Source organism: Shewanella sp. 125m-1 (assembly GCF_052977065.1).
This window is the reverse complement of record NZ_JBRILT010000029.1, coordinates 1-57671: the sequence shown is the minus strand read 5'-3', so window position 1 is coordinate 57671 and position 57671 is coordinate 1. Positions and strand designations below refer to the sequence as shown.

The following is a 57671-nucleotide window of genomic DNA, read 5'->3' as shown; positions in this document are numbered from 1 at the left end:
AAGAGGCCGCAAGGTTGGCAAGCTTAACCCCTGCACAGCTACAACAGATTGCCAGCTCGGTATTTAACAATACGCCCTATATCGTGATTAGAGGCGATGGCGACAAAATACGCGAAGATATTAAGCAAAAATTGCCCGAGTGGAACATTGTTAACGCCAGTGTCGATTAGCCAACATGACTCGCCGTGGCGACAATAACGCTCTGCTCATCTGCCAGCATTCAGGCTATGCCATCCCTATGGCCATCCCTATGACAACCCCTATCACATAACAGTGGTGACATAGGGGTTGCATAGCGGTGATGGCGTACCACTGACCCGCCAATTTACACCACCGACTATTGATGCTTTTTCAAGCGCCAAACTATCAAGTTTGCGACTGAGATATCAGCCTTAAAAAATAAATCACATTTAGATTTCAGTTCTTCAACGTTGCGGTCGCATTAACTTGCAAAATTGGGTTTATTTTAAGGAACTGTAATGCATTCGAGCATGACCAAATTTGCTATCGATGATGGCTCTACCAATGTAAAAATCAGCTGGATTGACAACGGTCAAGTGCGTAGTGTTACCTCACCTAACTCTTTTCGTAAGGACTGGAAAAGTGCTGCTTTACTCAGTGATCGCAAAGTATTTAACTACCAAATCGCATCGACTAAATACACCTACGATGCCACATCTGACAAAGCACTTTCTACCACTCATGTTGCCTTTCAATATGATGACTTAAACCTACTTTCTGTTCACCATGCCCTACTGCAAACGGGTGTTAAGCCAGGTCCTGTCAGTATTTTGGTTACCTTGCCCATCACCGAGTACTACAAAGCTGACGATTGTCAGAAAAACGAAGAAAATATCGCACGTAAAAAAGCTAACTTGATGCGCGAAATTACGCTTAACAAGGGCGAGCTATTTACCATTGTTGACGTTGAAGTGCTGCCAGAAAGCCTACCGGCCGTGTTGACCACACTGATGGACTCAGGCGTTAACGAGTTCGCTAAATCATTAGTGATTGATTGCGGTGGCACAACCTTAGATATGGGCGTGATTGTCGGTGAATTTGACGATGTATCGGCTGTTTATGGCAATGCCGAGATTGGCGTGTCTATGGTCACCAACGCAGCGAGAAAAGCCTTATCTGCGGCAGACAGCGACGCGAGTTACTTAGTGGCTAACGAGCTCATTAAGCGCCGCCATAACCGCGAGTTTGTTGAAGAAGTCATTAACGATATCAGCAAGGTAGACTGGGTACTTGAGCGTATCGAAGACAAGATTGCCGAGCTCGGTGCGGCTGTTGCCTATGAAGCTAAAACCTTTACCCGTAATCCAAACCGCATCTACTTAGTGGGTGGCGGCGCGATGCTGATTGAAAGCGCGATCCGCGATGCGTATCCGTCGCTGGGCGAAAAGATTGTGATGGTGAAAGATCCGCAAGAAGCGCTATCACGCGAGATCTGCTGCTACCACGCGGCAGAGCCAAGCGACGCGGCTTAAAGGGACCCTTATGCGCATTCGATTCAATGTAGGTCTAGAGCCTGAAATCTATGACAGCCACAGCTACGCCATAAAAACCCTAAGGGGTTGGCAACAGCAGGAAAAAGCGCGTAATGATGAGACGGATATCGTGCTACAGCGCCGTATTCAGTTTCATCGCGATCTCTATCTATCGGGATTATTCCTGCATGAATTGGCGCCGCAGTTGCCGTCTATGCTCACTCAGACTCTGCTACAAGATAAGGTGAACTGCCAAACCTTAGTGTGCCAGATCCGCTCAGCGGGCCTGTCTTTAGAATCGAGTGAAGATAACGGTTTATCTGAGCAGCAGTGGCTAAAGTTAACCTCTATGCTTGAGGGCGCTAGCTTACCTAATCAGCAAAGCGAGCCATTGAACCTAAGCTCAATTGAGCAGCAACTTGAGCAGTTACAACAAGGGCAGGAGCAGTTAAGTAAACTGTTCAATAACTTGCCCGCCGTAGCAGACACGGTGCAGCCTCATGCAGAAATTGATTTAGCCGCGCAATTTAGTCAGCTTAAACAGGGGCAGGACAAGTTAATGGCACAGATAAAAAGTCTATCTAGCCAATTAGCCCAAACACCTGCCAGCGCGCCAGCGAACGATGAGGCACCAAACTTAGCGACTCAACTTGAGCGAGCAAGCCGAGTAAAATCCAAAGGCCTGTGGTAATTTTTTACAGTACTTTATTTTCAGTGCTATTAATTTTCAGTGCTTAATTTTCAGTGCTATAAAACAGTTACAATAAAAAAATCCACCTTGTTAAGGGTGGATTTTTTTTGGCTTTAGTTCTAGCTGTGCATTTTTGAGCAAGATTGAACGCTAGAAACAAAAAAGCAGAGCCAAGACTCAATGTCTCAGCTCTGCCCTTCTTCCAACTCGATACATTAATAAGAACGAGCCAGCCCTTACATTAGTATTAGCGGATACATTAGTACTAACTACTATACAAGGTATTAGCTTTTATATAAGTATTAGCTTTTATATAAGTATTAGCTAGCTTGCGCTAGGTACTTTGCCATCTCAACCGCAGGCACCATTCCGCCGCCCGTCGCCCACACCACGTGTGTCGCGTTGCTCATCATCTCAGGTGTTAGCCCCATACGCGCTTGATACTGTGTATCGCCGCTCACTCTAAGTGCGCCCGGCATCCCCGCTAGGGCCGATGGCTCAAGCTCAATGCCCTCACTCTTAGCCAGTAAACCAAGTAGGTCATACATGTGCTGATCGCTTAAGGTGTAATAACCATCAAGCATACGCTCCATGGCGCGGCCGACAAAACCTGATGCACGGCCTACGGCTAAACCATCGGCTGCCGTGACGTTATCGATACCTAAGTCCTGTACCGCAATTTCATCATGCAGACCCGTGTGTACGCCAAGTAGCATACAAGGAGAATGTGTCGGCTCAGCAAAGAAGCAATGTACGTTATCACCAAACGCTAACTTAAGACCAAACGCCACACCACCAGGGCCACCGCCTACACCACAAGGTAGGTAAACAAACAGCGGATGCTCGCTATCAACCTTGATATCAGCGCCGTCAAACTGCGCTTTTAAGCGCTCACCAGCCACTGAATAACCAAGGAACAACGTGCGCGAGTTTTCATCGTCGATGAAGAAGCAGTTAGCATCAGACTCAGATGCCTTACGACCTTGCTCTACCGCAACGCCATAGTCTTGTTCATATTCAAATACATTCACGCCGTGGCTACGTAGCTTATCTTTCTTCCACTGACGGGCGTCAGCAGACATATGCACGCTAACGTTAAAGCCAAGCTTGGCGCTCATAATGCCGATAGACATACCTAGGTTACCGGTCGACCCCACCGCAATGCTATAACCGCTAAAGAAGCTCTTCATCTCTTCGGTGAACAGCATCTGATAGTCGTCAGACTCGTTAAGTTTACCTGCTGCAATCGCCAATTTTTCGGCGTGGGTTAGCACTTCATAAATCCCGCCACGCGCCTTGATAGAGCCTGAAATCGGTAAGTGGCTGTCTTTTTTCAGCATCAGTTTACCGGCAATCTTTTGGCCGTATTTGGCTTCTAGCGCCTGCTTCATCTGTGGGATCTCAACCACTTCTGACTCAATAATACCGTTAGATGCAGCAGTCTCAGGGAAGGCTAACGCTAGGTAAGGAGCAAAACGCTGCAAACGCGCGCTGGCATCGGCCACATCAGTGCTGTCTAAGCCTACATAGGGTAGTGATTCCGCTAAGTGGGTCGCCTTGGTTTCAAACCAGCTGACTTCTTCTAGATTGATAAGCTTAGTCAGCAAAGGGAAGTCATTTATCAGTTGTTGAGTATTCATGGTTTCAGGTTCCCTTTAGGATTAAATAACATAAGAAAGAGCAAAGGTCGCAGCCAGTGCCACAAGTGAGGCGATAAAGGTTGCGGTGGTGTAATACATAAATGTTTGTTTCATCGTGGCGCCGGTGTACTGCTTAACGAGCCAGAACAGTGAGTCGGTAACGATAGTGCAGCCGATTGCGCCAGAACCGATAGCTAAGGTCACGATAACGGGGTTCAAGTCTGGGTAAAGCACTAATAACGGCGACACAATCGCAGTTGCGCCCATCATGGCCACAGTTGCTGAGCCAACGGCTGCGTGCAGGATAATGGCCACTAACCAAGCAAGTAGCACAGGGTGCATATCAAGGTTTGCTAGAATTTGCGCCAGGCTATCGCCCATGCCGCTGCCACTTAATACACCGTTAAACGCGCCGCCCGCACCGATAATCAGCAAGATATTAGCAATTGAGGCGAAGCTGTCTTCGGTTTTAGTCAGCAAGGTGCCCATAGTCATCTTGTTGCGTAGACCTAGCAGGTAATAAGCCACGAACGCTGCGATAAACATCGCGGTGATTGGGTTACCGATAAATTCAAGCGTGGTGTAAAGCGCAGTACCCGGCTCCATGTACAGCTCGGCCACGGTTTTAACCAACATCAAGATAATTGGCAAAAGGATAGTGAACAAGGTGGTGCCAAGTGATGGTAACTCGCTCTCTTTACGAGCAGTGACTTCACTAAACTCAGCGGGCACTGGTAGGTGCGGCAATTTATCGCCAAACAGCTTAAGGAACAGTGGACCACCAATTAACGAAGCCAGTAGACCGATGAGTAGCCCCCAGATGATCACAGAGCCAACATCAGCGCCTAGTGCGTTAGTCACAAACAATGCTGCAGGGTGTGGCGGCACGATGCAGTGCACGGCCATCAATGCAGTACATAACGGAATGGCGAGCTTTAACAGTGAAGTATTGGTTTTGCGCGCTATAGAGAATGCCAGTGGGATCAGCAATACCACGCCAACTTCAACGAACAAGGTGATACCACAAATAAGGCCGACTAATACCATAATGACATCGGGGCTTAAGTAGCGAGACTTTAGCAAGGTGATGCCAATACGCTCGGCTGCGCCTGAGATCTCCATCATCTTGCCTAGGATGGTACCTAGACCGATAACAATCGCCAAGAAGCCTAAGGTGCCACCAATGCCAGACTCCATCGCCTTGATCATTTCAAGTGGTGCCATGCCCATCATGCCACCCACAAAGAAACTGGCAAGTAGCAGAGCAAGGAAAGGATGCAACTTGAACTTAACGATGCTAATGACAATCAACAAGATACTACAAAGCAGAGTACCAATAATCCACAGCTGTGATTCCATTGTATTTCTCTATTGGTTAAAAGGAGTTCAAAAGGTATTGAAACGTGGCGCTATTAAATCCAAACAATGGAATGCTGACAAAAGATATAAATCAGCGTTCGCTTGAGCCAGATTGTGGCAACCAGTACTTAGTCGTCACAAAAGTGCTTTTAACATGACCCAAGCATCAAGTGTGTTGATAAAATCGGTGCTAAAAGGCGGCTTAGAGTAAAATGTGCCCATCAAAATTTGAGATGTTAGTCATGTACTCCCAACAAGATGTATTCAGCAGAAACCGTTTACTCAGCAGTTATCAGCTTGCAAAGCTGCATACCTTCGAAGTAGTGGCTCGTCACCAATCTTTTTCGCTCGCCGCAGAAGAGTTATGCGTTAGCCCCTCAGCCGTGAGTCATAGAATTACCGCGCTGGAGACTGAATTAGGCTTCAAGCTGTTTTCTCGCTTTCACCGCAGAATTGAGTTAACAGAAGATGGCAAGCGACTGTTTTCAAAGTTGAAGGACAGCTTAAAAAGCCTGAATCAGGAAGTGTTTGAGATTAAAAACCAAGAGGTGTCGGGTAAGTTGACCATCTATTCTCGCCCCTCTATCGCCCAGTGTTGGCTGGTGCCTAAAATTGCTAATTTTAGCCGTCAGTACCCGGCGATTTCGATCAACATTTTGACCGGCAATGAAAACGTTAACTTCAACAGTTTTCATATCGATCTGGCCATCTATTACGATAATCGCCCGCGCAGTAAACTGTTTTGTCAGCACTTGATGGATGAGACCATTATGCCGGTCTGCAGCCCAGAATACGCCGCCGAGCACGACCTGATTGGCAAGCCAGAGCACCTGAGTCGCTGCACCCTGCTGCACGACAACCAAGCCTGGGAATATGACTCAGATTGCGATGAATGGAAGTACTGGGGAGAAAAGCTTGGGGTCAATATTGATGACAGTCGCTCAATCGGTTTTGACCGTTCTGACTTGGCTGTTATTGCTGCCATGAACCATGCAGGCATCGCCATGGGACGCGGACAACTGGTGAGTAAGCGCATTGTGCGAGGGGAGCTCATCGCGCCTTTTGCAGGCCAGCAAGTAACATGCGAACAAACTTATTATGTGGCTTCTCATGATAAAGATCTCAACCCCAAAGCTAAGCTGTTTGTTGACTGGCTAAAAAAGCAAGCAAACCATACTTTATGATGCAGCCCGATTAAATTTACTCATATAGCGTGATGCCCAATAAGTAAGCTCAAGCTGATATACTCTCGCCATCTAACGTAATGAGCCCTATGTGAAACCATGACTAATCAAGCCTGCAACTTAATCAGCCAACAGGTCGAACACGGCGGCAGTGATGAGCCGCTGTCACAGAGTGGTCCACAGGCTCGCTACCTGCAGCAGGTAGAGCGGCTGCTGATTATTGATGACAGCGCGCAGCACCAAGCCGTTAATGCGCTCGAGCAATTGCATCAGCGGCTAACTCAAATGCCTCAAATGAATGGCCATGCAAATCCAGTCTGTCAGGGGCTGTATTTATGGGGTGATGTTGGCCGCGGTAAAACCTATTTGATGGATCTGTTTTACAATAGCCTTGAGGGTGGTGCTAAAACTAACGTCCCTAAGCTTAGATTGCACTTTCATCGCTTTATGGCACGGATCCATAAAGACTTGATTAGCGAAGCGGGTAATCGTGATCCACTCAAGCGCATTGCCAAACGGGTCGCCAAAGAGTGCCGCGTGTTATGTTTTGATGAGTTTTTTGTCAGTGATATTGGCGATGCCATGATTTTAGCCAAGCTGTTTGAAGCGCTATTCGAGCAAGGTATTACCTTAGTCGCCACCTCCAATACCCCGATTCATGAGCTATATAAAAATGGCTTACAGCGACAACGTTTTTTACCCACTATCGACCTGCTAAACCGCTTTACCCAAGAAATCCATTTAAGCGGCGAGCAAGACCACCGCTTACATCCATCTGCGGCGACAAGCCTGAGCCCACGCTACTTTGTTAACGCGCCCGTCCAAGAACAGGCTGCCGAAAATAACGACATGAAAGAGCAGTTTGAGCGTATTTTTAGCGCTTGCTCTAATGCTGATACCGATACTAATGCAGGTGCAAGTGCATTAATTTCAGCGCCGCTGTTAATTCATGGCCGCATAATAGACACCGTAAAATACACGTCAAAAGTGGCCTGGTTTGAGTTCGACGCCCTGTGTGACGGCCCACGTTCGCAGCTCGATTACATCGACATCGCCAGCCGCTTCAGCACAGTACTGCTGACTCAAGTGCCTGTATTAGGCGGCGAGCCCCGCAGTTGGATTAGAGCCCGCGGCACCGAAGATGGCGCCCAGCACTTTACAACCACTGCAATTGAAAGCGCCAATACAACTGCCGCTATTGAAACGGCTGCATTTAACACTGCTGCTTTTGAAACGGGCAATAGACAACTGTCTTACGCGGTGAGTGATGACCCCGCGCGGTGTTTTATCAGCTTAGTAGATGAGTTATACGATCAAGGGGTTGAGCTATATATCCAAGCTCAGGTGCCAATGGAGCAGCTCTACACCGGCGGTGCACTCAGCTTTGAGTTCAGGCGAACATTGAGCCGTTTAACCCAGATGCAGAGTTTGCAATATTGATTGCCCTAAGAATACTCTCACCATCAGTGGTTGCAATGACCTGCGGCCTTAGCATGTGCCGATGCTCACAGCGAGTATATCCTTGTGAGCTCAACGAAAACATCTGATGTGAATGGATTCACACATGCCGCGGTGACATGAACGTCATAGCGCGGCCTTACCACCAAAGCCTCAGCCTTATCGACACTGAGTTAGAACAGCGGACTATCCAAGCTTATGCGGCTAACGTCAGAATGCTCAACAAATTCGATATCACATCTATTGCTCATCTCATGGTTACGGCATAATAGCGCCAATTACATTACAGAGTCGTAAATATGGACAACCAGCAAGAAAGTTACATGACTGAAGAAACCCTTATTGAAACAGTCGAAAATCAGATCGCCGACGGCGAACCGAAAAAGGTCAAAGAGACCTTGATGCGTTTGGTGATGACAGGAACGCCGCGTGAAGAAGCGATTCAATGGATGGCATGTGCGCTAGCGATTGAAGTCAGTGATGTGATGCTAAATGGTGCCTCATTTAACGAAAAACGTTACAACCAGCATTTAGATGCCATGCCAAATTTAGATTGGATGGAAGACTGATATTCACCTATGTCATATCGAGCTCTTTAATACCAAGCTCCTTGGCATCAACTTATTTCGCATGTTAAGTGGTGTTCTCGTTGCTATGCTGTTTGGGCTTTCTATACAAGAAAGCCCCGCACATCAAGCCGAGTTAACACCAAGCCCTACACCTCAAGCAAATGCACCTCAAACAAATGATCCTAAAACAAAGAGAGAATTCACCGTGAGCCAGCCACATACTCTGACATTAGATGACGTATCGTTTAATAAAAAAACAGGCCGAATTGATGTGTATCATGGTGATTATCAACACATCATTATCCCCGATAATTTTGATGGTATCCCCGTTACTAAGATCTGGGACTATGCTTTTTCAGAGGCTGAGGAGTTAAGCGAAGAATTCGAAGAGTTCCCAAAGAACCCAATCGCCAGCATCGTTATTCCTAATACAGTAACAGAAATCGGCGAAAGTGCGTTTCGACGCAATGCCCTAACCCAGATTGATATTCCGACTTCGGTCACTCGAATCGGCTATTATGCCTTTGCAGAAAACGCATTAACTCATGTCGATATTCCAGACTCTGTGACAGAAATCGTAGAGGGTGCATTCGCCAAGAATGCCTTAACCCACCTGACTCTGCCAAATTCACTGACTGAAATTAATGAGCGAGTGTTTCAATTTAATGCGTTAACCAGCATCACTATTCCTGATTCCGTGACTGAAATCGGTTTAGGCGCATTTAGGGGGAATGAACTTCAAAGCATCACCATTCCTGACTCGGTAACTGACATTGGTTCAGAAGCGTTTGCAGATAATGCCATAACCTATGTTTTGATCCCGACTTCGGTCACTTACATGGGTGATGACGCTTTTACCGATAACCCATTAAGGGGCAGGATTATCAAAGGCTTTGGCAATAAAAAGCCGCGCAGAGAACTCTCTGACGAAGAGTGGCTCGAAGCCTTTGGTGACTTATAAGGTTAAGTCCCCCAAACCTGAGGTTGAGTATCAAGCAGCGCCTGACCAAGGTAGTGAGCTTCCAGCTCACACACGGGCAAAAGGGGGACAACAGCTACCCCCTCTTGACCATTTCTTTCATAAAGAGTCCGAGCCCCGACGAAGTTGTTGATCCTCATACTCCAATAAAAATTGACTAACGGCTCAGATGGGACATCTGATGTGAATGGACTCACAAATGCCGCGATGGCATATATGCCAAAGAGCGGCCATGTCCCCCCGAGCCTGAACCATCATCCATGATGATTCCACGACACTATTTTGGGTAAAGAGTCATCTTTATTTCGGCAACTCCGATGGGGAACAGTGTTTTCTGTAAGCTATTCCAACCAATTAGCGATTGATTTATGGTTCAAGATAGAAGAACAGAGTATTAAGATTCGAATAGTTTACTCTGACCCCACATTTCGGCATCAGCCACTTTCGAAAATATCAATAACCTTTTTTGAAACGCTTGGCTGCACTTTGAGCGCTATTAATGAGTTTGCCTAAGGCTCTGTCTTTACTGCGTTTCTCTGCCAGCGTTGCACCATTGAGTGCTTGCTCTTTGAGTAACTTCTGAAAACTATGTAAACGCCTTTCTGTTAAATCACCATTTTTGATGGCTCTTTGCACTGCACAACCCGGTTCAGAATCATGGGAGCAATCAGAGAAGCGACATTGCTGCGCAAGCTCTGTAATTTCAGCAAATGTTTCACTCACACCATGCTCACTGCCAGCAAGCTGTAATTCACGCATTCCTGGGGTATCCATTAGAACGCCACCGCTTGCTAATACCTTGAGTGCCCGGTGTGTTGTGGTGTGGCGCCCCTTACTGTCATCCTCGCGAATGCCGCCTATTTGCTGAGATTCAAAGCCCAGTAAGCTATTAACTAGGGTTGATTTACCCACGCCAGATGAGCCCATAAAGGCAATGGTTCTACCATTACGACAGTACGCTTCAAGCAGTTTAATATCTTGGCTATCAAGCGCATTGAGAGTATGCACCTGCAACATAGAATCTAACTGCTGTACTTGCTCTCGCTTAGCATCGGCATCTTCACACAGATCAGATTTAGTTAACAGGATCACCGGCTCAACCATCGCTTCGCGGGCGAGGGTGAGGTAGCGCTCAATTCGGCTCAAACTAAAGTCATGATTCAGAGAAGAGACAATCATGACAATATCGATATTGGCTGCAATCAGCTGAGTCGCCACCTTAGACCCGGGCGCTTTACGCTCGAATAGTGACTGACGTTCAAGACTTCGATGCAATCTTAGTTGGTCATCAAATAACACCCAGTCACCAACACAAATTTTCTCATCAATCACAGTAAAAGTGAGACTTTGCAGCCCTTGCTCCGACATCACCACGATACGGTCACGATGCTGTTCCATTACTCGACCGATAGCAAAATCAGTTAGGTCTTCTAAGCTCAGCTGTTGCTGAAAAAATGGTTTCCATCCAAGTTGTTGAAGTGTTGGAGTTTGGCTATTCACGTACTGTTTTCTCACATCTAATGGTTGTATTCATCTTAGAGGCATTTAGCCAGAGACAATTGAATATTTCCGACAGTTTATAAATTCGATAAGCTTAAAGAGAATTAGATCTGACACCGCCATAAGCATCAATGGTCAGCCCACGCTCTTTTTCATAGGTTTGGGGTAAAGCCTAGCAGCTTCTTTAGGTAGCGGATCAAATGAGGTTGCTCGCTAGAGCCGAACTTAAAGGCGACATCCACCCAATCAAGTTCTGCTGAATCTCGTTGATACACATATTCTAGCATCTTTTCCAAGCGGTTCATTGATTGGCATTGTTTAAGGGGTAGCCCAGTAACCCGCTGAAAACTTCTGTCGAGTGTGCGCTGTGAACAATAAAGCTTGTCACAATAGACACTTCCAATATCCCTATAGGTCAGATGCCAAGGAGCGGCCTGCCCCAAGAAAACTATGCCCACATTCCTGTGGGCATCATGACACATTTTTAGATAAGCAGTCTTCAACCTACTTCGGCAATTTCGATAGGGAATAGATGTTTTCTGGGATCTAAATAATCTTATTTAGTTTTGAATTATGGCTAAAACAAACAGATTCAGTTTGCACCACATTAACTCTTAAATTAACTCTTACTCTGACCCAACGTTCCTTGACCCAACCATCCTAAAAAGGGATCAGAGTTTACACATTGCGAACGATAAAGCTGTCAGCGGCTGAGGTCATTTGCCGATACATCAGATAACAGACGGGTATTAATATCAAAGAGAACACCGCCAAAATCACAATTATAAACAGATGCATTGTTGGCTTAATAACTGCTGTATCGGGGTTGCTGGGGTTGTAGTGCACTTGGATCTTTTTGCCACGAGGAAACTCTGCCACCAAGGCTTCGGCCTCCTCCAAAGAATAACCAGGGATGGCACCTGTGATGTCGGTCTTATTACTCTTGTGGTAGATTTTGCCGTCAACAGCATAGAAGTACTCAATAGCAACCTCGTAATGAGATTCTGCGCTGCTTCTTTCATGGTAGCGCTCAATAAGCCAGCAATTTACCACCATCCCCTTAGCCGTAGGCCAATTAAAAGCAGCATGAGACTGATGTACGACATAGGTTGCCACCCCAACAGCACAAGAGAACATGATAAACATAAACCACATTAAATTTGAAACCTGCGACAGCTTAAACCGCTTCACTATTATTCACCTCAATATCCGCGTTACTTTTCTTGTTGCTATCCACACTACATTCCTCACTAGAACCCTCACTAGAGTCCGCACTACTATCCACACAGCAATTCTCACTACTTTTTCCGTTACAGGCCTCATTAATAGCCATCAAAACTCGATAGCCTTTCACTAGTCTAATCAATGGCCATAGCGTGCCAATAATCAGCAATACCGCCCCCAGAAAACCAAAGCCAAGCAGGTAGCCAAGCTCTTCAGCACCGGTCGTTGAAAACAGCCCTCCATAATTAAATCTACTGGCCACCACAAACGAGGCTAAGGCCGCTAAATGCAGTCCAAGGTAAATCCCTATCGACTGTAATAGATTCAAATAGCCTTGCTTTAAAATGGGGGAGGTAACGCGGTGCCAGCAAAATCCAGCCCAGCTAAGCAAGACGACCCACAGAGTCGCGGCAGGCAACCAAATCCAGCTAAGCAGGTAAATTACCGCCGCACCTAGGTAACTGTAACGCACCTGTGCAAGTGAAGAGCACTTTGATAAGTCCATTAGAAATCCTTATTTACAGCGACTTTAGCCAACAACGGTTTAAGACTAAAACGACTCTAGACAGTCGTACTGTAATACATCTTGTTTTTTTCTCTGGTATTAGGCCTTGCTCTCTAAGGTATCCCTAAGGCAATACAATCAAACTTCGCTTGATAAAGGTCGTGAGCTTCCAGCTCACACTCGGGCATGCTAAAACATAAGCCACCCATGCTAAATCAACAAGGGAGGGTAAAAAACATGCCATCAACGTTAGGTGTCACGACAGGACGACATTATTGCTAAATGTCAGAGGCTTTTGATTCGTAGGTTAAGGGGGGAAACTCACTGTGTTGTAATAGATAGACGACTTCCCACGGAGTTTTATCGGTTTGCCTGAATGTTTCGGCATAGTACATATGACTTTCAGCCAGCGCCTTGGGGGCCGGTGGTGTGTCTATCCATTTTGACCCGGTGATGTTATTGAATTGATAATTGAAAGGCAAGTGCAACGGACTACGCAATGAAAATTTGGCGCTGTAGCCGGCATCGCGGTGTTTTTCTGTTATCCAGACGCTCACGTAAAAGCCCGGCGCGGTATCCCAGGTTCCCTGAACAGGGTATTCCCAATCCCGGTCTTGTGTTATCTCCACTGACGCGATTTGTGGATGGTCCTGCAATACATCATTAAGACTGGTGTGTGGGTCAATACCGAATGCAGACAGTTCCTCTATAATCATTTGATAGTGTGCCTGCCCACCGCCCTCTTCTATTTGTTGGCTTGAGAGCTGATGACTGTTGTAGATCATGTCCGCCATACTCATGTTCATTACGACTCTGGCCGGTGAGTTAATGTAATAGAGGGCAGCATAGGCCAGTGCAGCCAAAAGCGTGATTGAGCAGAACCGTTTCCAGTTTATCCTGCCCAGAGCGCGTTTGAGTTTGCTTTTAAACAGGTTGTGGGTTTTGCGCTTAGAGTAGGGTGTGGGTTTTCGCAACATTCAGGGTACCGACATTAGGCGTTTTGGCTTATTCAGCCGAATGTCACGCAGCGTAAAGGGATATTGGAGCTGGAGCAAGTCAAATGTTTGATCAGGATACACTTTTGCTTATACTGACTCACCCAAGGCGTGGTTAAAACATAAGCTAAAACATAAGCCACCCATGCTAAATCAACAATAATTGGCGGGCCAAAAACATGCCATTAACAATGGGTGTCATTACTGGATTTTTTAGCGATTTATCCATAAGTACGAGGGAGACAACTTCGTCTGGACTGATCGGGAGATGCTAGAGGGGTAGCTGTTGCCCCCTGGAAGCTCGCGACTTTAGTCAGGCGCAGCCTGATGCCTTACACCTTAAATTTGGCACGAAGAGCCACAAACTTATTCGACTATTAGGCCGCTAAAATTACTAAAAAATTAATTGTGAGTGCATTAAAAAGGACTTTTTAGGGGCCTACTAATTCGCCCTACTTTCTTGCTAGTCTTACCAAGCCCTAGAAGTAAAAGATTAAGGAAAGTTGATATGAAGTTAAGCTTGGCCACACCAAACAGTGATATTGATAACACCTTCACACTAACAGTCATGAGTGAATGCAGTGACTATAAGTTATTAATGGCTAAAGGCCGTGAATATGTACAGGAAAGAGAAACTGATCGCGACGATCTTGTTTGGGATGGCAACCCTCTAATTGGAGATGAGCCTATCCATTCAATTAAAAGATGGACCATGGATCTAGCCGATGGGTCTATGCTAATTATTGAGTGATACTCAAACCACCAAAAATTAAAAAAGCCGAAACACTTTCATGTTTCGGCTTTTGCATGCAAAAGACCTATCTAACCTCGGTCTATCAAGGTCTGGAATAAAAATAAGTAGGGGAAGAGTAAACTTTCTACAAAAATCACAGAAAACACCAGTTCCCCATCGAAGTTGCCGAAATACGTTGGAATAAATCGCGTGATGCCGACAGGGATGTCGGCGTAGCTTTCGCGGGGCAGGATGCCCCATCGGAAGCGTTAGCGATTTATCCATAAGTACGAGGGAGACAACTTCGTCGGGGCGGCTAGGACTCTTTATGAAAGAAATGGCCAAGAGGGGGTAGCTGTTGACCCCTTCTTGCCCGGGTGTGGGATGGAATCCCACGACGTTTATCAAGCGCAGCTTGATTGTCTATCGCTGTAAAGCGTTAGTCAGGCGCAGCCTGATAGAAAACAATTTTTAGACGAAGTCTAAATAAACATCGCAATCATGCCGCCCACAGTGGCAGCCGCCTTAACATATTGACCTGCAGAATATGAAGGGTCACCGTTCTCATCGATCTCCTCGGGGTGATCGAGCCCTAGCGCACCAAATACAAACGACTCTAAATCGCCACCTTCCTCTTCGGCTTTGACGCCGTCAGCTGTAGAGCCTGTAGCCGTTGAACTGCTTGCTTTAGCACTGCCTTGCTCTGTGATGAGCTTATCTTGTGCAGCCGTTGATAATACCACTGTGGTGCTGGCGCCTGTATTTGGGAGCGGCTTAGCTAAGGCGCTAGCAGAAGCTGCATTGGCAGCGATATCTGGCACGTGACTGGCTGTGGCTTGCTGAGTAGCCGAATCAGCTGCAACGTTGGAGGTGATTTTAGCCCCTACATTGATACTTGTACTATTGACTACACCACTGATAGAACTCATCAAACCATCCTCTAATTAGTCCCTTATACTACATAGGGACATACTTGAGCTGATAGTAAGCAGTATTTCTATATCCGCAAAGCAGTATCTGCTCAAAATATGATACAAAACGTATCGAGACTAACTGCTTCATTAAACACTACATTAGGGCATAGGTTTTATTGAGAAACCCCGATGTCAATTCCGACTGTTAAGCACTAAAAGTCAAACTCGGCTCGTTGTACCCAAAGGGGCTCATAATGCTGGCCTTGCATATAAATTACGTCCACATTCAGCTGAGTCAGATTTTCAAACAAACCAATAAACTCACCGCCACCATGGCTAACCGTCAAGTTAGTGGTGTACAAAGATAGCTGACTATCGTTAGCAAACTGCTTGGCAAAAGTGGCTAATGTTTGTTGATGTTCGAGTAAATAGTGTTGATCAATCCAGCGACCTCCCAAATAAATTGCTGAGCTTGAGGCTTTAGCAATAATAGTGACATTCGAATAAAGAGGCTCTGCACTTAGCGCCTGATTAATCTGCTCAAATGGCTCGTTATCATCTTCCAATATCAGCAGGTGTAAATCACCTCTAAACCCCGACAGTAACGACTCTACTTGCTCTACTGAGCGGTCTAAGATGACTAAGTTGGCGCTTTCTACTGAATTGGCTAACTCGCTGCTGATTATAGTAACTTTGGTTGACTGTGCCTCGGCCACGGCATCATTCACAAATAGTAGTAAACAGAGTAATAGCAGCCAACAGAGCGGCAACTCACGTATAAAAGCCATTGCCGATTTAGCCAGTGTCATTTTAAGCGAGATATCCTTAAAAACATCCATGTCAGTAAGGCTGTCATTAAAGGTGGTGTAGCGGCTTATCTGCTTAAGTGGATTCATAGCGATCACCGTGCTGCAAGACTGAATACACCGATGTTGCATAGAACAAACCAAGTTAAAGCATACAAGAAATAAAGTTAACTTATGACTTCAATTCAGTGGCTTGCAAATACCTAAAAACAGAGATCACTTTGTAACTCGATACAAGTCTTAATCTGCAATGTAATTTGCCATGAATTTTGTGTGGCTTTAGTATTGTTTTGTGGATGCTTTGGAGTTGTTTTGTGGGTGATTTGGGGTTGTTTTGGGGCTGTAACAGTCTTGATGTCAACATAAATAATCCTCCACGCGGATGCGGTAGAGGACTTTGTTTTACTCTAGCGATTGGACGAATGCTGAGCCTAAGCTTTAACCTAGATCGTTAACTTTGCTGTTTAACTTAAGTTATTCGCCTAAGATCTGTCGATAGATCTCAACCACCCGATCTGTTTGGGATTTTATCGCTTCAATAGGTAACACACTTTTTTTCTGCTGCAGCGTCAATCTATGGCTTTCATCACGCAGATGGCAGTAGGCTTGAGTTAATGCCTGCGCACTCTCGAATGGTATCAACTCCAGCTCAGCAAGCTCGGCAAAAATTCGCACATTATCAGACCAAAATGACAACGCCTTATGCTTATGACTGTGTGCCAGTACTAAGTATTGAGCAATAAACTCAATGTCGGCAATTCCTCCACTACTTTGCTTAAGATCGAACATGCCCGCTTCAACGTTTAAAAGATGATCGCGCATCTTAAGCCGCATTTCTCTCACATCTTTGGCTAAGATTGATATATCACGCTGATTTTCTAGTACTTCTTCTCTGAGTTCATTAAAGCGCATAGAAAGTGCATTATCGCCAAATATAAAACGGGCTCTCACTAAGGCTTGATGCTCCCATGTCCAAGCCTCCTTGCGCTGGTAATCACCAAAGTGTTCTATCTCACTCACCAATAGCCCTGATGCGCCTGATGGCCTTAAGCGCATATCCACTTCATATAGCTCACCTGAGTTAGTGCGCGTTGAGAAAAAGTGCAACACACGCTGGGCAAGCTTTAGATAAAAGTGACCGATATCTATGGCTCTATCGCCATTGGTCTGACCGGCTTGGCTGCCATTATGTAAAAACACTAAGTCAAGATCTGAGCCGTAACCTAGCTCAAAGCCGCCCGCTTTTCCGTAACCCACAACCGCAAAGCCCATCTCATTATCTTTTAGGTTTTCAGGTACACCATGGCGGGCACTCACCTGTGTCCATGCATGATGCACTACCTGCTCGATAATCGCTTCGGCCAAGAAAGTTAAGTGATCGCTCACCTCCATCACTGGCAGCACACCTGTCACGTCGGCGGCGGCAATCTTTAACTGCTGTGACAATTTAAATTGTCGCAGTGCTTCCATCTGCTGCTCTAAATCATCTTCTGGCACTCGCAGTAGATACTGACGCAGTTCGCTGCCGTAGTCGTCTAACGATGTGGTGTCATACAACTGGGCTGGATCGATCAGCTCATCGAGCAGCATGGGGAATTTTGCCAGTTGCTGAGCAATCCATGGGCTGGCAAGACAGAGGCTAACGAGCTGTTGTCTTGCCCCTGGGTTTTCACACAAGAGCTCAAGATAGGTGGTTCGGGTTAAAATTTGATCCAGTACCTTTGACACTGGATCAAATGCCTTAGATGGATGGGGAAGATTGGTAAACTCGCACAACAATTTGGGCATTAGCTTATCTAAAGTCTCCCGCCCTCGCGGTCCGATAGTACGGCGCACCACTGTTTCGTGCCAACTGTTAAGCATCGGCCACAGTTTTTCATCATCGATCCCCTGCTCTTCTAGAATAGACAGCGCATGCTCATCTTCATAGGCGTTCCATAGCTGCTGGGTCCAGGTCTCGTTTTGATCTTCATGCAGATTACCGCCAACAGTTTCCAGAAAATGGCTGTGGATCTGTCTCATTGCCGTTTCAATCTGCTCTCGCAGATCCATTTCAGTATCGGCATTGAGGGCATAACATAAACGCTGCCAATCTAGCACTTCGCTTGGTAATGTCTGAGTTTGCTCGTCGTTTATCGCCTGTAATAAGTTTTCAACCCGGCGCAGTAACACATAGCTATTTTTAAGCTCATCGACAGCCAGGTATTCCAACTGTCCTAACTGGTATAAGGTTTCTATGGCCGCAAACAGGCTCTGCTGCCTCAATGCGGGCTCTCGCCCACCACGAATAAGCTGAAAACTTTGCACCACGAATTCGACTTCTCGAATCCCGCCAGCACCGAGCTTAATATTGTCGGTGAGCTTACGGCGGCGTACTTCTTGAGTGATTAACCCTTTCATTTTGCGCAGTGATTCTATCGCTGAAAAATCTAAATAACGGCGATAAACAAACGGCCTAAGCAGATCATGTAGCTCATCAGAATCGGCTGTCCACGGCCCGAGTACGCGCGCCTTTACCATGGCATAGCGCTCCCAGTCACGCCCCTGCTCTTGATAGTAATCTTCTAGCCCGCTAAAGCTAACCACTAAGGGGCCGCTTTCGCCATAGGGGCGCAGACGCATATCGACCCGATACACAAAGCCGTCAACCGTCACTTGATGAAGCAGATTAACCAGTCGCTGACCCATGCGAATAAAGAACTGTTGGTTTTCAAGCGCACGCCTACCACCTAAGGTTTCACCATGCTCAGGGAAAGTGAAAATAAGGTCGATATCTGAAGAGAAGTTAAGCTCACGACCGCCGAGCTTACCCATGCCTAAGATGAGTAGTTTTTGCGGCTTACCTTGGCTATCACTTGGGGTGCCCAGTTGCGCGCACATCTCGCGATATAACCAGTCGCGCCCGGTAATCACTAACGCCTCGGCTAGCGCTGACAGATCGAGCAAGGACTCTTCTAATTCACTGTAGCCAAGAAAATCACGCCAGGCGATACACACCATCTGTCGGTTACGATATTGACGTAAAATACGTTTTGCCTGCTCTTCATCGGTCACAGGTTCAAGCAAGCTTGTCAGTTCGCTATCGAAGGTTTGACGCTCAATATTATGCAGTTCGCGCTCAAATAATGCGGGGATCCAGTGCGAGTGACGACACAGCTGGCTTGCAATAAAATCACTTAACCCAAAAACCAGTTTGAGTTCCTGTTGCTGCTCATCTGTCAACGCCGCTAGCACATCTGCTGCGCTATCGGTGAGTCTTTGCCAATATCGCTCTGCGGTCTCAGCCATTTGAGTGCTGACAAGCTTATTACCCTGTGTAGCCGTGCGCATAATAATCCCTAACAATTTTGTACATCGACATATTATGTCATTAATGATATAGATAGAGCGTGAACAAATGTGAGCAGCTTTGGTCGAGAATGTTGGTCAGTTGAGTAAATTTAATTACTCAAGGCCATGAAAACAGGATCATTGCTATTTTTATGCTCTAATAGGCAATACTATACTCAAGCAGTGATAATTACAGTAAGAGCAAATTATTTCTCTTGCGAATTCAATGTTTCAGCAACTGAAAAATCTTGTATGCTGAATAAATATAAATCGCTATAAAGTATCATTAAGCATTATGGCAATATGTCTTTGTTACATTCGGCATTTGGCCACTAAAAAGTAACATAATCGAATTTGGAGAAACTATGGCAGGAATGCTAAAGCGCGTTCTCACCGTCATACTGGTTTTCACCCTCGCAGGATGTGGTGATGATAGGCCAGAGCAAATTGCAAAGTATCAGCAGCTGACTCAGCAACGCCTCGATACCCTAAGCACTATGTTGAGCGACGGTCAGGTACGTAATGCTAATTTGCTAAAACAATACACTCAAGTATTGGAAAGGCAAAAACCAGACCTAAGCCCACTGCTCACAGAGCTTGCCACCGATGCCACTAACCGCGGCCCGATGTTTACCTCACTGACGCGGCGTTTGACTGAAGCGCAAAACCCGGCCAATTTTGTCGATCTCGATCAGCAACTGGCTGAAGTCGAAAACCTGTATCAAGCCGCAGATCCTAGCCTCTATAACGATATGCTGTCAGATCCACTTAACGTGGTTGCTGATATGTCGGGCGGCGCGCTCGCTCGAGTGAACTCCATCAGCCGTGAAGCCGCAGCACTTGCTAATGGCGCCGAAGACTTTGGTGCCGGTAGCCAGCTAGTGGGTAACCCCTCTTACGGTAACTGGCAAACAGGCTCTAATGGCATGTCATTTTGGGCTTGGTACGGCATGTACTCGATGTTCTCCAACTTAACTCGCGGCCCAATTGGTTACGATCGTTGGTCAAGTCGACGTAACTATAGCTATTACAATGATGTGGGACGCTACCGTTATACCTCACCGAAACAGGCTAGAGCCCAAACTCAAACCTATGAGCGAACAAAAAAGCAATTTAACTCTCAAGGTAAAAAGTTTGATAGCCCGTATGCTAAGTCACGCACAGGCTCAAGTAGTCTTTCGAGACAAAGTAGCAGCACCCCCAAAGCCAGTTCAACAGGACGCACTGCGAGCAGCAAGAGCAAGTTCCGCTCTAACTACTCTAAGGACAGCAGCTTCCGTAATTCCAGCAGTCGTACTACTCGCGGTGTTCGCCGAGGCAAATAATTAAGGAACTTTTATGACATTTTTAGAAAACTATGGCCTCACACTCGATCTACTGATTATTTTGGCCATCGATATCGCCATTGCAGTCTTGCTATTAACATTGATGCGCTATCTGCAAGGCTGGACAATTAAAGTAAATAGTCGCCACGAACTGGCAGAAAACGATAACTTTGCCTTTGGTATTAGTACTGCGGGTGCAGTGATGGCACTGGGTATTGTGCTCACAGGTGCGATAACCGGTGAAGCCGCCGAGTCCTATTTGGTTGAAGCCATTGGCATGAGTGCTTATGGTTTGTTTGGCTTAGTACTGATTAAACTCGGTCGTTTTTTGCATGACAAGATTGCACTTAATGGTATTGATAAGAACGCTTTAATCCTCAAGGGTAATGTCTCTGTCGCGATTGTTGATGCAACCGCGGCGATTGCCACTGCGATTATTATTCGCTCGGTATTAATGTGGGCTGAAGACCTTACCATTTACACCTTTATCGCCATCTTTAGTGCCTTTGCGATTTCACAGCTGATGTTAGTGCTGCTCACTCGTGGCCGCGAGAACCGCTACGCTAAGCGTAATCAAGGCGCATCGATGCAAGCGGCCATTGCTCAGGGACATGTAGCGCTGGCGATTCGTCATAGCGGCTATATGCTTGCCATGGCATTTAGTTTTAATGCTGCCAGCCATTTCATTATTTTTGACCCGCATGCCTATGTCGCTAACCTCATCGGCTGGCTTGTCTTCTCAGTGGTGATGCTAGTGACGCTATCACTGCTAATCACCCTGATTAAAAAGTTAGTGCTGGCCAAAATCAACCTCTGCGATGAAGTTGAAAAACAACATAATATTGGCCTTGCTTTCGTTGAGATGGCTATTAGCGTTTCTATCGCGATAATCCTCGCCGCCTTAATGGCTTAAGTAAGATTAAGGGAGCGGTCGATACGCTCCCTTTTCTATTTACTGCCATTAACATATATCCGAGTGTGGCTATCTCGAATAAAAAACTCTCCAAAAATAATCTCCACTAAATAAGCAACTGACACTCAATGCAAACCGACTCAAGCAGCACGACGACTCCAACCAAAAATGACACCATAGAATCGGGCAAACTAGGCTGGTTCGACGATATCTTATTGCTCGGCATTATGGCCGTGCTCGCAGGCTGCGGCCTGATTTATGAATACCTGTTATCACATTATGCTGGCCGTATTCTAGGGGCGCTCGAAGCCGCTATTTACACCATGATCGGTCTAATGATCGTCTCTATGGGAGTCGGCGCTTTTGCTGCCCGTAAAATTCGCTGCGCCTTTACCGGTTTTGCCGTATTAGAACTGTGTGTAGCCCTATGTGGCTCACTGGCAATTTTAATCACCGCTGCCGTTATCGGCTTTGGCCAGCAATTACCCTTAATCATTGCTGATACCTTAGGTCTACCGGCCGATCAGCTACCCAACGGTGGCTTTATTGGCACTTTGCAAAAGCTCAGTGAATACTTGCCTTACGTATGGGGCGTGTTACTCGGCCTGATGATTGGTATGGAGATCCCACTGATCGCGCGAGTACGCCAAGCCCTGTCTGAAGCGCACCTGATGCATAACGCGGGTACCATTTATGGCGCAGACTATGTTGGCGCCGGTATTGGTGCAGCTATCTGGGTTGGCTTTATGCTGGCGATCGATATCCAACTTGCCGCCGCCTTAACTGCAAGCTTTAATCTGCTAGCAGGTTTTATCTTTATCTGGCGCTTCTGGCACCAAATACGTCATGTAAAACTGCTATTAGTGGGTCACTTTATTGCGACTGGTATTTTGGTATTACTTGCACTGCACGGCCCTCAATGGGAGCAGAACTTTAATAACTTGCTGTATAAAGACAAGGTTGTTTATGCCAAGGCAACGCGCTTTCAACAACTGACCTTTACTGAGCGTTTAAGAGGCAATGGACTGGGGCCTGTGCATTCGCTTTATATCAATGGTCGATTACAGTTCTCCAGCAGTGATGAGCATATCTATCACTCATTTTTAGTGCATCCAACCATGGCGGCTAGCGCTCGTCATGACAAGGTGTTGATCATAGGCGGTGGGGATGGCCTTGGTTTAACTCAAGTGCTGCAGTGGCAACCTCAGCAAGTGACACTGATGGATCTTGATAAGGAACTGGTTGAACTATTTAAAAATCCTGCCAGTGATATGCCTGAGCATTTGAGCCGTGCATTATTAGCACTCAACCAAGATGCACTTAACGACCCACGCTTAAGAATTATGTATGACGATGCGTTTAATGGGGTCGATAAATTGCTGGCGAAAGAAGAAAAGTTCGATGTCATTATCGTTGATCTACCCGACCCTAGCCATCCAGATCTCAATAAGCTTTATTCCGATGCTTTCTATCTTAAACTCAAGGAACTAATGAGTAATGACGCTGCCTTAACCATACAGTCAACGTCACCTTACCATGCGCCCAATGCCTTTATTTCTGTGGCTAACACCTTGGAATTGGCGGGCTTTAATGTCGATCAGTATCATCATAACGTGCCAAGTTTCGGCGAATGGGGCTGGAGCATTGCCACTTTAGGTGGCAAAAGCGCTCGAAGTAGGCTAGAAAATGTGCAACAACTGCCTGTAGATGATCCTTGGTTTACCTTAGGATTGATGCATGCAGCTTTTGAGTTCCCTGGGAATTTTTACCAGAACAAGGCTCAAATTAAACCCAATGTTTTAGGTTCAAGCCAGCTGTATCAATACCATCAGCAGGCTTGGTTAGAAAATCAGTAGAGTTTATTTTTGAATCGTAAAGATAGCACTTGACATATTATGTCGCGGTGTTATCTTTAATCACAGACATAATATGTCAATAAGGACAAATATGAATATCCACACAATTGCCAACCACCTAAATGAACTTGGCGACAATAGCCAAACTGGCTTTCAATTTGATTGTTATCCAATAGATGGTGACGTGGAAGTCTTACAAGTTAACGTTGTTGGCCGTGAAGAGATCCCGGTATTTGTATCGGTCACGGACAACCAAATCCTTTGCATCAGTTATTTATGGGGCGAGGATGAAGTGAATCAAGAGCGTCGTAGTGAAATGTTTGAGACCATGTTAGAGCTCAACATTCCAATGCCACTGTCATCGTTTGCAAAAATCGACGACAAATATGTGGTTTACGGCGCACTATCAGTACATTCAAGTATGCAAGAGATTGAGCAGGAACTGTCTGTTCTATCTGACAATTGTCTTGAAGTTATCGACGAACTCGTCGACTACCTTAAATAAAGGAGCCACATTATGGGCATTCTAAACAAAATTCTTACAGCTTTCCGTGGCGGTGCAACGGAAGTTGGTCAAGGCATCGTTGATGCAAACTCAACACGTATTTTTGAACAAGAAATCCGTGATGCTGAAAAACACCTAACTAAAGCTAAGCGCGACTTAACTGAAGTGATGGCAAAAGAGATGCAAGCAAGCCGTGAAGTTGATCGTCTTAAGCGCTCTATTGCAGAACATGAAGGTTACGTGACTCAAGCACTTGAGAAGGGTAATGAGCCATTAGCACTTGAAGTGGCTGAGAAAATTGCCGAGTTAGACCAAGAGCTTAACGATCAACAGTCGGCAAACGATAGCTTTAGCGCCCATGCAACTCGCTTAAAAGAGCTAGTCCGTAAAACTGAGCGCCAAGTGACAGATTACCAGCGCCAGTTAACGATGGTTAAAACCACTGAAAGCGTACAAAAAGCAACTGCGACGATTACCGACTCATTTGCAGGTAGCAACTCTAAGCTACTCAACGCTAAAGATTCATTAGAGCGCATCAAAGCGCGTCAGCAGTCATTTGACGACCGTCTAAAAGCTTCTGAAACCTTAGCAGAAGAGAACAGCGACAAAGCACTGCATGACAAACTAGCTCAAGCCGGTATTGGCGAGCAAAAGTCTAACGCAAATGCTGTACTTGATCGCATTAAAGCGCGTAAAGGCTAAAGGAGACTGACGTGGGATTTCTAAGCAGCCTATTTGGCAAAAAAGAGGAACCTAAACGTCAACTTGACCATCCATCAAAACTCAACAAGGGAGATATGATCTCCCTTGATGACAGTTTTGCCTTGCCACCACAACTGCGTGGTCAGCAACTGCGAGTTGAAGCGGTCAATACTTATGAGTATCAGCGCAAGCAACAAACAGAATGGGTGTTAAAAGGCCACAGTGGCGATGCTATTTTTCTGAGTCTTGATGAAGATGACGAAACTTACTTAGCCCTCTCGATTAAGGTCAATCGAGGCCTAGTTGAACAGCTTTTCGATCTTGATCAATTTAGCGAAATTTTCGAAGAGGCAGGTAAAGCGGAGCTAGATACGCAAACACTGTCATCAGACTTGAATGATTATGAACAGTGGTTATCACCTCATTATCATCAGGTTACTTCAGGGAGTTTTGGCTACTTTCACCGCCAAGATTACCGTGGTCTAAGGCCACCACAAGACGCAGATGGTTCGACTGGTGACCCATTTGAGTCTTATCAGTTGCTAGACGATGACGAAGATAAGGCTGTTGATGTTGAGGTGTATGAGGGTGGCGAAACAGACGTTATGTTAACCCTATACCGCCCACTGACTGATATTCGAGAATATTGGCCAGGCGCATAAATGAATGGTTCTAGACGAAAATCTAGAACCATTTTTTTCAGCTCCGATGAGTGGTAGCATATACTTCTTGGTATTAAGCATACTCCGCACGTTCTTTTACGGATGAAAATATTTAGGTACCGCACGCATGACCAAACAAAAAAATCCCTTACCCGCGCAGTGGCAACAAAACCAGAAAGCAGCCAAAGCGACGCAAATTGCCTTCGATATGGATGAAAAGTTCCAGTATGCTATTCGCAAGGCAGCGCTCGATGCAGGGGTAAGCCCATCTGATCAGATCAGAGAAATATTGGGCTTAAGTGTGACTAAACGCCCTAAGCGCCCTCGCCTTACCGTATCGCTTAGCTTGAGTGATTATGAGATTTTAGCTGGAAAATATAACCTCTTGGCAGAGCAACAACTTGAAATCAAAAAGCATGTATTAGATGATTTAATCCAATTTAGCGCTGATAAATAGGCGCAAACCAAGGTGCCTCATAGGCACTCGCCGGCACCTCAATAGATGGACCTAAGCGATGGCAAATAAAAAGCGCTGGCTACTGCAGCCCGATACGCCTCCCACCCCAATCCAACTGGCAATGATGCTGCTATCACTGCTGTCGGTTATTGTAGTGCTCGTGCTCACCTTTGGCCGATTGGATGGCGAAACAAGACGCTTATTGTTTCTGATAGATACCAGTATCTGTCTCATCTTCATGTCTAATTTCTTTTTTGAACTGTTCAGGGCTGATGGCAAGGTCGACTATCTAAAACATCATTGGATTGATTTTGTGGCCAGTATTCCGGCCATTGAAGCCCTTAGAATGGCGCGCCTATTCCAAATATTACGAGTCGTGCGCCTTATCCGTATGACGCGCTCACTTCTTGTTCCTATGCTTAAACAGCGCCGACAAGCGACCGTTGCCAGCCTATTGGTCGCACTTGTAACCATTTTAACCTTCTCATCTGTACTGATGCTAATTGTTGAAAGCGGTGTTGAAGGGGCCAATATCGACACAGCAGAGAGCGCGTTATGGTGGGCACTGGTGACCATCTCTACAGTGGGCTATGGCGACTACTACCCAGTGACGACTGCAGGCCACATTATTGGCGGAGTCGTGATAGTCTGTGGCGTGAGCTTTTTTGGTGTCATTTCAGGTTATATGGCGTCTGTTTTTGTTTCTCCTGATGAAACGGAAAAACTCGATAGCCACGCCGAAGAGCTCCGCTCTGAACTCAATACCAGCTTGATTAGGATGGAGAAAAATCAACAGATGTTGCTCGAGGAAATTTCTGAGCTTAAACAAGCGCTAAAACAAGAGTCTAAGCAAGTCAGTCATAACAAGCCTGAGCAATTTAAGTAGGCAATCTGAGTAGGCTATTTTTATAAAACCACAATAAAAAAGAAGAAAAAAGCCCGCATCAAGTAGCAATGCCGTTAAGTTAAGCCAACATCTGATTTATAAACAAAAACAAAGAACCCAGCATTAGCTGGGCTCTTTGTTTTAAAAGCGATAAACCACGAAGTGTTCATTTATTTAAACTGAATGATACTTTTAAATTGATTACGATTAACGCCAATACGGTTGATTTTTCATCGCGCTGCGACGAGAGAACTCCATCGCTTGCACTAAACTTTGCTCTTTGTTTTCTAGCCAGTCGGTAATATCTAGATAAGCAATTTCGCTAATGAGCTTTAACTGACGATAAGCCGCTAAGGTACGGATCCCTAAAGCTAAGTCTTGCCAAGGTGCTCTAAATTGATCACGTGACTTAACAGGGTAAAGATCGCCATAGGCCACGCCAACAAAAATGCTGTCATCGAGTGCCTTCGCAACCGACTGGTAATCCGAGCTGCTCAGGTCGCTATCTAATGGCATCACATCTAAAATTCGCTGCCAGGACTTTTCCTGCATCTGGTTAGCAAAGTGCTTAAGCTCCAATTGCTTATTGATGCTAACTTGGTCGTCACTTATCTGAGTTAACAGGTCGACTAAATGCACCTGCAATCGACCGTAGCAAATGTCAGCCAGTAATTGCTCCACTTGGCCAATAATATCCAGATGCTGCAATTTAACTAAGGCGACATCGACTAAAGCTTGTTGTTGCGGTAATTTGGCGATCAGTGCGGCGTCATCATCAATGATGCCATATAAACTTAACGCTTCTTCAATGAAGTTGAGTCGACGCTCAACACAATCAAAATCCGCTTGAAAAGTGTCTTCGAGCAGTTCGAACTGCTTTAGGGTGTTTTTAAGTAATCGAATACAAGCTCGTAAACGATAACTCAGAATGGGCAATGCCTCTAGGGATTGTTGGTGATCGAGCAGCATAGACTCAATGGTTTGCCAGCGTTCTAACCCCAGGGTGAGTAGGTTAACCACAACTTGCTTTAGGCTCTGCTGAGGTTCGATTTTTATAAACTCAAGTGCAGCAATTGTTTCAGGCGCTGACTGCCCAGCTAAACGATAGCCTCGCAGCGCTTTACTCGCTTGACCTAAACGCACAGGAATTTCTCGACTCACGATGCCAGCGAGAGTTAATAATGCACTGGTATCGCCCGCCAATAGCTCAAACTCTAGCTCACAAATCGGCTCAACGGCTTGTTCAACACAGATTTCACCAATATCTAAAGCCACTTCAACTAAACTGTCATCAATAAAAATATGCCAACGCTGACGCTCAAAATCAGTATTGAACAAACAGTAGAGTGCAGACTGTGTTTGGTCAATATTCACACCCTCAGGCCAAATTTTACTCGGGAACAAATTTAATTGCGGAAATTTTTGATCTATATCAACATTATACTCAGGCCGAGAATGGATCCCGCCTACAACCTGACCTTTTGTTTTAATTGTTTGCTCTAAATGTTGATTAATGCCCCGGATCCGCAGACCCATGTCCCATTTTCTTAAGGTAAGCGCATTTGTATCAAAGTAAGCATTCGTTAGCTTTTCAATACCTTTAGCTTCGCAATTTGGTAAGCTATCTAGTAGTTTTATAAGGCTTTTCTTTTGCTTTTCATTAAAGAAAAGCTTGAGTTCAATCTCAGCTTCCATCGATGTACCATTCACCTTGTCATCAAAATTTAATCAATCTGCCATTAAAGTTACACATTGTAATATTTCTGCAATAATATCGTCGTAGGATCCGCTTTGCAGTTAGGATATAACTAGCTAGAATAAAAAACTGTCTATTTAAATAGAAAAACACAGTTTTATTACGCGGCCGCTTGAGTTAACATGCGCCCGCTTTTTCCAATAGTGGAATAACCAAAATAGGTACACGGCAATGCCAGTAAACTCTATTTTAGGCGTGTTTGCAAAATCGCCAATTAAGCCTCTTCAAGAGCATATCGACAAAGTATACGATTGTGCGTTAATACTTGTCCCATTTTTTGAAGCAACTGTCGCAGGAGACTGGGACAAAGCAGTTCTATTGCGTAAGCAAATTAGCTCTGCAGAGCAAGAAGCTGACTCACTAAAACGTGAGATCCGTTTAACTCTGCCTGGCGGTCTGTTTATGCCTGTAGAACGCACTGACTTACTGGAGCTACTTACCCAGCAAGATAAAATTGCTAACAAAGCAAAAGACATTTCCGGCCGCGTCATTGGCCGACAACTAGAGCTACCTCAAGTAATTCAAGAGCCATTTATTGCTTATTTACAGCGCTGTATTGATGCAGTGTCACTGTCAAAAGAAGCAATTAACGAACTCGATGATCTGTTAGAAACAGGTTTTAGAGGGCGTGAAGTGGATCTTGTCGCTAAAATGATCGCAGAGCTAGATTCTATCGAAGAAGATACAGATGATTTACAGATTAAGATCCGTAGACAACTATACTCCATCGAATCTGAATTAAATCCTGTCGATGTAATGTTCCTCTACAAGATAATTGAGTGGGTTGGTGACTTGGCAGATCTTGCTGAACGAGTCGGTTCTCGCTTAGAGCTAATGTTAGCTCGCGTCTAATCAAAAGATTATCAAGGTAACAACATGGTTGATGTATTAGTAACCAACGGCCCAGTGCTTATTGGCATTGCGGCGCTATTTGGTTTTTTAATGGCATGGGGTATTGGCGCAAATGACGTAGCCAATGCAATGGGAACCTCTGTTGGTTCAAATGCGATTACAATTAAGCAAGCGATCATTATTGCTATGATCTTTGAGTTTGCTGGTGCGTATCTAGCTGGTGGTGAAGTAACCAGTACGATCCGTAAAGGCATTATTGACTCTGCTTATTTTATCAATTCACCTGAACTACTCGTTTACGGCATGATTTCAGCGCTTCTTGCTGCTGGTATCTGGCTAATTGCAGCTTCTGCATTAGGCTGGCCTGTTTCGACCACTCACTCTATTGTTGGCGCCATTGTTGGTTTCGCTGCGGTAGGTGTTGGTGCTGACGCTGTAGCATGGGGTAAAGTGGGCGGTATCGTTGGTTCTTGGGTTGTCACCCCGGCAATATCGGGCTTTATCGCCTTTATGATATTCCAGAGTGTACAAAAGCTGATTTTCAACACCGATAACCCACTAGAAAACGCTAAACGTTACGTGCCTTTCTACATGGCACTAGCGGGCTTTATGATGTCACTCGTGACAATCACTAAAGGTCTTAAGCATGTTGGTATAAACTTCAGCACTGTTGAGGCGTATGGCTTAGCAACATTGATTGCAATTACAGTTGGTTTTGGTGGCATGATTGCGATTAAGCGTCTTAAAATGGACACTAAAGCAGATCGTCAAACACAGTTTGGTAACGTTGAGAAAGTATTCGCTATCTTAATGGTTGTCACGGCATGTTGTATGGCATTTGCTCACGGTTCTAACGACGTAGCTAACGCGATTGGTCCATTGGCAGCTGTTGTTTCAGTTGTTGAAAGTGGCGGACAAATCAACAGCACTGCACCACTTGTTTGGTGGATTCTACCTTTAGGTGCTGTGGGTATCGTTCTAGGTCTTGCCATCTTTGGTAAGCGTGTAATGCAAACCATTGGTAAAAACATTACTCACCTAACACCAAGCCGTGGTTTTGCCGCTGAGCTTGCTGCAGCCTCAACAGTTGTTATTGCATCAGGCACAGGTCTACCAATCTCAACCACACAAACTTTAGTTGGTGCGGTTTTGGGTGTCGGTATGGCTCGTGGTATCGCCGCAATCAATATGGGCGTAGTGCGTAACATTGTTGTATCTTGGGTTGTCACCCTTCCTGCGGGTGCTGGTCTTTCAATTATATTCTTCTATATCATTAAGAGTATTTTCGAATAACCTTGAGCAACATTCGTTTTACAAAAACGACGTAATCTAAAGGGAAGTTTGATAATTTTTGTATCAAACTTCCCTTTTGCGTTTTATCACTCTTTTGCCACTTGCATTACCCCCTTTAAATCCCTAGCATGTGGGCTAAATTTCGTAGATGAGAATAGATTGGTGTTAAGAATTCTAATTATTGCGGGAATGATGCTACTTTCCCCTTCTTTGCTTGCAGCAAACCAAACGCGCTACATCTCAGATGATGTTTATATCTACCTTCATGGTGGGCCTGGAACACAATTCCGTATTTTAGGCAGCATCGAAGCAGGCCAACCAGTCACTTCGCTTAATGAGACTCAAGGTGATTACAGCAAGATTATTGACGGTAAAGACCGTGAAGGCTGGGTGCAAACAAAAATGCTCAGCGCAAAGACAAGCCTGCGTGTAAAGCTACCTGCGATTCAGGCAGAGCTTAAGCAGACTAAAGCCGATCTCGAAGCAGCATTAAGCAGCAGCGATAACAATGCTCAAGAGCTTAACCAGGTGAAATCTCAACTTGCTGCCGCTCAAAAAGCCTTAGATAGCGCTAGCAACGAACGCGATAGCGCTAAAGCTAAGTTAGCCAGTATCCAAAAGAACGAACGTTTTGAAATGTGGAAACAAGGTGGCTTTATTGCCATCGGAGGCCTAATTTTAGGTATTGTTCTGGTTTATCTACCTAAGCCACAACGTAAACCGAAAAATCGCTGGTAATAAATCAGCTAAACCGCATATAAAGCCAGCGTTAACCATACGCTGGCTTTTTTATTACCTCCTTCCCGTAATCGCCAGCCAAATATGCCGGAAAGCTGCCAGTAATCATTCAGTAAAACCGCATGTAAAACAGCGTTAACCATACGCAGGCTTCTTTATTATCTCTTCCGTCTCATCACTAACAAAATATGCCTGAAAGTCGCTGGTAATCATTCAGTGAAACCGCATGCAAAACAACGTTAACCATACGCTGGCTTATTTATTATCTCTTCTCCGTAATCGCCAGCCAAATATGCCGGAAAGCTGCCAGTAATAATTCAGTAAAACCGCATATAAAGCCAGTTTGATTAAAACACTGCTTTTTTTATCGCCTCTCCACAGCCCTTATGACATAAGGGCTAGCGCACCTTAACGCCAACCACAATCAAACGCGGATCACAATAAATATTACAATATTGTCATAGGTCACATTTTGTGGTTATAATCGGCGCGCGGAGGCCTTCGATTGTATACAAAAGAATAACAACAGAGGTTTTGTCGCGACACCTTATCCAAGCAATCAGCCCCAGTGGCCTAGATGGAAGCGATTAATATGTTCAAAGCGAGTGAAGTACTAGCTGGTCATTACGATTCAGCCGACCTCAACGAACTGTTCCAAGCGATCAGCGATAACTATATTGTCGATGAAGAGCAATATTTATCTGATTTGATAAAGCTAGTTCCTTCGAGTGATGAAGAGATCAACCGTGTGACGAGCCGTGCACACGAGCTAGTTAGCAAAGTCCGTCAATATGACAAAAAAGGCCTTATGGTCGGTATTGATGCTTTCCTTCAGCAATATAGCTTAGAGACACAAGAAGGCATTATTTTAATGTGTCTTGCTGAAGCCCTGCTTCGTATTCCAGACTCAGATACTGCCGATGCCTTAATCGAAGACAAACTGTCTGGGGCCAAGTGGGATAAACATTTAAGTAAGAGCGATTCAATCTTAGTTAACGCGTCAACTTGGGGGTTAATGCTCACAGGTAAGATCGTTAAGCTTGACCACAATATTGACGGCAAGCCAAGCAGCCTACTAAACCGCTTGGTCAATAAGGTCGGTGAGCCTGTTATAAGACAATCTATGCTTGCAGCCATGAAGATCATGGGTAAGCAATTTGTATTAGGCCGCACCGTTAAAGAAGCACTGAAAAACAGTGTCGATAAGCGCAAACTTGGCTACACCCACAGTTACGACATGTTAGGTGAAGCGGCGTTAACTAAAAAAGATGCACAAAAGTACTTCGACGACTATTCGAGTGCGATTGCCACCTTAGGCGCGCAAGAATACGATACCAGCTATGCCCCTCGCCCAACTATCTCGATTAAGCTTTCAGCCCTGCATCCACGCTATGAAGTCGCCAATGAAGATAGAACGCTAACAGAGCTATATGAAACGCTTATCTTGCTTATCAAGCAAGCGCGTAGCCTTAATGTCGGTATCTCTATCGATGCAGAAGAGATGGACAGGCTAGAGCTGTCATTAAAGTTATTCCAACGCCTATATAACTCAGATGCTGCTAAAGGCTGGGGTCTATTAGGTATCGTCGTTCAAGCATACTCTAAGCGGGCACTACCTGTACTGTGCTGGTTAACGCGTTTATCCAAAGATCAAGGCGATGAAATCCCTCTGCGCTTAGTTAAAGGCGCATACTGGGACAGCGAGCTAAAATGGTCACAAGAAAATGGCGAAGCCGGTTACCCACTTTATACCCGCAAAGCAGGTACCGACGTCTCTTACCTAGCGTGTGCTAGATACTTGTTATCAGATGCGACTCGCGGTGCTATCTACCCACAATTCGCCAGCCATAACGCACAAACCGTTGCGAGCATTACCGATATGGCCGGCGATCGTGACTATGAATTCCAGCGCCTACACGGCATGGGAGAAGAGCTTTACGATACGCTTTTAGCAGAAAGTGGTGTTAAGACCGTACGTATCTATGCCCCCGTGGGCGCGCACAAAGACCTTCTGCCTTACCTAGTACGTCGTCTACTTGAAAACGGTGCTAACACTTCGTTCGTGCACAAGCTAGTTGACCCCAAAACCCCGATTGAGTCATTAGTGGTACACCCACTCACCACACTCAAAGGCTATAAAACCCTGGCTAACAATAGAATCGTCTTACCTGAAGATATCTTTGGTAAAGAACGTAAAAATTCCAAAGGGCTGAATATGAACATTATTTCTGAATCTGCACCATTTTTTGCCGCGATAGACAAGTACAAAGACACCACCTGGTCAGCAGGTCCTTTAGTTAACGGTGAGACCTTGTCTGGCGATACTAAAGAAGTGGTCAGCCCATTCGATACTAATTTAGTTGTCGGTAAGATTGCCTTTGCTAACAATCAAGCGATTGAGCAGGCACTCTCAAGCGCTGAAGCTGCCTTCCCAAGTTGGTGTAACACCCCTGTCGAGGTTCGAGCCAATGCATTGCAAAAACTTGCCGACCTACTGGAAGAAAATCGTGAAGAGCTAATTGTCCTTTGCACTCGCGAAGCAGGTAAGAGCATTCAAGATGGTATAGATGAAGTTCGTGAAGCTGTGGACTTCTGCCGCTATTACGCAGTGCAAGCCAAAAAAATGATGGCTAAGCCTGAGTTGCTTCCTGGCCCTACAGGTGAGCTCAACGAGCTATATCTGGAAGGTCGCGGCATCTTTGTTTGTATTAGCCCGTGGAACTTCCCACTTGCCATCTTCTTAGGCCAAGTCACAGCGGCTCTCGCTGCAGGTAATACCGTTATTGCTAAACCTGCCGAACAAACATCTATCGTCGGTTACAGAGCGACTCAGCTCGCCCACGAAGCGGGTATTCCTAAAGACGTACTGCAGTTCCTTCCGGGTACGGGCGCAACCGTTGGCGCTGCAATTACTTCCGATGAACGTATTGGTGGTGTGTGCTTTACAGGATCAACAGGCACAGCCAAGTTAATCAACCGTACATTAGCCATGCGTGAAGGGCCGATTATTCCATTGATTGCCGAAACGGGTGGCCAAAATGCCATGGTGGTTGATTCAACCTCACAACCTGAGCAGGTCGTTAATGATGTAGTGTCATCATCATTTACTAGCGCAGGTCAACGCTGCTCAGCATTGCGCGTATTGTTCCTGCAAGAAGATATTGCCGATCGCGTACTCGATGTCATGCAAGGCGCAATGGAAGAGTTGACGATTGGTAACCCTAATTCAATTAAAACCGATGTAGGTCCTGTTATTGATGCGACTGCGGCGGCAAACTTAAACGCGCATATCGATCATATCAAGCAAGTTGGTAAGCTCATTAAGCAGGTTGAGTTACCTAAAGGCACTGAAAATGGTTACTTTGTCGCACCGACAGCGGTTGAGATTGATTCAATCAAGGTGTTAGATAAAGAGCATTTTGGCCCTATTTTGCACGTTATTCGTTATAAGTCATCAGAGCTTGAAAGAGTCATTGCCGAGATTAATTCGACTAACTTTGGCCTGACCTTAGGTATCCATAGCCGTAACGAAGGTCATGCACTAAAACTTGCAGACAAAGTCAGAGCGGGTAACGTTTACATCAACCGCAACCAAATTGGTGCAGTGGTGGGCGTACAGCCGTTTGGTGGTCAAGGCCTATCAGGCACAGGACCAAAAGCGGGCGGTCCACACTACCTAACACGCTTTATTACTGAAAAAACCCACACCAATAACATTACCGCAATTGGTGGTAATGCGACTTTATTGTCATTGGGTGATAGTGACGAGTAGTCGCTAAACATTCAGCTGACGATCTTTTAGTTAACTATCTTTCAGTTGAACATATAGACAAGATATTTGTCTGCATAAGAGCCGATTGCCCCCAATCGGCTCTTATATTTCAAGCGTAAATCTCATTATATCTATCAATCAATTCTAGTAAAAAATTTGCATGTTCAGCTAAATATACAGCTGTACTTTCATCACTCTTTAATTAATTGTATATTATTTGAGATAACGCTCTCAAATATTGTAAAATTGATGTACTTAAATAAAATGCTTGCTCTATAATCCTGCTGTTTTCAAGCAGTCTTTTACTCCACCTTTTTAAATTTACTGGTCTAATCAGCTAGTTCTCCCTAATTTTACTAGTGATAAATAAAATGAATCTAACGATAAAACATAAAATTCAACTCGCAGTTTTACTCACTATTGTCGCAATAAGTGCCACTCTTGCTAGCATTTCTACACGCCAACTTAGCGATGATACCGAGGCCGCCATTGCAGCGCGATTCAAACTACAAGCTGAAGCTGTGAGTAATAATATTTTTAGCTGGTTAGACGATAAAAAGCAGGTTGTAAAAGCCAATGAGTCACGCATTCAGCAAGGCTTAGATAGCGACCGAGAATTATTGTTTACCATTAATGGTGGTGGCTTTATCGATGTCTATGCCGGTTTTGATACTGGCGATATCATCTCAGGGGATAAGTCTCAGCCATGGCCAGAAGATTACGATCCTCGCACACGCCCTTGGTATAAGCAGGCTTATACCAGTAGCGAAATGATCACCACGCCGCCCTATATCGATATCACAGGTCAAGCAGTTGTGACCTTGGCACAACGCTTTAATGGCGCAATGAACGGTGTACTTGCCGCTGACTTGAGTATTGGCTTCATTACTGAGCAAATTAACAACCTTAGTATCGACAACGCTGGTTTTGCTTTCTTGTTAGATGAAAATAACAAGATCCTCGCATACCGCGATAGTAGCTACGCCCAACAAGATGCCAGCCGTCTGGCTCAAACGTTAACCCCATCCAATATTGAATCAATCCGCAATGGCTCCGCTATCACCACTATCGAGTGGCAAGATGGTAAAGAGAAGCTAATTCGCTTAACGCATCTGAAGGGTACTAACTGGACCTTAGGTTTAGTTGAAGATAAAACACTTGCCTATCAAATGATTGAACAACAAGTTATCAACTTACTTATGGTAGTTGCTGTGCTTGCATTTATTATCTTAATTATTGCGTCTTTCATTGTTAACCACATGTTTAAGCCGCTGCAGCAATTAAGCGATGCGATTGAAACGTTATCAAAAGGTGATGGCGATCTAACCCAACGTTTTGCCGCAAGCAAACAAGATGAAATAGGCCTACTTGAAGCCCATATGAACCGCTTCCTTGAGAGTTTGCAACAGATGGTGAAGGCCATTTCTAGCGATACCGAGCAGTTAATCAAGCAGATTAACGAATCATCAAATATCGCTGCCAAGGCGAGCGAAGGGGTAAATGGCCAGCATCAAGATGTCGATCAAATTGCAGCGGCGATTCATGAAATGTCAGCAACAGCAAACGAAGTCGCTAACCATGCCGAGATGACAGCCAATGCGGCGCAAGTATCGACTCAAGCCTGCATCGAAGGCAATGAGGTTATCGTTAAAAACAGTGACTCAATTGAACTGCTATCTGAGCAGCTTAATGACGCTTCTAAAGTCGTTTCAACACTTGAAGAAAACGCTACAGAGATCAACCAGATCCTATCAACCATTCAGGCCATTGCTGAACAAACGAATCTACTTGCCCTAAACGCGGCAATTGAAGCCGCTCGAGCTGGTGAGCAAGGCCGAGGCTTTGCCGTGGTCGCTGATGAAGTGCGAGTACTGAGTCACCGCACTCAAGATTCAACCGAAGAAATTAGAGCTATGATCGCCACTTTGCAGCAAAACAGCCAACACGCAGTATCATCTATGACGTCTAGCACCAATATTGCTCAGTCTAGTGTCGAATTTGCTAACCAAGCCAAACACAGCTTAGAGCGTATTACAGACTCAATTACAGAAATCAATGATATGGCGACTCAAATTGCCAGCGCCGCCGAAGAGCAACGCGCAGTATCAGAAGACATCAGTCGTAATACTCAAGCAATTAGTGACACCTCAAATGAGTTGTCATGTCAAACCCAAGAGGTCAGCGACAACGCTCAGATGATGCTACAAACCTCTAGTGAGCTAAGCGATCGAGTTTCACGCTTTAAGATTTAATCATCACAACGATAAAGCCCTGTCACATTCAGGGCTTTATCGTCTCGACTCATAGATACAATAATCCCACCAGCCCTGTGACTCCAGAGTGACTCATCAACCATAAAAACGGCTTTACACATCCTTGCGCCTGCTATAAGTGTCTGTTTTAAGTACCAGCTTTACTGCCTGCATTAATGCCAACTATTGGTGTTAGACATTACTGAAATCATTGGTGTTAGTTATTGATAATTTGAGACAAACTTCTCATCACTGACACATTTAAAATGCTCATTTAAATATCATCGCCTATAATCCGCGCACATTTAACAGGATTAAATCCCCCCAATTTTCGCTCAGCGTAAATGGGCCCTTGTCCGTCAATATAATAATAATGAACCTCAGCATTAAGCACAAAATCCAGCTCGCCGTTTTGCTCGTGATAATCACCATAACCGCAACTCTCGCCTTTATCGCAAGCAAGCAGCTCAACCTGCAAACCGATCAAGCTGTCTCGACTCGGTTCACACTGCAAGCCGAAGCGCTCAACAATAATATTTTTAGCTGGTTAGCAGATAAAAAACGCATCATCAATGCCAATGAGGCGCGCTTAAGCAGTGCACTTAGCGATGATGGTGAATTGGCGCTAAGTATCCAGGCCGGCGGCTTTATCAACCTGTATATGGGATTAGAAAATGGCTTAGTGATCTCTGGCGATAAAAGCGTTGAGATCCCTGCCGACTTTGATGGGCGTACTCGCCCTTGGTATCAAGATGCTTACAACACCCATGACATCATCACTACACAACCTTATGTGGATCTCTCTGGTGATACCGTTGTGACTCTAGCCAAACGCTTTAATGGCGACATTCATGGCGTACTGGCAGCAGATCTTAGTATCGCTTACATCACGCAGCAGATAGCCGATCTAAATATTGCCAATGCGGGTTTTGCTTTCTTACTCGATGAAAACAACAAAATACTGGCCTTTAGAGATAGCGGTTACGCCCAACAAGATGCCAGCCGCTTTGCTCGCAGCCTGACTCAGTCAAACATCTCAACTCTACTTAACAACGGTGACATCACGACCCTAGAGTGGCAAGACGGCGCAGACAAGCTGTTACGCTTGACCCCATTGCAGGGTACCAAATGGGCATTAGGCTTAGTCGAAGATAAAGAGCTTGCCTATCAGGCGATAACAAAACAGCTCCAGCTGTGTCTTATTGCAGTGGTTATTCTCGCCTTAGTGATTTTGATTATCGCCTCGGTGATCATCAATCATATGTTTAAGCCGCTACAACAGCTCACCAGCGCCATTGAGTCGCTATCTAAAGGGGACGGTGACTTAACCCAGCGGTTTTCAGCTCACCGTCAAGATGAAATAGGCATGCTTGAGCGCCATATGAATCGGTTTCTAGAGAGCTTACAGCTGATGATTCAAGCCATTTCTAATGATACCCAAATGCTAATCAAGCAGATCAATGACTCATCAGACATTGCGGTGCAAGCCAGTAACGGTGTCAATGCTCAACATCAGGATGTGGATCAAATTGCCACGGCAATTCATCAAATGTCAGCGACTGCGAGCGAAGTCGCCAATCATGCAGAGATGACCGCCAATGCAGCTCAAATTTCAGCTAAGGCTTGTCTGGAAGGTAATGAGGTTATCGTTAAGAACAGTGATTCAATTGAACTGCTATCAGAGCAGCTCAGCGACGCATCGCAGGTTGTATCAGCACTTGAAGCGAATGCCACAGAGATTAATAAAATTCTCTCGACCATTCAAGCGATTGCAGAACAAACCAACCTACTGGCGCTCAATGCCGCAATTGAAGCGGCACGAGCCGGTGAGCAAGGTCGAGGCTTTGCCGTGGTCGCCGATGAAGTGCGGGTACTGAGTCATCGCACTCAAGATTCAACCGAAGAGATCCGTGCCATGATCGCCACCTTGCAGCAAAACAGTCAGCAAGCTGTCGCCTCAATGGCCTCCAGCACAGGTATTGCGGATAGCAGCGTCGAGTTTGCTAATCAGGCCAAACAAAGCTTACTGCGCATCACCGATTCAATCACCGAAATTACCGATATGGCAACACAGATAGCCAGTGCCGCTGAGGAGCAGCGTGCGGTATCTGACGATATTAGCCGTAATACTCAAGCGATAAGTGATACATCGCACCTATTGTCCTCTCAAACCCAAGAGGTCAGTGATAATGCACAGATGATGCTACAAACCTCTGGTGAGCTAAGCGATCGAGTATCACGCTTCAGGATTTAATCTTCGCAATAATTTAAGCCTTGCGAACAAAAAGCCCAGATCCACTGGGCTTTTTGTATTATTGACAGAGCTTTTCTACTTAGCTATTTTTCGCTACCAATTAACCTAAGCGCTTAAACAGGCTAGCGTAGTAAGCATCACTCTCAAGCAGTTCACTATGAACACCACTCATGCGAATTGCCCCCTGATCCATTAAATGAATCGCATCCATCTTATTCATCGCAGTAAGGCGGTGGCTAATCATCAACATGGTTTTACCTTCGGCAAACTCGAACAACAAGCGGAGGATTTCACGCTCGGTACGCTTATCCAGGCCCTCTGTTGGCTCATCTAACAGTAAGATTGGTGCATCGCGTAATAAGGCTCTTGCCACACCAATGCGGCGCTGTTCACCACCCGATAATTGACGTCCGCCCTCCCCGAACCAAACATCTAAAGGCTTTTCAGCTTGTAATAAACTCTGCAAACCCACCTTTTTCAGTACAGCAATCAACTTGTCATCATCTTTACGGGTCGCGCCAGGGATCGCTATGGCTAAGTTGTCACGCAGGCTGCCACTGAAGAGATAAATGCGCTGACTGACCACTGACATAGATTGCCGTAATTGCTGCTCGGTATACTCACTCGCATCAAGGCCATCAATACAGACTTGGCCTTTATTAGGTAACCATTCTCGAGTCAGTAATGATAATAGGCTCGATTTTCCACAGCCCGTTTGCCCAAGAAGCGCCACCTTTTGACCCGCTGGGATCTTGAGGTTTAATCCCTTTAGTACAGTTTGCTCATCAAGGTAGCCAAACTCAATGTCGTTAAACTGGATATTTCCAGCTGATATTTCTGCCGTTTGGCTTGATGTAAATGTGACGCTTGGCGTTTGTTCAACCACCTCATTTAACCTTGTTGCTGCTGAGCTACAAGCTGATAAATGCTGGAAAGCGCCAGCGAGCGGCATCATCATCTCAATGGTTGCCATGGTTAAAAATACCACCATGGCAAGCCTTGGGCCCGGCGGTACCGCACTGCCTACACCCGACGCGGCTAAGTACAGCATCAATAACACCGCAAAACCGTGGCACAAAATCAAACAGGCTTGGCTTAATGCCGTGACTCGATTCATCGCATTTTGGCTATTGATCATCATGCTTTGCGCTTGATTAAGCCTGTCTCTATAAGCCATCTGCGCGCCAAATAGAGTCAGTTCAGCCTGACCTTGTAAGTACTCCAGTAACTGTACTCGTAGTACTCGCTTGGTTTCTAGCTGGGCAATGCCTGGCTTACGCCCAAGAAAATAAAAGGTCGTTGGCAGCAATAACCAAACAGCGAGCAACACGCCACATAAAGTGCGGGCAAGCTCAGGATCAAAGTGGCCCACGAAAAAGTACAACGCCAGCATCATCAACAGTGATGCCGCTAACGGTGTGATTAACCTAAGATACAAGTGATCTAAGGTATCGATATCAGCAACCAAGCGATTAAGCAGATCGCCTTGGCGCACGCCCTGTAGGTTCTTGGCGCTCAGCGGGAGTAACTTATTCCATACCCAGCAGCGTAAGTCGGTAAGTAAGCTAAAGGTGGCTTCGTGTGTTGCCAGGCGCTCACCATAACGGCTTGCTGTGCGCACAATCGATAAAAAGCGCACTCCACCAGCTGGAGTAAAGTAGTTAAACATCTGCGCCGTTAGCACTGTTAATCCGGCAACTGCCGCCGCAGATAAAAACCAACCCGATAACGACAATAATCCAATACCAGCCATTAAGGTTGTCACACTTAAAAATAGTCCAATAAACATCATGAACCATTGGCTTTTAAAACGCTTGATATAGGGAAAGAGTGCTCTCATGACTTGGCTCCCTCTGACATATTATTCACTAGCGCTGCAGCATCAAACTCGCTCACGCTACTGGCTTCATCAAGCATCTGTTTAAACGTGCCGGCCTGAGTGGCAAGCTCAGTATAATTACCTTGCTGGACTATTAAGCCGTTATCTATCACCAAAATGTTATCCATCGCACTCAAGTTCTCGAGTCTATGAGTGACCATCACACATACCACGCCTTGCATAGCTTGGGTCAGTGTAGATTGTACCGCTTGCTCACTTAAGCTATCTAAACTGGCCGTTGGCTCATCGAGGATATACAGCTTAGCTTGCTGACCCAGTGCACGAGCAAGGGCTATTCGCTGCGCCTGCCCCACCGATAATCCCGCCGTTTGTTCCTGGATTGGATACGCTAACCCTAGCGGTTGCTGCTCGACAAAATCGAGGATCTGCGCCTTTGCTAACAAGCTATAAATAGCCTCATCAGATAACTCACGACCCATGGCGACATTGTCACGCAAACTGCCATGAAACAGCTGCGGCTCTTGCCCGAGCCATGCCAACTGCTTGCGCCAATCCTCCAGGGCTAACTCACTTAACTGTGTACCAGAGATCCGCAGCTCCCCTTGATAGGGTAGAAAACCGAGCAAGGCATTGAGTAAACTGGTTTTGCCAGCGCCGCTCGGGCCCACGATGGCCACATGCTCGTTAGCTTTGATCTGGAAACTAACAGGCCCGAGTAACAAACTGCCATCTAGGCTATAAACAGATAAATCTTTAGCTTCAATCTCTATCTTGTCGTCAACTGGCTTATTACCACCAAACTGCTCGGTTGGGTGGTCGAGCAATGTCATCAACTCTTCTGCCGCACCGATAGCCTGTGCTTTAGCGTGATAATGAGTGCCCATATCTCTTAGTGGCTGGTAAAACTCAGGCGCCAAGATCAACACAAATAAACCGGTAAACAAACTGATTGAAACGCCATAATGACCAAAGTTCAAATGACCTAAATAGCTAAAACCAAAGTAAACCGCCATTACTGCAATAGATACTGCCGCAAAAAACTCCAGTACCGCTGAGCTTAAAAATGCCATTCGCAGCACAGCCATAGTGCGTTCACGAAACTCTTCCGACGCCTTGCGGATCACTCTTGCTTCTTTCTCACCTTGGTTAAATAACTTGAGCGTCGACAAACCTTTTAATCGGTCCATAAAATGGCCGCTTAAACGTGCTAACGCGCTAAAATTTTTGCGATTCGCATCTGCAGCGCCCATGCCGACTAAAATCATAAACATAGGAATAAGCGGCGCGGTGGCCAATAAAATCAGACCAGCGGCCCAGTTAATAGGGAATACCGCCACGAGGATGATTAGTGGAATGAAACCGGCCAACACCACTTGTGGCAGATAACGTGCGTAGAAATCTTGTAGATCTTCGACTTGCTCAAGCACTATGCTAGCCCAGCTTCCCGCGGGTTTACCTTTAATAAAGGCAGGCCCGAGTAGCGCTAACTTATCAAGCACTGCTGCGCGCATCTGTATTCTTAACCTAGCGCCAGCCTGAAAACTGGCACGCTCGCGGGCAAAGGCAAGCACCCCACGCACAACCGTCAGCAGTAACAGAGCCAAAAAATGGTCGATAAAATCGGACTTGGGCAGCTCATCAATAATGATCCCTTGAAGAACCGTCGCGATAAGCCACGCCTGACACATCAAGCTTAGCCCGGTTAACACACCAAAAAAAACTGACAAATTTAAGTAAAATCCACAGGCTTTTTTCTGTAACTTTAGCCATTTAGTAAGCTTTTTCTCTACTGTTTTATCCATGTGATTCCAGACTAAAGACAACTTGGGGATGAGTGGATGCTTTGCTCTTTACTGTGGCAAACCCAACATAAGCACGTTATTAAAGACTTTAACGTATCGCCTAAGTTCAATCACCCTTGAGCAAAAAACGAGAATGCATCTCAATATTGCCTGAGTATCGCAGGCATTAATCGCAGAATAAAACATCTATGCTGTAAATGTTATCGGACTCACAAAAATTGAGCTAGATCAATAAACCAAGCAGAAGACGATAGATATAAATTGCGATTTAAATACAAAAAAACCGCACTAAGCTAGGCTCATTGCGGTTTAAAGGTTGATTTAGAACGAGCTAAATCAATTAACGATTAACATCGTTATCGATAGGAGATTAACGCTCTGCGTCAGACTCGTAATCTGAGTTATCGTCATCATAATCACTTTTAGGCGCAGCAGCTTCACGTGCACTGCGCCATACTTCTGCAGCTTGCTCTTTTGCATCAGCAGCTTCGTTACGCTCATCACGTGCCTTAGCCTTACGCTCGTTACGCTTGACTAAGTTTTCTAAGAATGACTTAAGCTCAGTCTCACCCCAAGCTTGCGCTTCAGCTTCTGTAGCAAAACCTTTCTTACTCTTAGAAACAACGATCTTTCTCGCTGTTTGACGACGAGTGATTTGGCCAGTCCACGTTGCGCCATCTGCTACTATGCGAAAATCATACTTCTTAGTTTGTGTCATGTTACTTTTTATCCTAACAATAATTCTAATACTTGAGCCAAACACACTGTTGGGCCGAATAAACCTATTAAATATAGATCAATTCGCCAACGATATTGGTGAGCTCAATCAATACGCAAGAACAACAACCTAAGCATCACTCTCACGTTCATAATTCTGTTTCTAAACCGCACTGCCAATGTTCACCTTACACTGCAATACGCTTTACTTCATTCCCGACTCTAATTCACACAGCTTACAATTAAGCTTATAACCAAGCATGGCATTTCTACCCTCTTGATCTGTCACCCAATCTCGCCGCTCCCATGGAGGACGATGACGAACATGCTGAGTATGACCGCAAGACAAATTGGCAACCCAATGATCTTCATCATCTTTATGATAACTCACGATAGGCTGCAGCATGACAAACCGCCGAATTAGGTAAAATAGTTACCTAGAATTTACTGGTAAAAATCGGTAGATGAACTTTCAGGGGCGCGAGATTAACACATGCAGCGCTGATACAACATCTTTTAATTGCCCAAAAATCACACAATCGACGTTTTTTTTCAAAATTAGCCCATTTCAGTGCGTAACAGTTATCAATCCAGCCCAATATCTCCAGCCTAGAATCAATTTAGTGCCATACTCTTTATAACGTGGTTATTTGGTCAGTGATTGCTTAATAATTAGCGCTTTTTAAGCAGATCCTGTAAGCTGCACGGCCGCCAGCATCCGCAGGCCCCCTAAAACCGCTGCCAGTCGTACTTTAACGCCTATTTCGCAGCCGAAATGAGACCTATCTATGAGTTTTGCCTCACTGGGCTTATCAGCCCAAATTTTGAAAGCCGTTGCCAACAAAGGTTATGACACTCCTTCACCTATTCAGGCACAAGCAATTCCAGCCGTACTTGAAGGTAAAGACGTGATGGCCGCTGCGCAGACCGGTACAGGTAAAACAGCAGGCTTTACCCTGCCATTGCTAGAGTTACTTTCAAAAGGCACTAAGGCACCAGCAAAACAAGTACGCGCATTGGTATTAACACCCACTCGTGAGCTAGCCGCTCAGATTGGTGAAAGTGTTGAAGTCTATGGCCAATTTTTACCTCTGAAATCTGCGGTAATATTTGGCGGTGTTGGCATTGGCCCACAAATTTCTAAACTTAACCGCGGCGTTGATATTCTGGTTGCGACACCAGGGCGTTTACTCGACTTATATAATCAACGTGCAGTGAGCTTTAGCCAGCTCGAAGTATTGGTACTTGATGAAGCCGATCGCATGTTAGACATGGGCTTTATTCACGACATCAAAAAGATCCTGGCGATTCTGCCGGCTAAGCGTCAAAACTTGATGTTCTCAGCCACTTTCTCTGATGAAATTCGTCAACTCGCTAAAGGCTTAGTGAACAATCCTGTAGAGATCTCGGTTACCCCACGTAACGCGACCGCTAACACGGTACAGCAGTGGATTTGCCCAGTCGATCAGGGTCAAAAAGCCGCTGTTTTAGTCCAGCTAGTTAAGCAGAACAATTGGCAACAAGTATTGGTATTTAGTCGTACTAAGCACGGTGCAAACCGTCTTGCCAAGAATCTTGAAGCAAAAGATATTACTGCTGCTGCTATTCATGGTAATAAGAGCCAAGGCGCAAGAACCAAAGCTTTGGCTGACTTTAAGAGTGGCGCTGTGCGAGTGCTTGTGGCCACCGACATCGCTGCACGTGGCCTTGATATTGACCAACTGCCGCAAGTGGTGAACTTTGACTTACCAAATGTGCCAGAAGATTATGTGCATCGTATTGGCCGAACAGGTCGTGCTGGCGCTTCTGGCCATGCTGTATCGCTCGTTAGCAGCGAAGAGATTAAGCTGCTACGTGACATTGAGTTACTGATCAAACAGAACTTAGAGCGACGCCCTGTTGAAGGTTTTGAACCCACTCATGGCTTGCCAGAAACAGACTTAACGGGTAAATCACATGGGCAAAACAAAGGCCCACGTAATGGTGGTCAAGGCCGAGGTAACGAACGTTCTCGCAGCCCACATAAAGGCGCTAACTCGGGCGGTGCTAGCAATAAATCACCAAACCCACGTCGTCAAGGCAATGCGCAAAGCAGCGAAGGTGTGAAGGTTGAGCATAAAGATGGTCAACGCAGCGGCGAAATGGCACGTGGCCACCAGCCAACCGAAAACAAACCTAGACGTCAGCGTCGCCCTAACGCTGGCAGCTCTGCTAATGGTAATCCAAGCAATGGCGGCCCAGAGCGCAGCCAAAGCAAGCCATCGGGTCAGCGTCGTTCTCATTCAAATAGAAGTGCTAATAAGCCAAGCCAAAATAGCTAATATTTAAACTGGCCAGCAACAGATACAATGACCAAGACTCTCCATCCGTGGGTCTTGGCATTAGCGCCCTTAGCATAAGTGCTCTTGGCAATAAATACCAAGACTACCCATAGGTGTTCGTATTAGCGCCCTTAGCATAAGGCTCTTGGCATAAATACCAAGACTACCCATCGGTGTTCGTATTAGCGCCCTTGGCATTAGCGCCCTTGGCATAAGTGCTCCAGGCACAAATACCAAGACTACCCATCCATGGGTCTTGGCATAAGTGCTCCAGGCACAAATACCCAGACTACCCATCCATGGGTCTTGGCATAAGTGCTCCAGGCACAAAAAAGCAGCGCCTAAGCGCTGCTTTTTTTATACCTAAAGCCACACCCAAATGCGCTTAACGCATTTCCCATGCACGGTATGAACGGCCTTTTAGCTTACCGTTAGTAATTTTATGCAGGGCTTTTTTAGCCACTTTACGGTTAACCGCCACGTAAGCGCGCATATCGGTAATTTTGATTTTACCGACTTCAGAGCCCTCAATACCATCCTCGCCCGTTAATGCACCAAGAATATCACCAGGACGCAATTTCTGCTTTTTACCACCATCGATTTGCAAGGTGATCATCACAGGTTGTACCGGGAAGGTATCTAACAAGTGCTCTGATGGCAGCGCTTCATTAACGATATCACGCTCAAGATAATCTTCGAGCAATGCAATCTTGTAGCCATCTTCATCATTGTAAAATGTGTGCGCCGAACCTTTACTGCCCGCACGGCCTGTACGACCAATACGGTGAATATGTACTTCAGTGTCGTAAGCCACGTGATAGTTAATCACAGCGTCCAATGCGTCGATATCAAGGCCACGCGCCGCAACATCGGTTGCCACCATGATAGACACACTCTTATTGGCAAACTGCAATAAGGTTTGGTCTCTATCTCTTTGCTCTAAATCACCGTGTAGAGCAACAACGCTAAAGCCGTCATTCTTCAATTGCGCAGCAACATCTTTGGTTTCACGCTTGGTATTACAAAACACCACAGCACTTTCAGGGCGGTATTGCAGCAGCAATAACTTCAACGCTCGCATGCGGTCGTTGTTATTACCAACCTCATAGAAGTGTTGTTCGATGGTGCTTGTTGCATGAGTCGAAGCCACTTTAACCAATACGGGTTTGAACATGATCTTATCTGCAATAGACTGGATCTGCTCAGGGAATGTCGCACTAAACAGTAGCGTCTGGCGCTCTATCGGCATACGCTCCATGATGCCTTCAAGCTCAACCTGAAAGCCCATCTCTAACATACGGTCAGCTTCATCGAGCACTAAAGTATGTACATTGTCTAGATCTAAGCGGCCGCGATCTAAGTGATCGATAATACGGCCTGGCGTACCAACAATAATGTGCGCGCCATGTTCTAATGAGCCAATTTGTGGCCCCATTGGTACACCGCCACAAAGGGTCAGTACTTTAATGTTATGGATACCACGAGCAAGTGTACGGATCTCTTTTGCTACTTGGTCAGCAAGTTCACGAGTTGGGCATAAAACCAGTGCTTGAATGCGAAAACGTTTAACGTCTAATTTGTGCAGTAAGCCCAAACCGAACGCTGCCGTCTTACCCGAGCCAGTCTTACCTTGGCCAATGACATCTTCGCCATTAAGAATGGCAGGTAAGCTTTGCGCCTGAATCGGTGTCATCGACTCATAACCCATCGTTTTTAGGTTATCGAGTAATTCAACCTTAAGGTTAAGGCTTGAGAATGGCGCTTGGCCATCGGTGTTTGGGACTGATTGAGTCAAAGTATCTTTCCTAAGTATTCACTGCTGTTTAGGGCCGTTTACCCTCTAGGACTCGATACCTTAATCAGGTTCATCAAATCGCGCTTGGCAGTGATAAAATCATGGTGACAAGGCTCCAAACCATCAGGAGCAAAAGTTGTCGTTTGCTATCGCTATAAATTATAGCGCGCTATTGTAGCAGTTATTCTTTTAGTTGCAGCATGTCGAATATAGGATAACTAATAAATATATCGCTATCGCAGCCTTTTACGGCCTTTAGCGCCGAGTTTGGTTAACTTGGTGCCTCTATTACCTCGGCCGCAATAGCCCTGATGTAAATGAGCAAGCTCCTAACAACAAAATCCTAGCCACAAAAAAGCTGGCTATGTTTGCCAGCTTAATATTAGTCGTATCGAGGATGATTGCCGCATCAAATTTGCCAAGAGTGCATAGATAGTGCAAACAACTAATGTCAGTTACAGATCCTCGCCGCGTAGTGTTGCGCTTAATCTATCAACCCACCAATCAACCGCATCTCTAGCATCGTCGGTTGAGTCAATCATGGTGCTAAAGTCTTTACCGCCCGCTTTTCGGTCAATCACAGCCACGATAGGCTTACCCGTTTGCGCATCGCTAAGCATAAGCTCTATCGTCGCACTACCCACATTGGTATGCTCGCCAGTCACTACCTTTGAAATACTTGAGATCCCAAGCCCAAAAGGCAAAATACTGCTAGTGACGGCTAAAATTGGATTCGGGGTTTCAATATTGGTTAACGCCACGCTGACTCTAAGTGTTTTAGGCGCTTCACCTTTAGCGAGGGTTTGCTCCAGTTCAGTTTGGTTGATGATCTTAAAACGCTGACTGGCTTTTTGCTTAACTTTACTGATTAGATAACGTGAAACCTCAACAACATCCTCATCATCTAAGTTGTCGTAACGGGTTTTATCATCTAAAACTAACCAAGCTTGGTCAACGATGACGCTATCGTACTGACTAAGGATTTGATTAAGGTCGCTAACACTTTTTATTTTAGGTTGCGCCCAAATAAGGTCACTTCCACCGTCAGGGCCGGGTCGAAAATCGTCAAATGAACTAAACATCTGCGAGTTTCTATAATCCTGGATGGTGCCACAACCCGTTAGCAATAAAGTCAAACCCAGCAAAAATAGTCGTGTCACAGTCATGGTCTTTACTCACTTTAAGTCGATGCTAACCCGCCTGTTAGCAAATAATGAGCAAAGTTTACACCAACACACCAATAAAACACAGTAGGGCACACAACATGACAAACAGCACAGTACACAACCGTACACTCGCATTCCCATCTAAAAAGGTTGATCTATGGTTCAGCGACTTCGATTAATCTGGATTAAATACACCAATAACTGCACCGCTGGCTTTTTTAGCCACTTTTTCTTCTGTTTGTTGCTCACGATAATCGCACTCAACACACTCTACGGTTTCAATACCATTTTCTTTAAATAACACGATTGATTCTTTTGCTTGGCACTTCGGGCATTTAGCACCTGCTACAAAACGTTTCTTCACTTTTTTAGTTGTTGTCGTTGTTGTCATGATTTAAATTCCTTTACACATATGCCTAACATTTTGCCACAAAAGCTGCGTCATGACCGTACTTTTCTAGGATTCACCATAGAAGTAACCATGGGTTCTAAGCTATTATCTGTCCCCAATATTTGCTGTTACTCTGACATAAAGCCGACCTCAATGATCACCATCACTCAAGCTCAACTCGTTCGTGGCTCGAAAACCTTGCTCGATGAAACTTCATTAACCGTCTACCCTGGCCACAAAGTCGGTCTGGTTGGAGCAAACGGCAGCGGAAAATCTTCATTACTTGCGCTTATCTTGGGCAAAATCCATCTTGATAAAGGTGAGTTTACTATGCCTAGCGGTTGGCAGATGGCCACTGTGGCGCAGGAAACACCCGCACTTGACGTCTCAGCCATTGAATATGTCATTGATGGCGATACAGAATACCGCGAACTTGAAGCACTGCTGCATGCTGCACAAGAGGCCGACGATGGCCATAAAATTGCGCTCTTGCATGGCAAAATTGATGCGATTGGCGGTTATGCCATTCATTCTCGCGCCGCAAGCTTACTCGCCGGCCTAGGCTTTAGTGAGCAAGAGCAGCGCAATCCAGTGAAGAGCTTCTCGGGTGGTTGGCGTATGCGCTTGAACTTAGCTCAAGCACTATTGTGCCGCTCAGACCTACTGCTTCTCGATGAGCCAACCAACCACTTAGACTTAGATACCATGTACTGGCTAGAGGGCTGGATTAAAGCTTATCAAGGTACGCTTATTCTTATCAGTCACGACCGCGACTTTATCGACGGCATTGTCGATGAAATCGTTCATGTCGAAAATACTAAGCTGAACTATTACAAAGGTAACTACACCTCCTTTGAGCGCGTGCGTGCAGAACGGATGGCGCAGCAACAAGTGGCATTTGAACGTCAGCAAAAAGAGCGCGCTCATATGCAGTCTTTTGTTGACCGTTTCCGTTATAAAGCCAGTAAAGCTAAGCAGGCTCAAAGCCGCTTAAAAGCGCTTGAGCGTATGGCCGAGCTCTTACCATCACAAGCTGATAGCCCTTTCCACATGGCTTTTAGAGAACCTGAAGCCCTACCCAATCCTCTGGTGACCATGGAGCAAGTCTCTATCGGTTACGGTGAAACTGAGATCCTAAAAAAGGTACATCTCAACCTTGTTCCTGGTGCTCGTATCGGTTTATTAGGTCGCAACGGTGCGGGTAAGTCGACTCTGGTAAAGCTACTGTCGGGTGAGCTGTCACCGATGAAAGGCAAATATGAGACAAACCCAGGCTTAAATATCGGCTATTTTGCCCAGCACCAGCTGGAATTTTTAAGCTTAGATGACTCACCACTGCAGCATATGGTGCGCCTAGCCCCAAATACCAAAGAGCAAGAGTTACGTAACTTTTTAGGAGGCTATGGCTTTAATGGTGATATGGCTTTAGCGCCAGTTAGACCTTTCTCTGGTGGTGAAAAGGCGCGTTTAGTATTAGCGCTTTTGGTTTGGCAACGTCCTAACCTATTGCTACTCGATGAACCGACCAACCACTTAGACTTAGAGATGCGTCATGCGCTAACCATGGCACTACAGACCTTCGAGGGCGCAATGATTATCGTCTCGCACGATAGACACTTATTACGCTTAAGCTGCAGCGACTATTACTTAGTCGACCAAGGCGAAGTAAAAAGCTTTGAAGGTGACTTAGATGATTACCATCAATGGTTGCTTGATGCGGCAAAAACCGCAGGCAAAGAGGAAGACAGCGACGCGAGCACGCCGATTCAAGATAAAAAGCAGCAAAAGCGCTTAGAAGCCGAACTTAGACAAAAGCTGTCGCCACTTAAAAAAGTGCAGACTAAGCTGGAGAAAGAGCAGCAAAAAGCCAACGACCGTTTAAAAGAACTTGAAGGGATGCTAGCTGACACCAGCCTTTATGATGCCGATAATAAGGCTAAGCTTACCCAAGTGTTAGCCGAACGAACCACGCTTACCCAAGGGTTAGAGGAAAGCGAAATGGAGTGGCTAGAGATCCAGGAAGAAATTGAAAGTATTGAACAAGGTGTTCGCACTGAAATCTAACAAGAACCATAATTAATACCATTGAGTATAAGGGAAGCATTGCTTCCCTTTTTATTTGTCATACCATAGGTATCAATCTTCAACGATTATTTAGGCAACTGAACTTAATGACATTAGTAGATAACCTTCCCCCCAGCTTGTGGAGCGATTGCGATGCCATCTATGAGCAACACCAAAGCCTGTGTTTGCAGTTACAAGATGCCCACCAGCTCAACGTCAATCTATTGCTATTAGCGATTTGGCTCGATAAACAGCAGCACACTCTTGCGTTACCTCATTGGGAGAGGCTGCAGCAAACGATGTTTACATGGGAACAAAAGCTCTTACTGCCCTTTCGAAAATTAAGACGCCTAGGTAAAAACCAGCTTGAGAGTTCGGAATACCAACAGATGCTAAGCGTAGAGTTAATGCTAGAGCGTAAGTCTCAGGCGATGATTTCTAACACACTGCAAGCTATGCCATTAGAGTCGAATGACACAGGCCAAGGCGCAAATAATGTAAGCGACTATCTGAGCATATTTAACCTCAAAAGCGCTCACTATCCCTCATTGCAACTCAAAAGCGAGTAATACTCGCCGTTTTACATAACATGGTAGTTATGTTGTTAATCTCTCAGCCAACCGCGTCGCGTTTCTTGCGGTCATACCGTAAATAGACAGCTGTGGATTCGCGCCTAAGCTCGTCGGGAATATTGAACCATCCATCACCGATAGATTATCGAAGTAGTGCGACTCACCAAAGCTGTTCACCATCGACATGTTAGGATCTTCTCCCATTGGGCAGCCCCCCATGACATGCGCTGAGGCGACAACCGTTTTCAGTGGTGCGAGATCCATATTCTTTATGGCTTTCTTGGCCTCATTCCAGCTCGAAAGATACGGCATGCCTTGACTAATAGGCAGTACTTGCTGCGCACCTGCGGCAAATTGCAGCTCTGCCATACTCGCGTAAGCTCGCCTTGCTGCACGCCAAAAAGCTTCTGTGAGCGGGTAATCGAGTGTAAAGCCATGCTCGGTCAATTTAACCTGCCCGCCTTGGCTGTTTTCATGATAACCATCGCGAACCAATGCGATGGTCACTTGCAGTTGATTGAACTTCTCCATTAAATCCGCGTGACTTTTGCCATAACCAATGGTTTTTGAAGCGATCAAAATTGGATGAATTGGCGGGACTTCAAGCTTATAACCGAGTTCACCATCCGCGCCATTTTGCCATACAAACTGATCTGAATAGATGGATTGTGGTGCACCGCTGTGGCCATTAATTGGATCGCTAAACACGGCCCCGCTCAATAAGGTCGGATGTAGGAAAGTACGTTTACCAATAATTTCATGGGGATCAGGCAACTTAGATCGCAACATGATGGCCGGAGTATGTATGGCTCCCGCCGACAAGATATAATGTTTTGCCTTAAACATCAGTTCAACCGGTAACGGCTGCATGTTGCTATCAACCGCTTGAGCTTTTACCGCAAAAATTTTGTCATTATGATGCTCAAGTTTCATCACTTTAGCTTGACTCACTAACGTCGCACCGCGATCGAGCGCCGCAGGTATGGTGGTGACCAACATCGACTGTTTAGCATTGACTGGGCACCCCATGCCGCAGTAACCGGTATTCCAACAGCCTTTAACATTGCGCTTTATGACGGTGTAGTCCCAACCGAGCGTTTCACATCCCTGCTTTAATGCTTGGTTATTACGGTTTGGATCATAGGCCCATTGACTAATGTTAAGCCGCCGCTCCATTTTCTCAAACCATGGATCGAGTTCCTGACGAGAAAGCCCAACCACAGATTTGGCTTGAGCCCAATATTCAAGTGCTGGTTCTGGCGTGCGGATAGACGTTGTCCAGTTAACCGTTGTTGAACCGCCTACTGCACGCCCCTGAAATATGCCAATAGCCTTATCGCTTGTCTTCATTCCAGCCGCTTGATGATACAGATCCGGATAGGCGACACGCTCTTCCATGACAAAGTCTTTCGAAGATTTAAGCGGGCCTCCTTCAACGATAATCACTGATAGGCCAGCCTCGGTGAAAATTTCTGCTGCGACCCCGCCGCCCGCGCCACTACCTACAATCACAACGTCAGCTTCTAAAGTTTGGTTTTGAGTCAGCTTAGCCGCATTAATATGTGCCCAACCAGACTCTAAGCCCGTTACAATAGGATCTTCAATGGCCACAAGCTACCCCTTACCCAGCGTGTTGATTAATAACATCAGTTCATATCCTCAAGGAAAGTTGGCTTGGCATAATGTAAGCGGCTCCAATGTTCTGGGTTGGAGTAATAACTCGCCATCACTAATTCTCGCAATCCTTGATAAGCTGTCACCATCATATCGATGAAGCTTGTGCGCCAATTTTGTAGCATCTCAATCAACTCAGGCTGTTTACGTAACATCAAAGGAGTCATACTGCCGGTCAAAATCAATAGACCTAAGCGTCCTTCGAGCATTTCAAGTAGTTGTTCAAGTTCTGCCTGGCTTTCTTGAGGAAGAATAGAAATAGTGTGCTCGATGGCATCTAAGGTACGATTTATCGCGTCACGCTTTAGTGTGGCAACTTCAGGCAAGGCGCCATCTAAAAACACCGGCACTAGCACGCTAAATAACAATCGATGCTTGTCATCAAGTTCTTTATTAACGCGGACATAATCCGACGAGTAATAATTAACTCCCAGCGCTAAACAGGCTGTCCCTGCTAATGCGGTCGTGATAAAAGTACGTCGTTCCATCGCGCCCTCTATTGTTATTAAGTACTTATAATTACGTGCTTATCATTGAGTGATTCTGAGTGTTTTAGCGCTAAAATATCCTCACTTACGCTGTCATTTAGATGCTGATTTACCCCGTCACTAAACGAAAAACTAAACAAATAACTCCGCGAGTCACTTTAGCCAGTTATCAGCCTTACAGCTGGAAACAAAGTCGATAAATGGTCTGATTACAATCTATGCTACACTCTGCTCACAATAACAATTAAACACACGTTTTAATTTTCAGCAATAGCCAATTATTATGAAGCCAACTTTTTCACCCCCTTGGTGGGCTAAAAACCCCCATGTTCAGACGATTCTCCCGGTACTCACCAAAGTGGACAGACCACAGTTAGATCGCGAAAGATTAGAACTGAGCGACGGTGATTTTATCGATCTAGACTGGCAAGGTACACCTGAAAACCATCGAGCTATTCTGGTCATTATTCATGGCTTAGAGGGCAGTGCAGAGTCGCACTATGCACGTCGCATACTGACGGCCAGCAAGGCAATTGGTTTATGTGCGGTTGTGCATCATCACCGCAGCTGTTCAGGGGAGCTTAATAGACTCGCTCGTGGTTATCACAGTGGTGATACTCAAGATCTTCAAACCACTTTACAACATTTAAAAGCACACCATCCAAACAGCCCACTGCTAGCGGTAGGATATAGCTTAGGTGGAAATGTTTTAGTTAAGTATCAAGGTGAGCAACAGCAACAAAGTTTAATCGATAAGGCCGTTGCAATCTCTGCTCCACTGCAGCTCGGGTCTTGTGCGAACCGACTGGAAAAGGGCTTCTCCAAAGTTTACCAAAGCTACCTAATTAAACAGCTGCAACAGAAAATGCGCGGCAAGTTATCAAGACCAGAACTCGCAGCAGTGATGCCAATTAACCATAAAGATATTGAGCAGCTCAATACCTTTTATGCCTTTGACGATAAGATCACGGCGCCACTCCATGGCTTTAACGATGTCGAAGACTATTACACCCGCGCTAGCGGCTTACCTTATTTAAGTTTGATTGCGAAGCCAACGTTAGTTATACACGCTAAAGACGATCCGTTTATGACCGACGCTGTCATCCCAAGCAACAATCAATTGTCTAATCAAGTACAATATGAACTACACGATAATGGCGGCCATGTGGGCTTTATAAACGGTGGCAGCCCTTGGCGACCTAAATATTATCTTGAACAGCGTGTATTGAATTTTTTAACTTCAGCGGAAACCTCAAAATGTTAGTTCCTTACGAATCTTTGTCGCAGTTACCTAGCGATACCTTTGATAACCTCATCAAAGAATACCTTATCAGCCAAGTTGAAGATGGTAGCTTTTCCGGCGATGGTCAGCACAGCATGAAAAAGGCTATTGTTCAATGTAAAGCGGCCCTCAAACAAGGTATTTTAGTCGTAGAGTACAGCGAAGAAGAGGAGTCAATTGGCATTAGGCGTAAAGAGGATATTGTCATTCACAACATGAACTACCAGTAAGCTTAACCGTTGAACTTGCTTGAGCTTACTTTGACCTGAGTTTGACCTTAGCTAAGCTAAGCCGTATAACTGAAGATTCTAAGTACAGTATTCTTACCTGAGTCACTATGATTAGTCGCTGCTTTGGCTAACGTGCAGGTGATCGTTAACTATCTTTATTTTGGGTAAAAAAATGTCAGCGAAACATCCTATTATTGCCGTCACAGGTTCGTCAGGTGCAGGCACCACTACCACTACGACGGCATTCAATCATATCTTTAGACAGCTCGGCATTAATGCAGCAATTGTGGAAGGTGACAGTTTTCATCATTTTACTCGTCCAGAAATGGCGGTAATGATCCGCAAAGAGAAAACTGAAAATAGAAATATTAGTTACTTTGGTCCTGAAGCAAATGACTTTAATCGTCTCGAAAAGTGTTTTAGCGACTACAGTAATACTGGTCAAGGTGAAACTCGCGCGTACTTACATACCTTTGATGAAGCCGTGCCTTTTAACCAGATGCCAGGTACCTTTACCCAATGGCACCCGCTGCCTGAAAATACCGACATGCTCTACTATGAAGGCCTGCATGGCGGGGTCGCAACCGATGATTGCGATGTTGCGCAGCATGTCGATCTACTCATAGGTATGGTGCCAATCGTCAACCTTGAGTGGATCCAAAAAATCATCCGTGACACCTCTGAGCGTGGCCATAGCCGTGAAAAAGTCATGGACTCAATAGTGCGTAGCATGGATGACTATATCAATCATATGACGCCGCAGTTTTCCCGCACTCATATTAACTTTCAACGCGTACCAACCGTTGATACATCAAACCCATTTAGCGCTAAGAGTATTCCAACACTAGATGAAAGCTTTGTGGTGATCCGTTTTCGCGGTATTAAAAATGTCGACTTCCCCTATTACCTACGCATGATCCAAGGCTCATTTATGTCTCGGGTTAATACCCTTGTCGTGCCAGGTGGCAAAATGTCATTGGCGATGGAGCTCATTCTCACTCCACTAGTGAAAGATCTGATGGATAAGCGATTACAGTTAATCTCTCCAGAAAATGAGTAACTCAAAATTATATTAAGATTTGTTTAAGCCTCTCTAGGTAGACTGCTGCTTATCGGGATTTCAGGCGAAAGAACGATAAGTTAGCATTCCCTTGGAGGTAAATTCCCCCATCTTGATCTGTTTATTTCCTCGGGATTGCTAACTGCCCAATTTTCATGATTGATCTTCTTATTTCCTTTAAATCGCTAGCTACTTCCTCTAAAAATATTCCAAATAGTAAATTCCACCTTCATGCTTGATCTGTTTGTTTCTTTGGGATTGCTAACTGACCTTTCTACTCTATCTGCAAAAAAGTAAATTCCACATCCATGCTTGATCTGTTTATTTCCTCGGGCTTACCAACTGCCCTTTCCTAACTCTATCTTCCAAAAAATATATTTTTACCGCTTTCAACAAAACAACCAAAGTAAACTCCATATCCATGCTTGATCTGTTTACTTCCTCGGGATTGCTAACTGCCCTTTTCTTTCAATAAAAACATACAAAACAAAATTCCTGATTCATGCCTACTCTGCTATTCTTGGTATTGTTCGGGTACAAAAAAAGCCCCTATTCAGGAGTAATGCCGATCATTTAGCAGTTTATTGAACGGTTGACCGATCTTTATAAGATGGCAAAATCCGAGTGTTTTTAAACACTCGGATTTTTTTATGGACGTATCTCAAG

The 57671-nt window shown here is 45.4% G+C and carries 49 protein-coding genes (1 of these 49 running past the window's edge); 28 read left to right on the top strand and 21 right to left on the bottom strand.

Annotation, left to right across the window (positions count from 1 at the left end; all coding sequences use genetic code 11):
• The 3 genes from ACVBIK_RS13435 to ACVBIK_RS13425 form a co-directional block, all read left to right on the top strand.
• On the top strand, positions 1-170 hold the 3' portion of the coding sequence (locus tag ACVBIK_RS13435; RefSeq protein WP_447169895.1) for a M16 family metallopeptidase. It extends 1462 nt beyond the left edge of the window; only the last 170 of its 1632 coding nucleotides appear in the window; the start codon falls outside the window, past its left edge; its stop codon occupies positions 168-170.
• 309 nt (positions 171-479) lie between these two features.
• Positions 480-1493 (top strand): plasmid segregation protein ParM domain-containing protein, encoded by a 1014-nt coding sequence (gene parM / locus ACVBIK_RS13430; protein WP_447159415.1) that lies wholly within the window; start codon positions 480-482, stop codon positions 1491-1493.
• 10 nt (positions 1494-1503) lie between these two features.
• Positions 1504-2184, top strand: a complete 681-nt coding sequence (locus tag ACVBIK_RS13425) for a hypothetical protein (protein ID WP_447169894.1) — start codon at positions 1504-1506, stop codon at positions 2182-2184.
• Between the two features lie 320 nt (positions 2185-2504).
• Here ACVBIK_RS13425 and ACVBIK_RS13420 read toward each other — a convergent pair whose 3' ends face one another.
• Both ACVBIK_RS13420 and dsdX read right to left on the bottom strand, forming a co-directional pair.
• A complete protein-coding gene (locus ACVBIK_RS13420) occupies positions 2505-3824 on the bottom strand; it encodes a D-serine ammonia-lyase (protein WP_447169893.1) in 1320 nt (439 codons plus the stop codon).
• A 21-nt stretch (positions 3825-3845) separates the two neighbouring features.
• Complete coding sequence (gene dsdX, locus ACVBIK_RS13415; protein WP_447169892.1) at positions 3846-5183, bottom strand: D-serine transporter DsdX; 1338 nt, start codon at positions 5181-5183, stop codon at positions 3846-3848.
• Positions 5184-5395: 212 nt separating this feature from the next.
• Between dsdX and dsdC the strand changes: the two genes are divergently transcribed.
• The 4 genes from dsdC to ACVBIK_RS13395 all read left to right on the top strand — a co-directional run bounded on the left by dsdC (position 5396) and on the right by ACVBIK_RS13395 (position 9355).
• On the top strand, positions 5396-6367 hold the full coding sequence (gene dsdC / locus ACVBIK_RS13410) for a DNA-binding transcriptional regulator DsdC (RefSeq protein ID WP_447169891.1): 972 nt from the start codon (positions 5396-5398) through the stop codon (positions 6365-6367).
• A gap of 99 nt (positions 6368-6466) precedes the next feature.
• Positions 6467-7807 carry a cell division protein ZapE gene (gene zapE / locus ACVBIK_RS13405; protein ID WP_447169890.1) on the top strand — a complete coding sequence of 447 codons (1341 nt, stop codon included), beginning with the start codon at positions 6467-6469 and terminating at the stop codon, positions 7805-7807.
• A gap of 317 nt (positions 7808-8124) precedes the next feature.
• Complete coding sequence (locus tag ACVBIK_RS13400) at positions 8125-8394, top strand: hypothetical protein (RefSeq protein WP_447159409.1); 270 nt, start codon at positions 8125-8127, stop codon at positions 8392-8394.
• 205 nt (positions 8395-8599) lie between these two features.
• Positions 8600-9355, top strand: coding sequence for a leucine-rich repeat domain-containing protein (locus ACVBIK_RS13395; RefSeq protein WP_447169889.1), 756 nt, complete (start codon positions 8600-8602; stop codon positions 9353-9355).
• A 471-nt stretch (positions 9356-9826) separates the two neighbouring features.
• Here ACVBIK_RS13395 and rsgA read toward each other — a convergent pair whose 3' ends face one another.
• From rsgA to ACVBIK_RS13370, 5 genes are all read right to left on the bottom strand, one after another.
• On the bottom strand, positions 9827-10873 hold the full coding sequence (gene rsgA, locus ACVBIK_RS13390; RefSeq protein ID WP_447169888.1) for a ribosome small subunit-dependent GTPase A: 1047 nt from the start codon (positions 10871-10873) through the stop codon (positions 9827-9829).
• Between the two features lie 152 nt (positions 10874-11025).
• Entirely contained in the window at positions 11026-11355 is a 330-nt protein-coding gene (locus tag ACVBIK_RS13385; RefSeq protein ID WP_447169896.1) for a helix-turn-helix domain-containing protein, read from the bottom strand.
• A gap of 196 nt (positions 11356-11551) precedes the next feature.
• A complete protein-coding gene (locus ACVBIK_RS13380) occupies positions 11552-12064 on the bottom strand; it encodes a DUF3592 domain-containing protein (protein WP_447169887.1) in 513 nt (170 codons plus the stop codon).
• Positions 12051-12602: a hypothetical protein gene (locus tag ACVBIK_RS13375; protein ID WP_447169886.1), complete on the bottom strand. Its 552-nt coding sequence runs from the start codon at positions 12600-12602 to the stop codon at positions 12051-12053. The genes ACVBIK_RS13380 and ACVBIK_RS13375 overlap by 14 nt, the downstream gene beginning before the upstream one ends.
• A 278-nt stretch (positions 12603-12880) precedes the next feature.
• Positions 12881-13579 carry a hypothetical protein gene (locus ACVBIK_RS13370; protein WP_447169885.1) on the bottom strand — a complete coding sequence of 233 codons (699 nt, stop codon included), beginning with the start codon at positions 13577-13579 and terminating at the stop codon, positions 12881-12883.
• A gap of 526 nt (positions 13580-14105) precedes the next feature.
• Between ACVBIK_RS13370 and ACVBIK_RS13365 the strand changes: the two genes are divergently transcribed.
• Positions 14106-14348: a hypothetical protein gene (locus tag ACVBIK_RS13365; RefSeq protein WP_447169884.1), complete on the top strand. Its 243-nt coding sequence runs from the start codon at positions 14106-14108 to the stop codon at positions 14346-14348.
• A 464-nt stretch (positions 14349-14812) separates the two neighbouring features.
• Here ACVBIK_RS13365 and ACVBIK_RS13360 read toward each other — a convergent pair whose 3' ends face one another.
• The 3 genes from ACVBIK_RS13360 to glnE all read right to left on the bottom strand — a co-directional run bounded on the left by ACVBIK_RS13360 (position 14813) and on the right by glnE (position 19380).
• Positions 14813-15259: a hypothetical protein gene (locus ACVBIK_RS13360; RefSeq protein WP_447159398.1), complete on the bottom strand. Its 447-nt coding sequence runs from the start codon at positions 15257-15259 to the stop codon at positions 14813-14815.
• Between the two features lie 197 nt (positions 15260-15456).
• Positions 15457-16140, bottom strand: a complete 684-nt coding sequence (locus ACVBIK_RS13355; RefSeq protein WP_447159397.1) for a DUF4347 domain-containing protein — start codon at positions 16138-16140, stop codon at positions 15457-15459.
• A 384-nt stretch (positions 16141-16524) separates the two neighbouring features.
• Positions 16525-19380: a bifunctional [glutamate--ammonia ligase]-adenylyl-L-tyrosine phosphorylase/[glutamate--ammonia-ligase] adenylyltransferase gene (glnE, locus tag ACVBIK_RS13350; RefSeq protein ID WP_447169883.1), complete on the bottom strand. Its 2856-nt coding sequence runs from the start codon at positions 19378-19380 to the stop codon at positions 16525-16527.
• A gap of 365 nt (positions 19381-19745) precedes the next feature.
• Here glnE and ACVBIK_RS13345 point away from each other — a divergent pair, with 365 nt between their 5' ends.
• The 8 genes from ACVBIK_RS13345 (at position 19746) to ACVBIK_RS13310 (ending at position 26686) form a co-directional block, all read left to right on the top strand.
• A complete protein-coding gene (locus ACVBIK_RS13345) occupies positions 19746-20705 on the top strand; it encodes a hypothetical protein (RefSeq protein ID WP_447159395.1) in 960 nt (319 codons plus the stop codon).
• A 13-nt stretch (positions 20706-20718) separates the two neighbouring features.
• The gene (locus ACVBIK_RS13340; protein ID WP_447169882.1) at positions 20719-21618 is read left to right on the top strand and encodes a DUF350 domain-containing protein; all 900 of its coding nucleotides are present in this window, start codon (positions 20719-20721) and stop codon (positions 21616-21618) included.
• A 128-nt stretch (positions 21619-21746) separates the two neighbouring features.
• Positions 21747-23474, top strand: a complete 1728-nt coding sequence (locus ACVBIK_RS13335) for a polyamine aminopropyltransferase (RefSeq protein ID WP_447169881.1) — start codon at positions 21747-21749, stop codon at positions 23472-23474.
• 91 nt (positions 23475-23565) lie between these two features.
• Positions 23566-23979 (top strand): YjfI family protein, encoded by a 414-nt coding sequence (locus ACVBIK_RS13330; protein WP_447159392.1) that lies wholly within the window; start codon positions 23566-23568, stop codon positions 23977-23979.
• Positions 23980-23991: 12 nt separating this feature from the next.
• Positions 23992-24681, top strand: a complete 690-nt coding sequence (locus ACVBIK_RS13325) for a PspA/IM30 family protein (protein WP_447159391.1) — start codon at positions 23992-23994, stop codon at positions 24679-24681.
• Positions 24682-24692: 11 nt separating this feature from the next.
• A complete protein-coding gene (locus ACVBIK_RS13320; RefSeq protein ID WP_447159390.1) occupies positions 24693-25343 on the top strand; it encodes a hypothetical protein in 651 nt (216 codons plus the stop codon).
• A gap of 127 nt (positions 25344-25470) precedes the next feature.
• Positions 25471-25800 (top strand): hypothetical protein, encoded by a 330-nt coding sequence (locus ACVBIK_RS13315; protein WP_447159389.1) that lies wholly within the window; start codon positions 25471-25473, stop codon positions 25798-25800.
• 58 nt (positions 25801-25858) lie between these two features.
• Complete coding sequence (locus tag ACVBIK_RS13310; RefSeq protein WP_447159388.1) at positions 25859-26686, top strand: potassium channel family protein; 828 nt, start codon at positions 25859-25861, stop codon at positions 26684-26686.
• A 207-nt stretch (positions 26687-26893) separates the two neighbouring features.
• Here the strand turns inward: ACVBIK_RS13310 and ACVBIK_RS13305 are convergent, their stop codons facing one another.
• Positions 26894-28381, bottom strand: coding sequence for a CYTH domain-containing protein (locus ACVBIK_RS13305; RefSeq protein WP_447169880.1), 1488 nt, complete (start codon positions 28379-28381; stop codon positions 26894-26896).
• A gap of 232 nt (positions 28382-28613) precedes the next feature.
• On the opposite strand from ACVBIK_RS13305, the gene ACVBIK_RS13300 reads away from it, so the two are divergent.
• The 5 genes from ACVBIK_RS13300 (at position 28614) to ACVBIK_RS13280 (ending at position 37349) form a co-directional block, all read left to right on the top strand.
• Positions 28614-29294, top strand: coding sequence for a TIGR00153 family protein (locus ACVBIK_RS13300; RefSeq protein ID WP_447159386.1), 681 nt, complete (start codon positions 28614-28616; stop codon positions 29292-29294).
• Positions 29295-29318: 24 nt separating this feature from the next.
• Positions 29319-30587, top strand: coding sequence for an inorganic phosphate transporter (locus ACVBIK_RS13295; protein ID WP_447159385.1), 1269 nt, complete (start codon positions 29319-29321; stop codon positions 30585-30587).
• Positions 30588-30749: 162 nt separating this feature from the next.
• Positions 30750-31325 carry a TIGR04211 family SH3 domain-containing protein gene (locus tag ACVBIK_RS13290; RefSeq protein ID WP_447159384.1) on the top strand — a complete coding sequence of 192 codons (576 nt, stop codon included), beginning with the start codon at positions 30750-30752 and terminating at the stop codon, positions 31323-31325.
• Between the two features lie 577 nt (positions 31326-31902).
• Entirely contained in the window at positions 31903-35097 is a 3195-nt protein-coding gene (putA, locus tag ACVBIK_RS13285) for a bifunctional proline dehydrogenase/L-glutamate gamma-semialdehyde dehydrogenase PutA (RefSeq protein ID WP_447163014.1), read from the top strand.
• A gap of 371 nt (positions 35098-35468) precedes the next feature.
• Entirely contained in the window at positions 35469-37349 is a 1881-nt protein-coding gene (locus ACVBIK_RS13280) for a methyl-accepting chemotaxis protein (RefSeq protein ID WP_447169879.1), read from the top strand.
• Here the strand turns inward: ACVBIK_RS13280 and ACVBIK_RS13275 are convergent.
• A complete protein-coding gene (locus tag ACVBIK_RS13275) occupies positions 37346-37471 on the bottom strand; it encodes a hypothetical protein (RefSeq protein ID WP_447169878.1) in 126 nt (41 codons plus the stop codon). The genes ACVBIK_RS13280 and ACVBIK_RS13275 overlap by 4 nt on opposite strands.
• 251 nt (positions 37472-37722) lie before the next feature.
• Between ACVBIK_RS13275 and ACVBIK_RS13270 the strand changes: the two genes are divergently transcribed.
• The gene (locus ACVBIK_RS13270; protein WP_447169877.1) at positions 37723-39603 is read left to right on the top strand and encodes a methyl-accepting chemotaxis protein; all 1881 of its coding nucleotides are present in this window, start codon (positions 37723-37725) and stop codon (positions 39601-39603) included.
• A gap of 100 nt (positions 39604-39703) precedes the next feature.
• Here the strand turns inward: ACVBIK_RS13270 and cydC are convergent, their stop codons facing one another.
• From cydC to ACVBIK_RS13250, 4 genes are all read right to left on the bottom strand, one after another.
• Positions 39704-41443, bottom strand: a complete 1740-nt coding sequence (gene cydC, locus ACVBIK_RS13265; protein WP_447169876.1) for a heme ABC transporter ATP-binding protein/permease CydC — start codon at positions 41441-41443, stop codon at positions 39704-39706.
• Positions 41440-43245 carry a heme ABC transporter permease/ATP-binding protein CydD gene (cydD, locus tag ACVBIK_RS13260; RefSeq protein WP_447169875.1) on the bottom strand — a complete coding sequence of 602 codons (1806 nt, stop codon included), beginning with the start codon at positions 43243-43245 and terminating at the stop codon, positions 41440-41442. Before cydD ends, cydC begins: the two co-directional genes overlap by 4 nt.
• 370 nt (positions 43246-43615) lie before the next feature.
• The gene (locus ACVBIK_RS13255; protein WP_447159378.1) at positions 43616-43963 is read right to left on the bottom strand and encodes a DUF3622 domain-containing protein; all 348 of its coding nucleotides are present in this window, start codon (positions 43961-43963) and stop codon (positions 43616-43618) included.
• 204 nt (positions 43964-44167) lie between these two features.
• Positions 44168-44368 carry a DUF3565 domain-containing protein gene (locus ACVBIK_RS13250; RefSeq protein WP_447163018.1) on the bottom strand — a complete coding sequence of 67 codons (201 nt, stop codon included), beginning with the start codon at positions 44366-44368 and terminating at the stop codon, positions 44168-44170.
• A gap of 382 nt (positions 44369-44750) precedes the next feature.
• Between ACVBIK_RS13250 and ACVBIK_RS13245 the strand changes: the two genes are divergently transcribed.
• On the top strand, positions 44751-46283 hold the full coding sequence (locus ACVBIK_RS13245) for a DEAD/DEAH box helicase (protein WP_447159376.1): 1533 nt from the start codon (positions 44751-44753) through the stop codon (positions 46281-46283).
• Positions 46284-46668: 385 nt separating this feature from the next.
• Here ACVBIK_RS13245 and dbpA read toward each other — a convergent pair whose 3' ends face one another.
• The 3 genes from dbpA to ACVBIK_RS13230 form a co-directional block, all read right to left on the bottom strand.
• On the bottom strand, positions 46669-48078 hold the full coding sequence (dbpA, locus tag ACVBIK_RS13240; RefSeq protein WP_447163020.1) for an ATP-dependent RNA helicase DbpA: 1410 nt from the start codon (positions 48076-48078) through the stop codon (positions 46669-46671).
• A gap of 455 nt (positions 48079-48533) precedes the next feature.
• Positions 48534-49244: a DUF3313 domain-containing protein gene (locus tag ACVBIK_RS13235; RefSeq protein ID WP_447169874.1), complete on the bottom strand. Its 711-nt coding sequence runs from the start codon at positions 49242-49244 to the stop codon at positions 48534-48536.
• A 175-nt stretch (positions 49245-49419) separates the two neighbouring features.
• Positions 49420-49635: a YheV family putative zinc ribbon protein gene (locus ACVBIK_RS13230; protein WP_447159373.1), complete on the bottom strand. Its 216-nt coding sequence runs from the start codon at positions 49633-49635 to the stop codon at positions 49420-49422.
• A gap of 153 nt (positions 49636-49788) precedes the next feature.
• Here ACVBIK_RS13230 and ACVBIK_RS13225 point away from each other — a divergent pair, with 153 nt between their 5' ends.
• Together ACVBIK_RS13225 and ACVBIK_RS13220 are read left to right on the top strand one after the other, a co-directional pair.
• Positions 49789-51699 carry an ABC transporter ATP-binding protein gene (locus ACVBIK_RS13225; RefSeq protein ID WP_447159575.1) on the top strand — a complete coding sequence of 637 codons (1911 nt, stop codon included), beginning with the start codon at positions 49789-49791 and terminating at the stop codon, positions 51697-51699.
• 107 nt (positions 51700-51806) lie between these two features.
• The gene (locus tag ACVBIK_RS13220; protein ID WP_447159372.1) at positions 51807-52268 is read left to right on the top strand and encodes a TIGR02444 family protein; all 462 of its coding nucleotides are present in this window, start codon (positions 51807-51809) and stop codon (positions 52266-52268) included.
• Between the two features lie 27 nt (positions 52269-52295).
• Here the strand turns inward: ACVBIK_RS13220 and ACVBIK_RS13215 are convergent, their stop codons facing one another.
• Together ACVBIK_RS13215 and ACVBIK_RS13210 are read right to left on the bottom strand one after the other, a co-directional pair.
• Positions 52296-53882, bottom strand: a complete 1587-nt coding sequence (locus ACVBIK_RS13215) for a GMC family oxidoreductase N-terminal domain-containing protein (RefSeq protein WP_447169873.1) — start codon at positions 53880-53882, stop codon at positions 52296-52298.
• Positions 53883-53917: 35 nt separating this feature from the next.
• Complete coding sequence (locus tag ACVBIK_RS13210) at positions 53918-54433, bottom strand: TAT leader-containing periplasmic protein (RefSeq protein ID WP_447159370.1); 516 nt, start codon at positions 54431-54433, stop codon at positions 53918-53920.
• 283 nt (positions 54434-54716) lie between these two features.
• Here ACVBIK_RS13210 and ACVBIK_RS13205 point away from each other — a divergent pair, with 283 nt between their 5' ends.
• The 3 genes from ACVBIK_RS13205 to ACVBIK_RS13195 all read left to right on the top strand — a co-directional run bounded on the left by ACVBIK_RS13205 (position 54717) and on the right by ACVBIK_RS13195 (position 57005).
• Entirely contained in the window at positions 54717-55697 is a 981-nt protein-coding gene (locus ACVBIK_RS13205) for a hydrolase (protein ID WP_447159369.1), read from the top strand.
• A complete protein-coding gene (locus ACVBIK_RS13200; protein WP_447169872.1) occupies positions 55691-55945 on the top strand; it encodes a YheU family protein in 255 nt (84 codons plus the stop codon). Before ACVBIK_RS13205 ends, ACVBIK_RS13200 begins: the two co-directional genes overlap by 7 nt.
• A gap of 172 nt (positions 55946-56117) precedes the next feature.
• Entirely contained in the window at positions 56118-57005 is an 888-nt protein-coding gene (locus ACVBIK_RS13195) for a phosphoribulokinase (protein WP_447159367.1), read from the top strand.
• Positions 57006-57671 lie beyond the last annotated feature (666 nt).

Bases quoted from the DNA above. Each gene is read 5' to 3' on its own strand.
- parM (WP_447159415.1), top strand. From the start codon at position 480: ATGCATTCGAGCATGACCAAATTTGCTATCGATGATGGCTCTACCAAT.
- ACVBIK_RS13425 (WP_447169894.1), top strand. From the start codon at position 1,504: ATGCGCATTCGATTCAATGTAGGTCTAGAGCCTGAAATCTATGACAGC.
- ACVBIK_RS13420 (WP_447169893.1), bottom strand. From the start codon at position 3,824: ATGAATACTCAACAACTGATAAATGACTTCCCTTTGCTGACTAAGCTT.
- dsdX (WP_447169892.1), bottom strand. From the start codon at position 5,183: ATGGAATCACAGCTGTGGATTATTGGTACTCTGCTTTGTAGTATCTTG.
- dsdC (WP_447169891.1), top strand. From the start codon at position 5,396: ATGTGCCCATCAAAATTTGAGATGTTAGTCATGTACTCCCAACAAGAT.
- zapE (WP_447169890.1), top strand. From the start codon at position 6,467: ATGACTAATCAAGCCTGCAACTTAATCAGCCAACAGGTCGAACACGGC.
- ACVBIK_RS13400 (WP_447159409.1), top strand. From the start codon at position 8,125: ATGGACAACCAGCAAGAAAGTTACATGACTGAAGAAACCCTTATTGAA.
- ACVBIK_RS13385 (WP_447169896.1), bottom strand. From the start codon at position 11,355: ATGTGTCATGATGCCCACAGGAATGTGGGCATAGTTTTCTTGGGGCAG.
- ACVBIK_RS13375 (WP_447169886.1), bottom strand. From the start codon at position 12,602: ATGGACTTATCAAAGTGCTCTTCACTTGCACAGGTGCGTTACAGTTAC.
- ACVBIK_RS13370 (WP_447169885.1), bottom strand. From the start codon at position 13,579: ATGTTGCGAAAACCCACACCCTACTCTAAGCGCAAAACCCACAACCTG.
- ACVBIK_RS13365 (WP_447169884.1), top strand. From the start codon at position 14,106: ATGAAGTTAAGCTTGGCCACACCAAACAGTGATATTGATAACACCTTC.
- ACVBIK_RS13360 (WP_447159398.1), bottom strand. From the start codon at position 15,259: ATGAGTTCTATCAGTGGTGTAGTCAATAGTACAAGTATCAATGTAGGG.
- ACVBIK_RS13355 (WP_447159397.1), bottom strand. From the start codon at position 16,140: ATGAATCCACTTAAGCAGATAAGCCGCTACACCACCTTTAATGACAGC.
- glnE (WP_447169883.1), bottom strand. From the start codon at position 19,380: ATGCGCACGGCTACACAGGGTAATAAGCTTGTCAGCACTCAAATGGCT.
- ACVBIK_RS13345 (WP_447159395.1), top strand. From the start codon at position 19,746: ATGGCAGGAATGCTAAAGCGCGTTCTCACCGTCATACTGGTTTTCACC.
- ACVBIK_RS13340 (WP_447169882.1), top strand. From the start codon at position 20,719: ATGACATTTTTAGAAAACTATGGCCTCACACTCGATCTACTGATTATT.
- ACVBIK_RS13335 (WP_447169881.1), top strand. From the start codon at position 21,747: ATGCAAACCGACTCAAGCAGCACGACGACTCCAACCAAAAATGACACC.
- ACVBIK_RS13330 (WP_447159392.1), top strand. From the start codon at position 23,566: ATGAATATCCACACAATTGCCAACCACCTAAATGAACTTGGCGACAAT.
- ACVBIK_RS13325 (WP_447159391.1), top strand. From the start codon at position 23,992: ATGGGCATTCTAAACAAAATTCTTACAGCTTTCCGTGGCGGTGCAACG.
- ACVBIK_RS13315 (WP_447159389.1), top strand. From the start codon at position 25,471: ATGACCAAACAAAAAAATCCCTTACCCGCGCAGTGGCAACAAAACCAG.
- ACVBIK_RS13310 (WP_447159388.1), top strand. From the start codon at position 25,859: ATGGCAAATAAAAAGCGCTGGCTACTGCAGCCCGATACGCCTCCCACC.
- ACVBIK_RS13305 (WP_447169880.1), bottom strand. From the start codon at position 28,381: ATGGAAGCTGAGATTGAACTCAAGCTTTTCTTTAATGAAAAGCAAAAG.
- ACVBIK_RS13300 (WP_447159386.1), top strand. From the start codon at position 28,614: ATGCCAGTAAACTCTATTTTAGGCGTGTTTGCAAAATCGCCAATTAAG.
- ACVBIK_RS13295 (WP_447159385.1), top strand. From the start codon at position 29,319: ATGGTTGATGTATTAGTAACCAACGGCCCAGTGCTTATTGGCATTGCG.
- putA (WP_447163014.1), top strand. From the start codon at position 31,903: ATGGAAGCGATTAATATGTTCAAAGCGAGTGAAGTACTAGCTGGTCAT.
- ACVBIK_RS13280 (WP_447169879.1), top strand. From the start codon at position 35,469: ATGAATCTAACGATAAAACATAAAATTCAACTCGCAGTTTTACTCACT.
- ACVBIK_RS13275 (WP_447169878.1), bottom strand. From the start codon at position 37,471: ATGTGTAAAGCCGTTTTTATGGTTGATGAGTCACTCTGGAGTCACAGG.
- ACVBIK_RS13270 (WP_447169877.1), top strand. From the start codon at position 37,723: ATGAACCTCAGCATTAAGCACAAAATCCAGCTCGCCGTTTTGCTCGTG.
- cydC (WP_447169876.1), bottom strand. From the start codon at position 41,443: ATGAGAGCACTCTTTCCCTATATCAAGCGTTTTAAAAGCCAATGGTTC.
- cydD (WP_447169875.1), bottom strand. From the start codon at position 43,245: ATGGATAAAACAGTAGAGAAAAAGCTTACTAAATGGCTAAAGTTACAG.
- ACVBIK_RS13255 (WP_447159378.1), bottom strand. From the start codon at position 43,963: ATGACACAAACTAAGAAGTATGATTTTCGCATAGTAGCAGATGGCGCA.
- ACVBIK_RS13250 (WP_447163018.1), bottom strand. From the start codon at position 44,368: ATGCTGCAGCCTATCGTGAGTTATCATAAAGATGATGAAGATCATTGG.
- ACVBIK_RS13245 (WP_447159376.1), top strand. From the start codon at position 44,751: ATGAGTTTTGCCTCACTGGGCTTATCAGCCCAAATTTTGAAAGCCGTT.
- ACVBIK_RS13235 (WP_447169874.1), bottom strand. From the start codon at position 49,244: ATGACTGTGACACGACTATTTTTGCTGGGTTTGACTTTATTGCTAACG.
- ACVBIK_RS13230 (WP_447159373.1), bottom strand. From the start codon at position 49,635: ATGACAACAACGACAACAACTAAAAAAGTGAAGAAACGTTTTGTAGCA.
- ACVBIK_RS13225 (WP_447159575.1), top strand. From the start codon at position 49,789: ATGATCACCATCACTCAAGCTCAACTCGTTCGTGGCTCGAAAACCTTG.
- ACVBIK_RS13220 (WP_447159372.1), top strand. From the start codon at position 51,807: ATGACATTAGTAGATAACCTTCCCCCCAGCTTGTGGAGCGATTGCGAT.
- ACVBIK_RS13210 (WP_447159370.1), bottom strand. From the start codon at position 54,433: ATGGAACGACGTACTTTTATCACGACCGCATTAGCAGGGACAGCCTGT.
- ACVBIK_RS13205 (WP_447159369.1), top strand. From the start codon at position 54,717: ATGAAGCCAACTTTTTCACCCCCTTGGTGGGCTAAAAACCCCCATGTT.
- ACVBIK_RS13200 (WP_447169872.1), top strand. From the start codon at position 55,691: ATGTTAGTTCCTTACGAATCTTTGTCGCAGTTACCTAGCGATACCTTT.
- ACVBIK_RS13195 (WP_447159367.1), top strand. From the start codon at position 56,118: ATGTCAGCGAAACATCCTATTATTGCCGTCACAGGTTCGTCAGGTGCA.